50 protein-coding genes and 2 pseudogenes (1 of these 52 cut by a window edge) are annotated in these 57,235 nt (G+C 68.5%); 22 read left to right on the plus strand and 30 right to left on the minus strand.

All coding sequences use genetic code 11. The features are described from left to right. From ACIRPX_RS34830 to ACIRPX_RS34840, 3 genes are all read right to left on the minus strand, one after another. On the minus strand, positions 1–1,308 hold a 1,308-nt coding region (locus ACIRPX_RS34830; protein ID WP_404202777.1), incomplete at its 3' end, for an IS1634 family transposase. 303 nt (positions 1,309–1,611) lie between these two features. After that, the gene (locus ACIRPX_RS34835; protein ID WP_404202779.1) at positions 1,612–2,781 is read right to left on the minus strand and encodes a thiolase C-terminal domain-containing protein; all 1,170 of its coding nucleotides are present in this window, start codon (positions 2,779–2,781) and stop codon (positions 1,612–1,614) included. Positions 2,782–2,805: 24 nt separating this feature from the next. Further along, positions 2,806–3,576 (minus strand): hypothetical protein, encoded by a 771-nt coding sequence (locus ACIRPX_RS34840; protein ID WP_404202781.1) that lies wholly within the window; start codon positions 3,574–3,576, stop codon positions 2,806–2,808. A 173-nt stretch (positions 3,577–3,749) separates the two neighbouring features. On the opposite strand from ACIRPX_RS34840, the gene ACIRPX_RS34845 reads away from it, so the two are divergent. The 3 genes from ACIRPX_RS34845 to ACIRPX_RS34855 all read left to right on the plus strand — a co-directional run bounded on the left by ACIRPX_RS34845 (position 3,750) and on the right by ACIRPX_RS34855 (position 6,385). Further along, positions 3,750–4,220 (plus strand): hypothetical protein, encoded by a 471-nt coding sequence (locus ACIRPX_RS34845; protein ID WP_404202783.1) that lies wholly within the window; start codon positions 3,750–3,752, stop codon positions 4,218–4,220. Beyond that, positions 4,190–4,714 (plus strand): phytanoyl-CoA dioxygenase family protein, encoded by a 525-nt coding sequence (locus ACIRPX_RS34850; RefSeq protein ID WP_404202785.1) that lies wholly within the window; start codon positions 4,190–4,192, stop codon positions 4,712–4,714. Before ACIRPX_RS34845 ends, ACIRPX_RS34850 begins: the two co-directional genes overlap by 31 nt. A gap of 129 nt (positions 4,715–4,843) precedes the next feature. After that, positions 4,844–6,385, plus strand: a complete 1,542-nt coding sequence (locus ACIRPX_RS34855; protein WP_404202787.1) for a class I adenylate-forming enzyme family protein — start codon at positions 4,844–4,846, stop codon at positions 6,383–6,385. 187 nt (positions 6,386–6,572) lie between these two features. On the opposite strand, the gene ACIRPX_RS34860 is transcribed toward ACIRPX_RS34855, so the two are convergent. The 6 genes from ACIRPX_RS34860 to ACIRPX_RS34885 all read right to left on the minus strand — a co-directional run bounded on the left by ACIRPX_RS34860 (position 6,573) and on the right by ACIRPX_RS34885 (position 12,501). Next, positions 6,573–7,448: a sugar phosphate isomerase/epimerase family protein gene (locus ACIRPX_RS34860; protein WP_404202789.1), complete on the minus strand. Its 876-nt coding sequence runs from the start codon at positions 7,446–7,448 to the stop codon at positions 6,573–6,575. 349 nt (positions 7,449–7,797) lie between these two features. After that, the gene (locus ACIRPX_RS34865) at positions 7,798–8,685 is read right to left on the minus strand and encodes an LLM class F420-dependent oxidoreductase (protein WP_404202791.1); all 888 of its coding nucleotides are present in this window, start codon (positions 8,683–8,685) and stop codon (positions 7,798–7,800) included. Between the two features lie 85 nt (positions 8,686–8,770). Beyond that, positions 8,771–9,604, minus strand: a complete 834-nt coding sequence (locus tag ACIRPX_RS34870; RefSeq protein WP_404202793.1) for an SDR family NAD(P)-dependent oxidoreductase — start codon at positions 9,602–9,604, stop codon at positions 8,771–8,773. Between the two features lie 9 nt (positions 9,605–9,613). Next, a complete protein-coding gene (locus tag ACIRPX_RS34875; protein WP_404202795.1) occupies positions 9,614–10,402 on the minus strand; it encodes a glucose 1-dehydrogenase in 789 nt (262 codons plus the stop codon). Further along, the gene (locus ACIRPX_RS34880; RefSeq protein WP_404202797.1) at positions 10,399–11,586 is read right to left on the minus strand and encodes an LLM class flavin-dependent oxidoreductase; all 1,188 of its coding nucleotides are present in this window, start codon (positions 11,584–11,586) and stop codon (positions 10,399–10,401) included. Before ACIRPX_RS34880 ends, ACIRPX_RS34875 begins: the two co-directional genes overlap by 4 nt. 144 nt (positions 11,587–11,730) lie before the next feature. Continuing rightward, positions 11,731–12,501, minus strand: a complete 771-nt coding sequence (locus tag ACIRPX_RS34885; protein WP_404202799.1) for an SDR family NAD(P)-dependent oxidoreductase — start codon at positions 12,499–12,501, stop codon at positions 11,731–11,733. A 226-nt stretch (positions 12,502–12,727) separates the two neighbouring features. On the opposite strand from ACIRPX_RS34885, the gene ACIRPX_RS34890 reads away from it, so the two are divergent. From ACIRPX_RS34890 to ACIRPX_RS34905, 4 genes are all read left to right on the plus strand, one after another. Further along, positions 12,728–13,804 (plus strand): LLM class flavin-dependent oxidoreductase, encoded by a 1,077-nt coding sequence (locus ACIRPX_RS34890; RefSeq protein WP_404202801.1) that lies wholly within the window; start codon positions 12,728–12,730, stop codon positions 13,802–13,804. Positions 13,805–13,958: 154 nt separating this feature from the next. Continuing rightward, positions 13,959–14,279 (plus strand): hypothetical protein, encoded by a 321-nt coding sequence (locus ACIRPX_RS34895; RefSeq protein ID WP_404202803.1) that lies wholly within the window; start codon positions 13,959–13,961, stop codon positions 14,277–14,279. Next, positions 14,257–14,790 (plus strand): Coq4 family protein, encoded by a 534-nt coding sequence (locus tag ACIRPX_RS34900; protein ID WP_404202805.1) that lies wholly within the window; start codon positions 14,257–14,259, stop codon positions 14,788–14,790. The genes ACIRPX_RS34895 and ACIRPX_RS34900 overlap by 23 nt, the downstream gene beginning before the upstream one ends. After that, positions 14,787–15,083, plus strand: a complete 297-nt coding sequence (locus ACIRPX_RS34905) for a 4a-hydroxytetrahydrobiopterin dehydratase (protein ID WP_404202807.1) — start codon at positions 14,787–14,789, stop codon at positions 15,081–15,083. The genes ACIRPX_RS34900 and ACIRPX_RS34905 overlap by 4 nt, the downstream gene beginning before the upstream one ends. 95 nt (positions 15,084–15,178) lie before the next feature. On the opposite strand, the gene ACIRPX_RS34910 is transcribed toward ACIRPX_RS34905, so the two are convergent. From ACIRPX_RS34910 to ACIRPX_RS34950, 9 genes are all read right to left on the minus strand, one after another. Further along, positions 15,179–16,120 (minus strand): cyclase family protein, encoded by a 942-nt coding sequence (locus ACIRPX_RS34910; RefSeq protein ID WP_404202809.1) that lies wholly within the window; start codon positions 16,118–16,120, stop codon positions 15,179–15,181. A gap of 25 nt (positions 16,121–16,145) precedes the next feature. Next, on the minus strand, positions 16,146–16,898 hold the full coding sequence (locus ACIRPX_RS34915; RefSeq protein ID WP_404202811.1) for an SDR family NAD(P)-dependent oxidoreductase: 753 nt from the start codon (positions 16,896–16,898) through the stop codon (positions 16,146–16,148). A gap of 20 nt (positions 16,899–16,918) precedes the next feature. Beyond that, on the minus strand, positions 16,919–17,734 hold the full coding sequence (locus tag ACIRPX_RS34920; RefSeq protein WP_404202813.1) for an ABC transporter ATP-binding protein: 816 nt from the start codon (positions 17,732–17,734) through the stop codon (positions 16,919–16,921). Next, a complete protein-coding gene (locus ACIRPX_RS34925; protein ID WP_404202816.1) occupies positions 17,731–20,481 on the minus strand; it encodes an ATP-binding cassette domain-containing protein in 2,751 nt (916 codons plus the stop codon). The genes ACIRPX_RS34920 and ACIRPX_RS34925 overlap by 4 nt, the downstream gene beginning before the upstream one ends. Before the next feature lie 47 nt (positions 20,482–20,528). Next, positions 20,529–21,473, minus strand: a complete 945-nt coding sequence (locus tag ACIRPX_RS34930) for an alpha/beta hydrolase (protein WP_404202818.1) — start codon at positions 21,471–21,473, stop codon at positions 20,529–20,531. A gap of 4 nt (positions 21,474–21,477) precedes the next feature. Next, positions 21,478–22,233, minus strand: coding sequence for a glucose 1-dehydrogenase (locus tag ACIRPX_RS34935; RefSeq protein WP_404202820.1), 756 nt, complete (start codon positions 22,231–22,233; stop codon positions 21,478–21,480). A gap of 5 nt (positions 22,234–22,238) precedes the next feature. Continuing rightward, complete coding sequence (locus ACIRPX_RS34940) at positions 22,239–23,378, minus strand: LLM class flavin-dependent oxidoreductase (protein WP_404202822.1); 1,140 nt, start codon at positions 23,376–23,378, stop codon at positions 22,239–22,241. A gap of 75 nt (positions 23,379–23,453) precedes the next feature. Beyond that, entirely contained in the window at positions 23,454–25,175 is a 1,722-nt protein-coding gene (locus ACIRPX_RS34945; RefSeq protein ID WP_404202824.1) for a hydantoinase B/oxoprolinase family protein, read from the minus strand. Continuing rightward, complete coding sequence (locus ACIRPX_RS34950) at positions 25,172–27,310, minus strand: hydantoinase/oxoprolinase family protein (protein ID WP_404202826.1); 2,139 nt, start codon at positions 27,308–27,310, stop codon at positions 25,172–25,174. Before ACIRPX_RS34950 ends, ACIRPX_RS34945 begins: the two co-directional genes overlap by 4 nt. Before the next feature lie 143 nt (positions 27,311–27,453). Between ACIRPX_RS34950 and ACIRPX_RS34955 the strand changes: the two genes are divergently transcribed. Continuing rightward, positions 27,454–28,197 (plus strand): SDR family NAD(P)-dependent oxidoreductase, encoded by a 744-nt coding sequence (locus ACIRPX_RS34955; RefSeq protein ID WP_404202951.1) that lies wholly within the window; start codon positions 27,454–27,456, stop codon positions 28,195–28,197. Between the two features lie 9 nt (positions 28,198–28,206). On the opposite strand, the gene ACIRPX_RS34960 is transcribed toward ACIRPX_RS34955, so the two are convergent. Further along, on the minus strand, positions 28,207–29,433 hold the full coding sequence (locus tag ACIRPX_RS34960; RefSeq protein WP_404202828.1) for an acetyl-CoA C-acyltransferase: 1,227 nt from the start codon (positions 29,431–29,433) through the stop codon (positions 28,207–28,209). A gap of 228 nt (positions 29,434–29,661) precedes the next feature. Between ACIRPX_RS34960 and ACIRPX_RS34965 the strand changes: the two genes are divergently transcribed. The 3 genes from ACIRPX_RS34965 to ACIRPX_RS34975 all read left to right on the plus strand — a co-directional run bounded on the left by ACIRPX_RS34965 (position 29,662) and on the right by ACIRPX_RS34975 (position 34,018). Further along, a complete protein-coding gene (locus tag ACIRPX_RS34965; RefSeq protein ID WP_404202830.1) occupies positions 29,662–30,351 on the plus strand; it encodes a TetR/AcrR family transcriptional regulator in 690 nt (229 codons plus the stop codon). A 365-nt stretch (positions 30,352–30,716) separates the two neighbouring features. Next, a complete protein-coding gene (locus tag ACIRPX_RS34970; protein WP_404202832.1) occupies positions 30,717–32,126 on the plus strand; it encodes an MFS transporter in 1,410 nt (469 codons plus the stop codon). A gap of 164 nt (positions 32,127–32,290) precedes the next feature. Continuing rightward, the gene (locus ACIRPX_RS34975) at positions 32,291–34,018 is read left to right on the plus strand and encodes a SpoIIE family protein phosphatase (protein ID WP_404202834.1); all 1,728 of its coding nucleotides are present in this window, start codon (positions 32,291–32,293) and stop codon (positions 34,016–34,018) included. A gap of 43 nt (positions 34,019–34,061) precedes the next feature. Here the strand turns inward: ACIRPX_RS34975 and icmF are convergent, their stop codons facing one another. The 10 genes from icmF to ACIRPX_RS35025 form a co-directional block, all read right to left on the minus strand. Further along, a complete protein-coding gene (icmF, locus tag ACIRPX_RS34980; protein WP_404202836.1) occupies positions 34,062–37,334 on the minus strand; it encodes a fused isobutyryl-CoA mutase/GTPase IcmF in 3,273 nt (1,090 codons plus the stop codon). A gap of 95 nt (positions 37,335–37,429) precedes the next feature. Then, positions 37,430–38,269 carry an enoyl-CoA hydratase/isomerase family protein gene (locus ACIRPX_RS34985; RefSeq protein WP_404202838.1) on the minus strand — a complete coding sequence of 280 codons (840 nt, stop codon included), beginning with the start codon at positions 38,267–38,269 and terminating at the stop codon, positions 37,430–37,432. After that, complete coding sequence (locus tag ACIRPX_RS34990; protein ID WP_404202840.1) at positions 38,266–39,564, minus strand: acyl-CoA dehydrogenase family protein; 1,299 nt, start codon at positions 39,562–39,564, stop codon at positions 38,266–38,268. Before ACIRPX_RS34990 ends, ACIRPX_RS34985 begins: the two co-directional genes overlap by 4 nt. 55 nt (positions 39,565–39,619) lie before the next feature. Continuing rightward, positions 39,620–40,669 carry a phosphotransferase family protein gene (locus ACIRPX_RS34995; RefSeq protein WP_404202842.1) on the minus strand — a complete coding sequence of 350 codons (1,050 nt, stop codon included), beginning with the start codon at positions 40,667–40,669 and terminating at the stop codon, positions 39,620–39,622. Next, on the minus strand, positions 40,666–41,133 hold the full coding sequence (locus ACIRPX_RS35000; RefSeq protein ID WP_404202844.1) for a MaoC/PaaZ C-terminal domain-containing protein: 468 nt from the start codon (positions 41,131–41,133) through the stop codon (positions 40,666–40,668). Before ACIRPX_RS35000 ends, ACIRPX_RS34995 begins: the two co-directional genes overlap by 4 nt. Further along, on the minus strand, positions 41,130–41,648 hold the full coding sequence (locus ACIRPX_RS35005; protein ID WP_404202845.1) for a MaoC family dehydratase N-terminal domain-containing protein: 519 nt from the start codon (positions 41,646–41,648) through the stop codon (positions 41,130–41,132). Before ACIRPX_RS35005 ends, ACIRPX_RS35000 begins: the two co-directional genes overlap by 4 nt. Then, positions 41,645–42,433, minus strand: coding sequence for an SDR family NAD(P)-dependent oxidoreductase (locus ACIRPX_RS35010; protein WP_404202848.1), 789 nt, complete (start codon positions 42,431–42,433; stop codon positions 41,645–41,647). Before ACIRPX_RS35010 ends, ACIRPX_RS35005 begins: the two co-directional genes overlap by 4 nt. A gap of 162 nt (positions 42,434–42,595) precedes the next feature. Then, positions 42,596–44,059 (minus strand): dihydrolipoamide acetyltransferase family protein, encoded by a 1,464-nt coding sequence (locus ACIRPX_RS35015; RefSeq protein ID WP_404202850.1) that lies wholly within the window; start codon positions 44,057–44,059, stop codon positions 42,596–42,598. A 25-nt stretch (positions 44,060–44,084) separates the two neighbouring features. Further along, the gene (locus ACIRPX_RS35020) at positions 44,085–45,122 is read right to left on the minus strand and encodes an alpha-ketoacid dehydrogenase subunit beta (protein ID WP_404202852.1); all 1,038 of its coding nucleotides are present in this window, start codon (positions 45,120–45,122) and stop codon (positions 44,085–44,087) included. Beyond that, positions 45,119–46,096, minus strand: a complete 978-nt coding sequence (locus ACIRPX_RS35025; RefSeq protein WP_404202854.1) for a thiamine pyrophosphate-dependent dehydrogenase E1 component subunit alpha — start codon at positions 46,094–46,096, stop codon at positions 45,119–45,121. Before ACIRPX_RS35025 ends, ACIRPX_RS35020 begins: the two co-directional genes overlap by 4 nt. 327 nt (positions 46,097–46,423) lie before the next feature. Between ACIRPX_RS35025 and ACIRPX_RS35030 the strand changes: the two genes are divergently transcribed. Next, the gene (locus tag ACIRPX_RS35030) at positions 46,424–47,098 is read left to right on the plus strand and encodes a TetR/AcrR family transcriptional regulator (RefSeq protein WP_404202856.1); all 675 of its coding nucleotides are present in this window, start codon (positions 46,424–46,426) and stop codon (positions 47,096–47,098) included. A 114-nt stretch (positions 47,099–47,212) separates the two neighbouring features. Beyond that, on the plus strand, positions 47,213–48,325 hold the full coding sequence (locus ACIRPX_RS35035; RefSeq protein ID WP_404202858.1) for an alcohol dehydrogenase catalytic domain-containing protein: 1,113 nt from the start codon (positions 47,213–47,215) through the stop codon (positions 48,323–48,325). 272 nt (positions 48,326–48,597) lie between these two features. Here ACIRPX_RS35035 and ACIRPX_RS35040 read toward each other — a convergent pair whose 3' ends face one another. Next, positions 48,598–49,050: a hypothetical protein gene (locus ACIRPX_RS35040; RefSeq protein ID WP_404202860.1), complete on the minus strand. Its 453-nt coding sequence runs from the start codon at positions 49,048–49,050 to the stop codon at positions 48,598–48,600. Between the two features lie 60 nt (positions 49,051–49,110). On the opposite strand from ACIRPX_RS35040, the pseudogene ACIRPX_RS35045 reads away from it, so the two are divergent. The 9 genes and pseudogenes from ACIRPX_RS35045 to ACIRPX_RS35085 all read left to right on the plus strand — a co-directional run. After that, positions 49,111–49,327, plus strand: a pseudogene (locus tag ACIRPX_RS35045) (transposase); the annotation flags it as partial. Positions 49,328–49,420: 93 nt separating this feature from the next. Next, positions 49,421–49,918, plus strand: a complete 498-nt coding sequence (locus ACIRPX_RS35050; RefSeq protein WP_404202862.1) for a MarR family winged helix-turn-helix transcriptional regulator — start codon at positions 49,421–49,423, stop codon at positions 49,916–49,918. Continuing rightward, complete coding sequence (locus ACIRPX_RS35055) at positions 49,906–50,322, plus strand: hypothetical protein (protein WP_404202864.1); 417 nt, start codon at positions 49,906–49,908, stop codon at positions 50,320–50,322. Before ACIRPX_RS35050 ends, ACIRPX_RS35055 begins: the two co-directional genes overlap by 13 nt. Positions 50,323–50,640: 318 nt before the next feature. Further along, positions 50,641–52,413, plus strand: coding sequence for a hypothetical protein (locus tag ACIRPX_RS35060; RefSeq protein WP_404202866.1), 1,773 nt, complete (start codon positions 50,641–50,643; stop codon positions 52,411–52,413). A gap of 17 nt (positions 52,414–52,430) precedes the next feature. Beyond that, positions 52,431–52,844, plus strand: coding sequence for a hypothetical protein (locus ACIRPX_RS35065; protein ID WP_404202869.1), 414 nt, complete (start codon positions 52,431–52,433; stop codon positions 52,842–52,844). 70 nt (positions 52,845–52,914) lie between these two features. Next, the gene (locus tag ACIRPX_RS35070; RefSeq protein WP_404202871.1) at positions 52,915–53,691 is read left to right on the plus strand and encodes a hypothetical protein; all 777 of its coding nucleotides are present in this window, start codon (positions 52,915–52,917) and stop codon (positions 53,689–53,691) included. A 218-nt stretch (positions 53,692–53,909) separates the two neighbouring features. Next, positions 53,910–54,860 carry an SDR family NAD(P)-dependent oxidoreductase gene (locus ACIRPX_RS35075; RefSeq protein WP_404202873.1) on the plus strand — a complete coding sequence of 317 codons (951 nt, stop codon included), beginning with the start codon at positions 53,910–53,912 and terminating at the stop codon, positions 54,858–54,860. A gap of 149 nt (positions 54,861–55,009) precedes the next feature. Then, a pseudogene (locus ACIRPX_RS35080) lies at positions 55,010–55,356 on the plus strand (class I SAM-dependent methyltransferase); the annotation flags it as partial. Between the two features lie 768 nt (positions 55,357–56,124). Beyond that, a protein-coding gene (locus ACIRPX_RS35085; protein WP_404202875.1) for a transglycosylase domain-containing protein crosses the window boundary here: on the plus strand, positions 56,125–57,235 show its 5' portion. 1,103 nt of this gene lie beyond the right edge of the window; the window shows 1,111 of its 2,214 coding nt (coding positions 1–1,111); its start codon is at positions 56,125–56,127; its stop codon lies off the right edge, out of view.

The raw sequence follows: 57,235 nt of genomic DNA on the forward strand, positions 1-57,235 counted from the left end.
GTCGATGGACAGCCGTCCGGTGGTGGGGTGCTGCTTGAGCCAGCGGCCCAGCGCCGGGTGGTCACGCAGCGCGCACTCGGCCTTGCGGTGTGGCGCGTCCGAGGGGGCCGCGCGCTTGCCGGTCTTCGCAGTCTTGGCCTTCGCTCTGGCCGCGTCGGTTTGACGGGCGGTCTTGATGCGGGCGAGTTCCTCACGGGCCGCGGCGAGTTGGTCCTCGCGGCGGGCCTGGTCGCGTTCGGCCTCGGCGGGGTTGTGGCAGATGATGAAGCGCCTGGCCTCGTCGCCGTCGAGGCGGACCTCCTTGACCCGCAGGTTGTCGCGTACTTCCTGGTAGCGGCCCTGGCGGGCGAGGGCCTGGTCGGCGAGGCGGGAGCCCTCGCGCATCTTGATGCCGGTGATGTAGTGGCCGCCGGCCCGCTTGAGGTAGGACTGGTTGGCCTCGGAGGAGAAGCCGGTATCGCAGACGGTGACCACCCGGCCGAGCCGCCAGTCCCGCAGGCCGTCCTTGACCTCGGTGATGACGGTCTGGTCGTTGGTGCCCCCGGGCCAGGTCCAGCAGCGCACCGGGATGCCCTCGCGGGTGACGGCCAGTCCGATGACGATCTGCGGCAGATCCTTGCGGTGGTCCTTGGAGTGCCCGTACTGCCGCAGGCTGGAGCCCTCGCCGTCCGGGGCGTCAGCCTCGTCGCGCTCGAAGTACGTCGAGGTGGTGTCGAAGAAGACCAGGTCGACCTCGAGGTTGAGCAGGTGGGCGGCGGAGAAGAACACCGTCTCCTGCACGGCGCCCTGGACATCGGCCTGAACCAGCAAGTCCATGGCCCGGTAGGCGTGCTGTTCGCTGAGCGCGTCCAGGCCGGGGACCACCTGGTCGCAGGTGGCCCACTCGGCGGCGGCGAGCTTGGAGGCCGGGGCGATCGCCCGGTTGGCGACCAGCGCGAACAGGGTGCGCTCGACGTCGGTACGAAACTTCCGCCCGTCGATATGCGAGGCCAGGGCGGTGTCGATGCCCAGGAGTTTCCATAGCCCGTCCAGCAGCCAGCTCGCGCCGATCGGCCGGGAGGACTCCACCGTCAGCGGCCCGGCCGCCTCGGCGCCCAGCGGCGTCGCGCTGTCGTCCTCGTCGCCGAGGTAGCGGTTGATCGAGGCGACCAGGCGGCGCAGGCCCTCGACGTCGAGTCGGTCCTCGCGGCCGAAGTTGACGAGCACTTCCGCCTGCGTGGTGCCGTCCTTGCGCCGGTTGTGGGCGAGTTGGAGGTAGCGCACCACCGACCCGTCCTTGTTCCGCCGCTGGATCTTCCGCAGGTACATGCCCGCATCATCGGGCAGAGCACGAGGTCAGATCAATAGTAATCCCAGAACCGTTTGCCCACACATTTCGAGGTGTTCCGGCGACCCCGGCCCCTCTGACCTGCACAGATCCGCTGTCGACCCGCTCCGTATGCCCACCAACTGTCGAACTCGGGCGAAGGCGGCCGCGGGATTCACGCGGAAGAGGGCGTCGGTGAGATCGATGGCCGGTACATCGGCGAGGGTCAGCCGTGCGTCTTCGGACATGGCTTCTCCCGCCCCGCCTGGTGTCGGCAGCTGGGGTGCGTCTCGGAAGTGAGAGAGCTAGTGGTCCCGCCTCAGCAGCACGGCCGACGTGACACCGGAGACATATCCGGGCTGGCCGGAGCACAGCGCCACCTCCGCGCCGGGCACCTGCCGCTCCCCCGCGGCGCTGCCTCTGAGCTGCAAAACGGCCTCAACCACATGATTGAGGCCGTGTACGTAGCCTTCCGACAGATGTCCGCCGTGTGTGTTCACCGGCAGCCTTCCATCAAGCCGGGTTGCCCCGGAGGCGACAAAGGCCGCCGCCTCGCTCGTCGGGCACAGCCCGTAGTCCTCCAGTTGCATGAGCACCAGGGGGGTGAAGGCGTCGTAGAGTTCGGCCACGTCGACCTCCTCGGGGCCGACGCCGGCTGCGGCGTAAAGGCGGGGAGCCATCTCGCGGACCGCGCTGACCGACAAATCGGTGCGACCGCCGGAGTACAGGCTGTGCCCGCCGCCGGTGGCCGCACCGCTGATGAGCACGGTCTGTCTGCGCAAGTCACGCGCCCGTTCAGCGCTCGTCACCACGAGGGCGACCGCGGCGTCTGTCTCCAGGCAGCAGTCGAAGAGCCGGAGAGGCTCCGCAATCCACCGGGAAGTGAGGTAGGCCTCCATGGTCAATGGCTCGCGCATCATGGCCCGGGGGTTCTTGGCAGCATGCTCCCGCTGTGTGATCGCAACTCTGCCCAGGTCTTCTGCGGTTGCACCCGCCCGCTCCAGATAGGAGCGGGCGACAATCGCGTACTGCTGGGGCGGCGTGAGGAGGCCGTAGGGGACCTGGTACTGGAACTCCACCAGAGTGGGAGCCGCACGGCCGGTGCCGCCCATGCGGAACTCCGAGCGTGCGTTGAGGGCCCTCCAGCATACGACGACGTCGGCCTGTCCGGTGGCCACGGCCATGGCCGCCGCCCCGACCGTCGCCGCCGACATGCTCCCGCCACCCACGAGATCAACCAGAAAACGGGGGTCACTGACGCCGAGGGAATGCGCCACGACCGCCGCGGGAACAGCGTCACCGACGGAGTGCGTTGCCAGCCCGTCCACGTCCGCCAGGGTGAGACCGCAGTCGTCCAGCGCCGCCTTGATCGCCCGCTGGGCCAAAGTGAGGGTGCTGACGCCGGAGTTCTTGGAGTACGGCGTCCATCCCACGCCGGCGACGGCGGCCCGGTCGCGCAGTGTTCCCTTGGCCATCTCGACCTCCTCGGCGGAATCAGGTCAGCTGTTGCGCGGTGCCAGCCGCGAGCCGGGGTAGGGGGCCAGGAGTGTCTCGCGCCAGGCGCCGTCGAGGAACTCACGAGACCGCTTCTGCCAGGTCAGCAGGCGGTTGTCGGGGGCGACCTCGTCATCCAGGCCGAGCGCGGCATCACGCGAGCGCTGCAGGGCGAGGTGCGCGTCGAGGTCCGTGCCCCAGAAGGTGACAACCTCCGTGTCGCTGAGCAGCACCTCGTACAGGCCGACGAGGCGGTGTCCGTGGTCGGCGAGGATCGGTGCGCGCTCTTCCCGTACCGCAGCGAGGTAGTCCAGCGCCGCGCCGGGGCGGACCTGGGCGACCTCGTGCAGGAAGAACGGCGCGGTGTACTCATCGGCCTTCAGCGCCTGCAGGTCCGGCGTACCCTGGACTGCACCCATGGGCCGGGAGAACGCCTTGTGCCGCAGGTCGTCGATGTTGGAGAGGAACAGCTCCGGCTTGACGTTGTCGTAGATGTCCATCATCTGCCGCCAGCCGCCGTCCCAGCCGCCGACGCAGTCCCACAGGGTGACGGCCTTGAACTGCTCGTGGCCGGTGATGCCGACGGCGTAAAAGGCACCGACGAGGTCGATGTCGCTGGAGCGGACCGACAGACCACTGGTCAGCTGCGACCCGCCGGTCGTCATCTGCTCATCCTCGCGCTTGTAGTTGGTGAGCCACTTGAGGTACTCCAGCGGCCGCTGCGAGTTCATCGGATGGAAGTAGACCTCTTCGAGCAAATATATGCCACGGCGCACGTTCGTTCCCTCTCATCCCCGCACCCATATCAACCGAGCGCTTGCTTGGTTTAAGTTACAAGGGTGAGGCAGGACGGTCAACGGAAGTGAACCAAGCAACCGCTTGATTGTATCTGCTCCTCGTCCTACCGTGTCTCAGCAGCGCAGGTCGGCAGTCTGCTGGAGGTCCGCCAATGGAACATTCCCTTGCAGTAGCCCGCACCGCGGAGCAGGGCAAGGACAACCTCGACGCACACGGGTACACGGTCCACGTGGACTTCCTGACCGCTGAAGAAGCTGAAGAACTAGCTGCACTCAGGCAGCGGCTGGAGGAACAGGCCGAACTGGAGCGGGCCGAGGGGGTGACGATGCTCTCGTCGAGCGCGCACTCCGCTTCCGACGTCTACGTCGGCGCTCCCAGGCCCGCTGAACGCATCGGGTTCCAGGCAGTGAGGTTCCTGCCGAACGAGGGACGCCCACTCATCGACGTGCTGCACAAGCCGATCACGCACGACTATGCGGCACACCTGTTCCGAGACGAGGCATACAACGTCGTTCATACAACGGGGTCCTGCTGGGGAGGGGCAACTCGCGTCAAGTACTGCACGCCGGCCAACAGGCCATTCCGCTGGTCTTGGACCGACCGGTCATGTTCGTCGCGATGATCTGTCTCTCCGACTTCGAGGCAGACATGGGCGCCACACTGGTGGCGCCCGGTTCGCACCGTTTCCCCGCACCGGACCTGCGGACCGATCCGGACGAACAGCTACGGGACATCGGTTCGGGGCTGGTGCCGCTGACCGCCAAGGCCGGGTCCGCCCTGTTCTGGGCGAGCCGTACCTGGCACCGCCAAGGGGGTTCGACATCGGACAAGACCCGCGTCTCCCTGGGCGTCCACTGGTCTCAGCACTTCGTCAAACCCCAGGATTTCTACCCCGCGATAGAGCACGACGACGTATACGAGACCCTCACGGACGCCGACAAGGATCTCCTCGACTTCAAGGTCGTCAAGGAGTACGCCGGCGCCATAGCACCGCGCACACCCGACGATCGGCGCACGAAGATGAACGTTCGCCATCCCTACGTGCCCGAGCTCGTCAAAGGCGGAGCACGGCATGCGGTGCCCCTGGACGTCACGGGTGCAGTACCCGACAACTGACCAGCGAGGACCCAGACTCACCTGAAGCACGCCCCGGGCGGACGCCCCGGCTGATCACTGTGCGGGTACTAGGAGGAAAACGTGCGAGAACGACAAGTACCGTCGCCCTACGGCAACTACGCCCACGCGGTGATCACCGCCGGTGCACGGCGCCATCCCGACCGGGTTGCCGTCAGCTATGAGGGCGGCCTCCAGCTCACCTACGCAGACCTCGATGCGCGGGTGAACCGCCGCGCGAACGCGCTCAAGCAGGCTGGCGTGAGCGCCGGCGACCGCGTTGCAGTCCTGCTCCGTGGCACGCTGGGCATCGCCGAGACCTACCTCGCGCTGGCCAAGCTCGGGTCGATACTCGTCACGCTCAACCCCTACTGGAGCGACGACATCACGACCACGATGGTCGAACGCAGCAAGTGCAGCGCCTTCGTCTACGAAGGTGCCTTCGACGCACTCGCCGCCGGAATCGCTCCGAAACTGCCACAGGTGTCACGGTGGCTGCGCCTGGGCGGCGCGATTGCAGACTCCGTCGACCTGGACCAACTGACCGAGGAAGCCTCGGACCAGGAGCCGGAGCTCGGCGCCCATCACGGCGACGAACTCGCACTGTTCTTCACCTCTGGCACAACCGGACTACCCAAGGCCGTGGTCCACACCCATGCGAGCGCCCTTGCAACCGCCCAGCAGTGGCTGGACGTTCCACACGACAACGACTCCGTCTTCGGCACAGGCCCCATCATCTGGGGCGTCGGATACTTCGCCATCGCCGGCCCCGCCCTCTACGCCGGCATGCACCTGGTACTCGAGAACGATTTCGGTCCCGTCCGCTTCCTCGAGGCCGTACCGGCCCAGAAGATCACCCATATCAGCGTCATTCCCAGCTTCTTCAGCCAGCTGTTCGGCACCGACGGGCAGGCCGATGCGGACCTGTCGTCGCTGCGCGTCATTCTGCTCGGCGGCGAACCCCTGCTCCCCTCGCTGCGCCAGCGCATCCTGGACCGGCTGCCGGGTGTGGCGCTGTGCTCGTACTACGGACAGACGGAGGCGCCCTACACCGTCGTGGGATTTCAGCACGACAACAGCCAGGATGTGCGGGCCTCCGGCCGAGCCCGGACCGGGTGCGCCGTCAGGGTGGTCGACGCCGAGGGACGGCGCCTCGTGGGCGAGGTGGGCGAGGTGTGGCTGACCGGACCACACGTGATGCACGGGTATGACGGCGACCCCGAACGCACCGCCGACGTGCTGCGCGACGGCTGGTACGTCGGTGGCGACATCGGCATCCTCGACCCCACCGGCACGCTCACCGTGCTCGGCCGGCGACAGGACGCGATCCGCACGCCGACCCGCTACGTGCTCCCCGGTGAAGTCGAGGACGCCGCACTGGGCATCGACGGTGTTGCCGAGGCTGGCGCAGTCGGTGTGCCCGAGGACGCGGAGCGTCAGCAGATCCTGCTCGCCGTGCAGCCGACACCGAGGCGCACCCTCGATCTCGACACCGTACGGAAGGAGTTGGCCCGCCGCCTGCCCGACGAGGCGCATCCGGACGCAGTGGTGATCGTCGACGCACTCCCCCATGCGCAGGACTCCTCGGGCGGAAGCGGCAAGCTGCTGCGCCGGGAGATCCGCACTCGGTGGGGGCATCTCACCGTCGGGAACTCCGAGGCAACAGGGCCGTGATCGCCGAACGCCGACAGAGGAGGAAGCCGAGCAGGCCGCGCGCAAGCCCGCCAGGAGTGTCCATGCCATCCCTGGCGGGCGTTGGAGAGCATCGGCGCGCGGCAGCACCGCGGCGAGTCGGGAAGATGATGGTCCGGGGCTTCCTCGGCGGCGCTCGGGACCGGCATGGTGTCCTACGGCAAAGCCCCTACCGCGTGTTGGCGGCGGCAAGTGCCGAGTGCGTGGCCCTGGCCGCTCGCCTCGCCGCATCCGTGGCGTCCATCGCTGCCAGGTGGTCCGAGACCGACTCCGGCCCCACGGTCGGGCTGCCGCCGTTCGCCCATAGGGTCCGGAGCACGGTCGCCAGGTCGAAGTCGCCGGCTCCCGGGAGGAGTCGGTCGTGCGTGGCCGCGTGCCACAGATCGGGCTCCGGGCGGGCTGGGCCGTCCGACAGTTGCACCGAGAACACCTTCTCCGGGGGAATCTCTGCGAGCAACTGGTAGTCCGGAGCGCTGCGGTAGAAATGCCACGTGTCCAGCACAAGGCCGCCGTTGGAGCGGCCAGCCAGGCGCACGATCTCCCAGGCGCTCCTCAGATCCGGAATGCCGCTGAATGGCATGAATTCCAGTTGGACACGCAGCCCCTGCCCGGCGGCCTGATCGCATACTCGCGCGTACGCCTCCGCCCCCAGCTCCGTCGGAACGTGCCTTCCGTACGGTTCGATCAGTGAGATGAGGTCGGCACCGACGTCCTGGGCGAAGCCGAGGCAGTCGTGGACCGAATAGGCCCCGAAGAACTGCGCGTAGCGGATTCGCTCCGCGATCTGCGGCGCATCAGCGGTGACGTCCATGCGTGGCTCCCACCGCGGGAGCCACGTTGTCAGCGGGTCGAGCGCTGCGAGGCGGACATCGATTGCGGCGGCCAGGCGCCGCATCCTCGGTCCACGCGATGTGCCCGAGCCGGGAGGGCGGCAATCCCACGGGAACACACTCATGGATCCGTAGCCGGCCGCGCCGACAGCTTGGAGGCGGTCATCGAAGTTCACCCGCCCCAACGTGCCCGACCACAGCAGAATTTGGCTCACGTTGGCTCCTCGGGCTGCGGTACAGGGCTATATGTGGCGGACACCGTGAACTTCTGCATAAGGTGCTGGCTCAAGTCACCGAGGTATTCGCATCGTCGTGCACGTCGAGCATGAGGTTCGTGGTGATGTGCCGTGTGTGCGGGGTGCCGTTGTCGGGGTAGATCCGCACCCACTCTTCGTACATGGACGCGACTTCGTTGCGGCCTGTGTATTGCGTCCCGGTCTCTTGCACCTGGATGACTGCGTCGGCGAAGAGCTCCCCCCACGCCTATGAAGTCACCGGAGTCGAGGAGTCCGGCGTACCGGTAGATCAGAAGGGGCACGGTCACGTGCCCGGAAAGCGGCTCGTTCATCGGGGCAAGCACTCCTTTGCCATGTGGTCGATGCGAGGCAGCAGCACGTCCGCACGCTCGGATGGGAGCCAGAAGATGCAACGGTGTACGCCCATGGCCGCGTACCGCTCGATCGCGTCGGGGTGGGCCTGGGCGTCGAACAGGGTGACGGGTACCGGGGCGCGGCCGAGTTCGGCAGCGAGGTGCTGCAACTCGGCGATTCGGGCGGTGAGTTCGGTGTCGAACGCTTCGGGGCGGCCGGATCGGAAGTCGGCCGAGGCCCAGTTGTCGCTGCCGTCGCGGAACGGCATCCACTCGTCGCCGTAGGCGAGCACACGGTTCAGCACGCGAGGCCCTCCCCCGCCGATCAGGACGGGTGGGCGCGGGCGCTGTACTGGCTTGGGCCATGACCAGAGGGGGTCGAAGTCGACCAGCGTGCCGTGGTAGGCGGCCTCGTCCTGTGTCCAGATCGCGGTCATGGCCTCGATCCGTTCCTGCAGAAGCCGCCATCGTGTCGCCGGATCGGTTCCGTGGTTGCGCATCTCCTCGACGTTCCATCCGGCCCCCACCCCGAACAGGAAGCGGCCGCCTGACACCACGTCGAGGGAGGCGATCTGCTCGGCCAGCAGGATGGGGTCGCGCTGCGCGACCAGGCAGATGGCCGTCCCGATACGCACCTGTGAGGAGGTGGCGGCCACGGCCGCCATGGCCACGAACGGGTCGAGTGCGTGCGAGTACTCCCGCGGCAGAGTCTCCCCGGTGGGCGAGGCGGAATCACGCGAGACGGGAATGTGGCTGTGCTCCGGGAAGAACACGGACTCGAATGCACACACCTCGGCGGCGGCACCCGACTCGATCGGTGTCATCGAATAGTCGGCCGGGAACATTTGCAGCCCGAAGAGCATGCGTCACCGCCTTCAGAGCGAAGAAGGGGATCGGCCGGCCGGAGGACACTGGACCGGCCGACCGAGTATTGGGGTATGCGCTCCCTCAAAGCACGGCGTTGGGATGCACGATGTGTGCCTGCGCGTGCCAGGGCTGGTGGGCCTGGAATCCGCCATCCGCGATGATCGTCTGCCCGGTGATGTAGCGGCCCGCCTGGGAACCCAGGAAGACGATGATCGAGGCAATGTCCTCAGGTTCGGCGAAATCCGGAACCAGGAGGTTGTCGCGGTAGACGCCCAGCTTGACGGGGTCGAGGTTGCCGCGTGCCGTCGGGCTGAGTACCAGACCGGTGGCGATGGCGTTGCAGCGGATCCCGAGCTTTCCGTGCGAGGTGGCGATCGAGCGGGTCAGAGAGTACTTCGCCGCCATCGAGGCGGCATAGGCGACGTGGTTGGTGTCGCCGCTAAATCCCGCAGTGGAACCGACGTTGACGATCGAGCCGCCCCCGCCGGCAACCATGGCCGGGATCGCGTGACGGCAGCCGAGCACGGCACCCTGCAGGTTGACAGCCATCGTGCGGTCCCACACCTCGTTCGGCGTGGAGACGACGTTGAGGTCCTGGCCCTCGATCTCACGGTCATACACAACCGCGTTGTTGACCAGGACGTCGAGACGGCCGAAACGGGAGAGTGTCTCTTCCACCATGCGGGCCACGTCGGGTTCCTTGGCGACATCGCCAACCACGGTGTGCGCTTCGCCGCCAGCGGCCCGTACCTCGTCGGCGACCGCGTGGGCGCCGTCTCCGTTGATGTCGAGGATCGTGACCCGTGCGCCTTGTGCGGCGAGGGCGAGTGCCGTGACACGGCCGATGCCCTGGGCGGCGCCGGTGACGATCGCGGTTGCGCGGTCCTGAGAAGGGGAGCCTGCCGAAGAATTCATTCCCGCTCCTCAGTCGTACACCGGGCCGGCCAGCGACCCGCCGTCCACGATGAATTCGGCGCCGGTGCAGTACGACGACTCATGGCTGGTGAGGAACAGCACCGCGCTGGCGATCTCCTGCGGCTGGCCGAGGCGGCCGAGCGGCAGTTTCGCGAACGCTTCCTTGGCTGTCTCGGGCATTGCATCGACGCCGTCCGGTGCGATCATTGCGGTCGCCACGCTGCCCGGGGCAACGGTGTTGACGCGGATGTTCTTGGAACCCAGTTCCATGGCTGCGGTACGTGTCAGACCCCGTATCGCCCACTTGGAAGCGGAGTAGGCGGTGGTCCCGGCGACTCCGACGAATGCGTTGATCGACGCGGAGTTGACGATGGTCCCGCCGCCCGCCGCGGCGATGGCCGGCGCGGCGGCCTTCATACCGAGGAAGATTCCGACCTGATTGACCTCCACGACGCGGCGGAACTGCTCTGCCGTGGTGTCGTACAAGGAGGCCATAAGGAGGATGCCTGCGTTGTTGACCAGGGCGTCCAGGTGTCCGAACGAGCCGACGGCCAGGTCGACCGCAGCCTGCCACTGGTCTTCGTCGGCGACGTCCAGGCGGACGAACCGTGCGGCATCGCCGAGTTCGGCTGCCAGCTTCTCGCCGGGCTCCGTCAGCACGTCGGCGAGGACGACCTTGGCGCCTTCGGCGGCGAAGAGCCGGGCGATTGCCTCCCCCTGACCGCGGGCGGCGCCGGTAACCAGGGCGACTCGGCCCTTCAGCCGCTCCTTGGAGGCCTCCGTGCTCTGCATTGTCATCGGCTCTGGCTCCGCTCGTACGTCTCACGCGCCTTGCGTGCCGCCTCGTTGGCGACCTCGATGGCTCGTTCCGAATCAGCCTGGAACGTGGACCAGTTCTCCTCGCGGCGAACGGTGGCGTCCTGGAAGTGCGGCATCACGTACTCGGCGAACAGCTCCAGCGAGCGGAGGGTGTCCGTGTGGTCGGCCCAGTCCTGGAGCATGATCAGGTAGGTGCCGAAGCCGCCAGAGGTCTCCTGGAGACCCTCGATGTGCTCGATGGCGTCCTGCGGGGTGCCGATGACGCCCATGCCCGTACTCCGGAAGACATCCGTCTTCGAGGCGTCCGGCGGCAGTCCGGCGGATTCGATCAAGTTTCGCAGGATGCCCGCGTCCCGGAAGAAGTATTCGCCCGAGTCCTCGATGCCGTATGCAACCTGGTCCTCGGCCTTTGCCGTGGTGGGTGCGATATGCATGGGCGTGACCAGCCGCCAGCGGGCGCGATCCGGTGCCGACCGACCGGCCTTGGTCGCTTCCTCCTCAGCGATCCGCCAGTGCTCGGCGAGCGCTTCCTTGCCGGCGGGCGTGGACACGGTGAGGGCGAGCATGGGAAGGCCCAGTCGTCCTGCCAGCCGCGGCCCCGAAGGGGAAGCGACCGCCGTGACGAGGAACTCCGGTCGCGGCCGGGTGTAGGGCTTCATGTGCAGCTGGGCCCGGCACAGTTCGAACCACTCGGTCTTGCGGTCGACGTGGCCATCCTGCTCGAGCAGGGCCAGGATCGCCTCCAGCGACTCCTCCATGCGCTCGCGGGCCGTCGTGTAGTCGATGCCCAGCATGGCGGCGTCGGACGGCAGTGCACCGGGACCGACGCCGATGATGGCCCTGCCGCGGGTGAGATGGTCCAGAAGGAGTGCACGGTCCGCCACGTTGAACGGATGGTGGTACGGCAGCGAGATCACGCCCGTGCCGAGATTGATGCGCTGCGTGCGCTGAGCCGCGGCTGCGATCATGATTTCCGGGCTTCCGAAGATCTCCCAGCCGCCGGAGTGGTGCTCTCCGAAGTACAGCTCGTCGAAGCCGAGAGCGTCCAGTTTCTCTGCCAGTTGCAGGCTGCGCTCGAGGTCCCAGCTGGGATTGCCGCTCGGACGATACAGCGGCGGCAGGAAGACACCGAATCGCATCCGGTTCCGAACCTCGTGGGCCATACAGCTTCAGCTCCGTCCCTGTTCACGCCCGCTCGGGCACCTCTTTGCGGCTCGCGGGCAGGCACACCGCCACCTTAACAACCAAGCGCATGCTTGGTTGCAAGCTTGTTGCGGCACCCGGGCCCTGTCAAGGTCGTTGCATGGTCAGACTCCGTATGCCCCGTCCACGTCGAGCGTCTGCCCGCTGATGAATCCGGCCCGGCCCGACGCCAGGAAGCAGACCGCCTCGGCGATGTCACACGCGGTTCCGAACCGGCGCAGCGGGATGTTGGCCTTGGTGACGTCGAGCGCCTTCTCGTCGAGGTCGCCGGAGTCCATCAACCGGGCCGCCATGCCGTCCACCAGCATCCCGGGGCCGACACAGTTGGCACGGACACCGAAGCGCCCCTCCTCGGCCGCTATGCCCCGCACCAGCGCCTCCACGGCCCCCTTGGGGCCGGCCGAGAGGCCGTCCCGCACGGGGAAGCGTCGGGTGGCGGCGGTGGTCACCGCAACGAGGGATCCCCCCGAGTCGCGAAGGTGCGACAGCGAAGGCTGGACGAGGTTGAAGAACGCGACGGCGTCCTGCTCGACCTGCCGACGGAACTGCGCAGGCGACACGCGGCTGAGGTGCACCATGGGCACATGCGGTCCCGCGGCATACACGACCGCGTGAATGCCGCCGAACTGGTCGACGACCTCGTCGAGGAAACGCCCGGTCGCCTCCTCGTCGGACAGGTCCAGTTGCCAGGTGGCCGCCCGCTGTCCCGACCGGCGGACCTCGCCGGCTAGTTCATCCGCAGCATCGGCGTTCTTCCGGTAGGTCAGGGCGACATCGCTGCCCCGCTCGGCCAGCATCCGGGTGATGGCTGCACCGATACCGCCGGTGGCTCCGGCGACGACGGCCGCGCCGGGGCGGTCGGTGAAGTCGTTCATGTCTGTCTCCTCGCAGCACTGCGGCCCGCTTCTCGGACGGCGATCGCACTGCTACTGTACAAACCAAGCTAACGCTTGGTCTGCTAGTTGGATCATCTGTCATATGCAGACGCTGTCCGACAACCGACGACCGCACCGGCGGGCGTCCCGGCGCACCTGCCGTGAGAGCCGGAATACAGCCGTGCCCCCAGGTCGTCGGACCGTCCAGTCCCCTGAGGAGCGCAGAGTGTCAGCACCGCGACGGCCCATGAAGTTCTCCACGTTCAACCTGTTCCACCGCTTCGACGGCATGAGCGTCCGCGAGGTGTACGACTACAACCTGGAACTGGCTGAGTACGTCGAGGAACTCGGATTCGACGGCTTCTGGATTGCCGAGCACCACTTCCGCGGCTACGGCGTCGTGCCATGCACACCGGCATTGCTGTCGTACATCGCGGCCCGGACCGAACGGCTGCGGCTGGGCACGGGCATCGTGGTGCTGCCCCTGCACAATCCGGTCCACATCGCGGAGCAAATCGCCCAGCTCGACGTGCTCTCGGGAGGGCGTGTCGATTTCGGCGTCGGACGCGGTTACCAGAGCGTGGAGTTCGAGTCATTCGGCCTCGACCTTGCCGAGGCCCGTGACCGCTTCAACGAGGGCTTGGAGGTCATCCAGGGACTCTGGACCCAGGACGAGTTCAGCCACGAGGGCCCGTACTACCGCACTGGCACGATCAACCTGGTACCGAAGCCCGAGCAGAAGCCCCATCCCCCGGTGTACGTCGCGGCGGTGAGTCCGGAGACCGTCGAGTTGTACGCCGCGCGCGGCCTGCCGATCCTGGCCGATCCGGCAGCACCGTTCAAGAAGGTCGGGCGCGCCGCCGAGGCCTGGCACGCCGCAGCATCCGCCGCAGGACATGACGACGCGGACATCGAACTCGTGATCACGCGCGCGGTGTACGTCGCCCCCACCGTCGAGCAGGCACGGGCCGACCAGGAGCGCTTCGAGAAGCTCTTCGACCGTTCCCGCATCTTCAACGCCCAGAGCGCCCCGATCGACTCGGCTACGGGCCAGGTCGCCAAGGGCTTCGAGTACTGGCAGGACCGCTACCTCAAGGGCGGCGCGGTCGACAACGACTTCCGGTGGGAGCAGCTGGAGGTGATCGGAGACCCCGAGCGGGTCATCTCCCAGATCCGCATGCTCCAGGAGTTCGGCTACTCCCAGCTGATGTGCGACTTCGGCAGTACGCGCCCGATTCCCCTCGACGAGATGAAGAAGACGCTGCGGTTCTTCGCCAAGGAGGTCATCCCGGCGTTCCGCTGAGATCGACCCTTCGGGGTGGAAACCATGGGTGCGCGAACTCGTGGCATCCGCCAGCCATCACTCCCGGTACTACGGTGCACACCAAGCGCTTGCTTGCTATTGTCCGTGACATTCAGGCGCCGGGTCGGCTGACCTCGGACCCGGGTTACTCGACATGCACATCGACCTGGTGGAGGAGTTGCTCCACGAGGCGGGCCACCAGGACCGGGACCGGCGCACCCACTGGTTCACCGTCCTTGCCACGACGGTCACACCCTCCACCATCCATCCGTGGTCTCGCCGCCGACCCGAAAACGCCGATCTACTGCTGCTCCACGCATGGGCGGCTCTGCTCCACGGACGCCGACGCGGACGGCACGACGACCGGCAGGCCATCATCGCGGCCTACCACCGCGCCGCGCGGCTCCAGCCCTCGGATCCGGGCCCGTGGACCGTGCTGCTCGGCGTGCTTCGTGTATCAGCCGGCTCCCCATGACCTCGACGCGTTGCTGATGCTCCCCGAAGGCACCCTGGGGCACGCGTACGCCCGACACATGCGGGACAACGGTCTGGCACCACAGTTCTACGAACCGGTCGAGGTGACGAGCGACGCGCTGTACATGCGGGACCGTCTGATGCAGACCCACGACCTCGTCCACACCCTGACCGGTTACGACACAAGCATTCTGGACGAGACGGCCATCACGGGGTTCTACTTCGGCCAGCAGGACCGATACCACCCAGATGGTGGCGGCATCTTGATGATCCACAGCGTCATACAGGAGTCAGCCGTATTTCTGCATGCCGCGCTCAAGAACCCCGAGGACGCGCGCTTGCAGATCCGGGCATTCATCGAAGGGTACAGCCGCGGATACGCAGCAAAGCCGTTCCTGTCCTTCAGGCTTGAGGAGCTCTTCGATCAACCCATCGAAGCGGTGAGGGAAAGCATCGGCATCGTTCCGCGTGCCGTCCCTGGATCCGTCTCCGCCTCGGACGGTTCAAGGTGAGCGATCAGGCGCCCCTGACCTCAGAATTCTTGTCCAAGGAACTCGCATCTCTTCCCGGCTGGTCCGGCGACACATCCCGGATAGCCCGCACGATCGAAGCCCCGAGCTTCCTGACCGGTGTGGATCTCGTCCACCGGGTCGGTGTCCTGGCCGAGGCACTGAACCATCACCCGGACATCGACATCCGATGGCGACGCATCACCTTTGGGTTGACAACACACGACTCTGGCGGTGTCACCGGCAAGGATCTCGCCCTCGCTCGAGGGATCGACCGATTGGTTTTGACGATCTGAGTCGCTCGGACCGCTGGCCCGAGGCCAGCGGTCCGCATGGAGCCGATGAGACTTGTCCTCAGCCTGCTGCTCGGTATGGGTTCTCGGTGAATCGCTCAGAGAACCGCAACCGGGTTGACCGCACTGCCCGTTCCGCCCTCGAGGGCCAATGGGGCGGCCATGAAGAGGAATTCGTGGCGACCCGCGCGGGCGAGCTCTTCGAGCCAGAGCATCTCCAGAAGGTAGATACCCCGACTCCACAGCAAGAGCAGGTGGAGGTCCTCATCGGGGCCCACGTCAAAGCTGCCGTCCATGGCCAGGGCTCCCACCGCGGCATTGTCACAGGCCACAGCGGCGACATCGTGATCGGCGAGCCACAGGCCACCGTCATGGCTCAAGCCGGGCTGGCCCCCTTGATAACGCGCGCGGTCAACCTCGTAGACGGTGGGCCAACCGGTGCGGATGACGGCTACGTCTCCTGGGCGCAGACTGATGGCCTGTTCTTTCGCGACGTCCCGCAGGAGGTCGGCTCCAATCCTGACCGATTCATCCAGGTGGGGCACGCCGAGGTGGGCCGGCACGTCGAAGAAGACACCGCGCGTGACAAGGGGGCCAGCCTTCTCGATGCCGCAGCGAGTTGCCCCGTAGGAGCGGACCCGGGCGGCGGAGTGACCGTTGTACAGCGTCTCGCCGCGCCACATGTGGCACAGGGCGTCCATGTGCGTGGTCGTGCCGTGGTGGGAGATCATAAGGGCGTCGTCAGCCACACCGATCACCCCGTTCAACAGCCGTGCCCCGGCCAGGTAGTCGGCACCGTCGACGGACATGAAGTGCTGAGGCAGCGGCCGCCCGGGCAGGTGTGGGACCGATGCCTGGGCCGGACCGGAGGTCGAGCCGCGGATGGGCATTCCGAGGCTGAGCAGTCGTCCTTCGCGCACGGTCCCGGCGGCGCCCAGGATGGCCTCGGGGGTGAGGAGGTTGGCTGCTCCCCGTTCGTCGTCCTCGCCCCAGCGGCCCCAGTTGCTCTCGGCCGGAGCGGCGGCGTGCAGGTCGTCCATCGCTTGTCTCCTGTGGTGTGAACAGTCACGCCATCGTGACGCCGCCGCTGACGCTGATCGTCTGGCCGGTGAGGTAGGCCGCCGAGTCACCGCTGAGATAGGTAACCAGGCCTGCCACCTCGTCCGGTTGGCCGGCCCGGCGCACCGGCACCGTGCGCAGGAGCGCCTGCATCATTCCAGGGCGTTCCTCGCCGACTTTGCGCAGCATCGGGGTGTCGACCAGACCCGGGCACACCACGTTGCTGGTGACGCCTTGCCGGGCGGCTTCACGGGCGAGGGTCTTGGCCAGACCGAACAGTCCTGCCTTGCACGTGGCGTACACGCTTTCGCCGCCGGCTCCGGCGCGGGCGCCGTCGGTGGAGATGAACACAAGCCGGCCCCAGCCGCGTTCCCGCATCCCCGGCAGGAGGATGTGGGAGAGCAGCATCGGTGCCCGCAGGTTGATACGCCACATGCGGTCCCAGGAGGCCGGGTCGCTCTGGGCGAACGGCTCGACCGTGCTGACTCCTGCGTTGTTGACCAGGATGTCGACACCGCCGAACCGGTCGATCACGTCGCGGCCGAGCGCGGCCACGTCGTGCTGGTCGTCGAGGTCAACGACGAGCGGGACGGCGTCGGGCAGCTCGTCGGCCACGCGGCGGGCTCCGGCCTCGTCGACGTCGGCGATCAGCACACGGGTCCCCGCGGCGGCGAGTTCCCGGCAGATCGCGGCTCCGATGCCGCCCGCTCCCCCGGTCACCAAGGCCGTTCTGCCCTTCAGGTCGGGGGCATCACTCACGGGTTTCCTCCTGTCTCGTGTCATCCCCGCAGGTATGCGGTTCGCACCGACTGGTCGGCTGCCACTTCCTCGGGCGTGCCTTCCATGAGCACTTCGCCCAGGTTGAGCACGACGACGCGCCCGCAGTTATTCATGACGAACCGCACGTCGTGCTCGACGAGGAGGACGGCCGTGGAGCGCTTCTCGGTGAGTTGGTGGACGACTCCAATGAGACGTTCGGCCTCGGTGTCGTCGAGTCCTGAGGTCGGTTCGTCGAGGAGCAGCACGGACGGTTCATCGACCACGGCGCGGGCCAGTTCCATCATGCGTGCGAGGCCGACGGGCAGATGGCCAGCGTAGGCGTCGCGCTGCTCCCACAGTCCGACCTCGCGCAGGGTCTCCTCCGCCTGCTCGCGGCGGCTGCGCTCGTGCCGGCGGCGGGATGGCAGTGCCAGGACGTCCGCCATGAAGCCGCCTCCTCCGCCGTGCCACTCCAGCGCGGCCAGCAGGTTGTCCAGCACGGTGAGCCGACCGAAGACCTGCTGTCGTTGGAAGGTACGGCGCAGTCCCAACCGGGAGCGGGCCAGGGCCGATTCGCGGGTGACGTCTCGTCCGGAGAGGAGCACGCGTCCGGAGGCGGGCCGGTTCAGCCCGGACACCGCGTCGAAGAGCGTTGTCTTGCCGGCTCCGTTGGGCCCGATGAGGCCCAGCAGTTCCCCGGGGGCGGCCCGGAGTGACACGGAGGACACCGCGCGGACGCCGCCGAAGCGGACCGTGAGGTCCTCGATCTCCAGGGCGGCCGGGGTGCTGGCGGACGTCGCATCGGGTGACTGCCGCTTGTCAACTGTTGTCTTCATGCCTGTACCGTGTTCCGGTTCGTCGGGGGTTCGGCTTCGATTCCCAGGTAGGCCTCGGCGAGTCGGGGCTCGTCGGCCGCCTGCCGCGGACCGGACCAGGTCACGCGTCCGGTGGCGAGGCAGACGACCTCGTCGGCAATGGCCAGGACGTCATGCACCTTCTCCTCGGCCAGGAGCAGAGAGACACCGCGGTCTCGCAGCTCCCCGAACACCTCGAAGATCTGGTCGACTACCCGCGGCGCCAGGCCGAGGGCCGGCTCGTCCGCGACGATCAGCTTCGGTGGCCTGACCAGGACCGGGGCGAGGGTCAGCAACTGCTGCTCTCCTCCTGACAGGACTCCGGCGGGTCCGCGGCGGCGCTCGGCGAGGATCGGGAAGCGGTCGTAGATCTGGGCGATCTCGTCCGCGTCGCGCAGCCAGGTGCCGAGGTTCTCCTCCACAGTCAGGCCGGGAAACACGCCTCGGGCCTCTGGCGCGGTGAACAGTCCAGCCCGGGCCCGGCGGTGGGCGGGCCACGCCGTCACGTCGGTGCCGTCGAAGATGACCCGCCCGCCGGTCACGGCGGCGGCCTGGCCAGTGACCACATTGACCGTGGTGGACTTGCCGGCGCCGTTCGTGCCGAGCAGGGCGACCACGGCACCCTGGCGCACGACGAGGTCGACGCCCCGCAGCACCGGCACCTGCCCGTAGCCGGCGTCGATTCCCCGGAGTTCGAGAACCGCGGGCTCGGCGGGCTGTCCGGGGACCGCGGAGGCGGAGGCGGGTTCGGTCACCTTCATCACCGGGGTGGTCGGCGCGGGAACCGTCTCAGCCGTGTCGACGCCTTGGGCGCGCTTGCGCTGGCGTCGCCTGTGGCGCATCTCCGAGAACTGGGAGACGGCGCCGTCCGGATATTTGGCCAGCACCATCCCACCCACCCCGAAGAGGATGTTGGGGATGTGCGGCGAGTCGGTGACGTAGGAGAACACCTGCGGTGCCATCGCCACCAGGAGTCCGGCGAGCAGTGCCGGCCCGACTCTTCGCACCCCCTGGACCACGACGACGGCGAGCCAGAAGAATCCGGCGAACGCCGGGTAGTCGGTGTTGATGATCCGGCCGTTGTACATCGCGGCCAGCACACCGCCCAGTCCGGCGACGGCCGCCGATGACATGAAGAGCACGAGTTTGGTCCGGGTCGCCGATATGCCGTGCGTCGCGGCCGCGGCCGGGGCGCTGCGCACTGCGAGGATGGCGCGACCGGTGCTAGACCGTTCCAGGTTGATGATCCCGAGGGAAACGATCCCGGCCACCAGCAGCAGGAACACCGTCATCGCCCGGGGGTCGGTGAGGCTGACGCCCGCTACAGCCACCGTTGGTAGGTCCCAGCCGAGTTGATTGTTCGTCATCCAGTCGAGCTGGAAGAGAAGCTTGTCGCCGATCATGGCAAGGGCCAGGGTCGACAGTGCCAGCACGCGTCCGCCCAGGCGCAGGGCCGGGAGTGCGACGAGGGCCCCGAACACGGCGGCGGTGAGCACGCCGGCTAGGACCGCGCCGCCGAATGGCACGCCATGTGTGGTGAGCGCCCCGGTGGTGAGGGCTGCGGCCGTGACGAAGGTGGCCTGCGCAAAGCTGACCATGCCGCCGATGCCGGTCACGATCACGAACGACAGGAAGATCAGGCCGAAGGCGAGGCCCTGTGCGGCGAGCCCGGCCCAGAAGTCCGAGGCGAAGGTGAACAGCCAGACGAGTAGGACGAGGAGCGTGGCCACCCAGGGCAGTATCCGGCGCCAGGGCGGCAGGTCGGCCAGGTAGTCGGGCGGAGGCGCGTCCTCGGCGACGGACCCGGCGACTCGGCGTCGGGAGCGGTTGAAGAACAGCAGCCCGAGGAAGAGCAGCAGGACGGGGAAAGAGGAGCGGAAGCCAGGGATGCCGCCGGCGAAGTCGGCGTACCCGGCGACCAGGTTCTGGATGACGCCGAGCAGCAGGCCGATGCCGAAGGTCACCGGCACGGATCGCAGACGTCCGAAGACGGCGGCCGTGGCGGAGAGAACGAGGAGCACGGTGAAGCTGCCCGCGTCCAGGCCGAGGACGGGAGCGGCGAGGACTCCGGCCAGTCCGCCCAGGAGACAGCTGAGCATCCAGGAAGCCGCCGAGGCACGGTCCGGGTCGATGCCTCGCAGCGCGGCCAGTGCTCGGCGGTCCGATGTGGCGCGCATGGCCAGACCGAGGGAGGTCTTGCGGAGCAGGAACCACAGTCCGATCGCGACGATGGCGGCGGCGACGAAGGTGATGAGCTGGTTGGAGTCGACGCTTACCCCCGCGAACAGCTTCCAGTGACGCGCCGGGGACGGGCCGAGTCCTGGAACCGAGTACTGGTTGGTCGGGTCGGTCAGGCCGACGTGGAATGCGTTGATCAACTGCTCGACGACGAACAGGGCGAGCGAGGGCAGGGCGACCAACAGGCCGATGGTGGCAACGATCTGTGCCACCTCACCGGACCGGGACAGTTCGTTGAACATCAGTCTGTGCAGGGCCAGACCGATCAGCGGGCCGACGATGCAGATGGCGATGACGGCCGCTGGAATCACCGACATGCCCATGCCGGTGTGCAGTTCGAAGTACGTCAGCGCGCTGACGAAGCCGATGCCGCCCAGGGCGAAGTTGAAGATGCCCGAGGCGGTGTAGGACAACACCAGGCCGGACGCCATGAGCGCATAGATCGCTCCGGAGACGAGGCCGGTAAGGATGAATCCAATGAACAGTGACATGCTGGCCTCTCTCACTTCACGACCAGACTGCGGTAGTTGACAACCCGTCAAAAGCGGTGGAGTACCGCCCGTACCTGGGCCACGGCCTCACCGAACGCCTCGCGGGCGATCGGCAGCAGGGCCCCGAATCCGAAGAAGCCGTGGAAGGCCCCTGGATAGCGCTGCATGCTGACCGGCACGCCGGCCTCACGCAGCCGCTCGGCATAGTTCTCGCCCTCGTCGCGCAGTACGTCGTACTCCGCCGTGATGACGTGGGCAGGGGGCAGGCCTGAAAGATCAGGTGCCTGCAGTGGCGCTGCGTACGGCTGTGTCCGGGCCGACGCGGCGGCGTACTGATCCCAGTACCAGCGCATGTGGTCAGCTGTGAGCAGGTATCCCTTGGCGTTCTCGACGTAGGAGGGGCGGGTGAAGTCGGCGTCGAGCACGGGGTAGATCAGTAGTTGGAAGGCCACGTGCGGGCCGCCCCGGTCCCTGGCGAGCAGTGCCGCCGCGGCGGCCAGGTTCCCACCCGCGCTGTCGCCGGCCAGGACCAGGCGCTCCGTGTCGGCGAGCAGGCTGTCGCCCTGTTGTCCGATCCATTCCAGCACCGCGTAGACGTCTTCCAGCGGCTTGGGGAAGGGGTGTTCAGGAGCGAGCCGGTAGTCGACGGAGACGACCACGCAGCCGATGCGGTTGGCCAGGCGACGGCAGATGTCGTCATGCCCGTCCAAGTCGCCGAAGACCCAGCCGCCCCCGTGGCTGAAGACCATGACGGGCGGCGGGTCGGCCGGTTCGTCCAGCGGTCGGTAGATACGGACCGGCACCGGGCGGCCCTGGGGGCCGGGGACGGTTCGGTTGGCCACCGAGCCGACGGGGGTCGGATCGGCGAGTGCCCCGGGGGGCGTGGCCATCAGGGCCCGCGCCTGTGACGCGTCGGTGATCTCCGTGCCGACCCGGGACATGACGACATCGATCTGGGCGACGATCGCCGCTGATGTTGCGTCCAGCGTCATGGCGTCACCCCTCGTCCGGGACGGCAGGGCCGGTCAGGGCACCGCCGTCGATGGTGAACTCGCCTCCGGTGATGTACGCGGACGAGTCGGAGGCGAGGAAGAGCACCAGGTTGGCAACCTCTTCGGCCTGTCCGGCGCGGCGCAGGGGGACGTGCGGGAAGTCGGCGCCGGAGCCGGCCAGCGCGCCCGCGACCATGGGTGTGTCGATCACGCCGGGATGCACCGAGTTGACGCGGATGCGGTACGGCGCGAGTTCGAGCGCGGCGGTCTTGGTCAGGCCGCGCAGCGCCCATTTGGTGGCGCCGTACCCGGCGTGCCCCGGGTAGCCGACCAGGCCTGCCGTGGAGGAGATGTTGACGATCGAGCCGTCGCCGCTTTCGCGCATCGCCCCGGTGCAGGCCTGGATGCCCAGGAGGGCACCGATGGTGTTGATCCGGTAGAACCGCTCCAGCCGCTCGGCGGTCTCCTCCAGCAGTGGCCGTGTGCCGTAGATCCCGGCGTTGTTGACCAGGATGTCCAGGCGGCCGAAGGCGGCGACCGCGGTCGCCGCCGCGTGACGCCATTGCTCGGCGTCGGACACGTCGAGAGGGACGAACACGGCGTGGTCGCCCAGTTCCGCGGCGACCGCCTTGCCCTCATCGACGAGTACGTCGGTGACGATCACGCGCGCTCCTGCATCGACGAAGCGGCGCGCCTCGGCTGCCCCCTGTCCCCGGCCCGCCCCGGTGATCAGTGCGGCCCTGCCCGCCAGTGTCGGCATGGTGCTCAGGCCTTCTTCTGGTTGCGGAAGTGCGGGATCACGGTCTCGCCCCACTGCCGGATGGTTTCCAGGCACACGTCCTGCGGCACCAGGCCCATCTGGATCAGGCACATGATTTCGTCCGCGCCCGCGTCCACGAGCTGCTGCACGTAGTCGATGGCCTGCTGGGCGTCGCCGTAGGCGTGGTTGACGTTGAACGTGGCCCCGGTCTCGGGGTTGACCGGGATCTTGGCCTCGTGCAGGCGGGAGATGTGCTCTTCCTTGCGCCGTTCCAGGTCGCCCAGGGGGTCGTCGCCGAACTCGAGCGTCGGGGGCTCTCCCCCGCCGTACCAGTAGGCGATGGATTCGGCGAAGAAGCGCTGCCCGCGGACGCCGTAGCGGCGGGCGCTTTCCACGTCGTCGAGGACGATGGTCGGACACAGCGCGACCAGTGAGTCGTTGGCGACGGTGGAGACCATCTTCTCCGGTGTGCGCGCCGCGATCGCCTCGTCGTAGATCTTGCGGTAGACGCGGATCTCGTCCGGCCCGGCGAAGCCCATGACAAGCGCTCCGACACCGTATTCGGCGGCCAGTCTGACGGTTTCCCGCTTGGTGCACGCCATGTACAGCGGCGGATGGGGGGTCTGCACCGGGCGCGGAAGAATCTTGTGGTACTTGCCCTCCGGGGGCTGGATGTCGAGCAGCTCGCCGTGCCACTCGAAGGTCTCATTCTGCCAGGCGGAGCCGATCAGGCGCAGCGCTTCGTCCACCTCGGCGTAGGTCTGCTCCGGGTCGACGTTGCACAGCGCCATTTCCTGGAGAGTGGCGCCCCGTCCCGCACCCACGTCGACCCTGCCGCCCGACAGCACATCCAGCATGGCCGCGCGCTCGGCGGCCCGCACGGGGTGGTTGTAGTTGAACGGCATGCACACCACGCCGTGCCCGATGCGGATGCGGGAGGTCCGCGCCGCCACCCAGGTCAGGAAGATCTCCGGCGCGCTCATGTGGGCGTACCACTCCAGCGCGTGGTGTTCGACGGCCCACACCCGGTCGAAGCCCATCTCCTCACCGAGAACGGCCTGTTCCACGCAGTCGCACAGTACTTGCTGCTCGGCCTCGGGCGAGGAGTCGGCCGTCTGGGCTTCGAAGATCATCGAGAACTTCATCGGTCTCCCTTGCGTATGGGGTGTTCTTCTACGCACGCGCTACCGCACCGGCGGATCACGGTGCGTGGACGGTCGTCAGGGGTTGTCTGCGGCGCGGGATGCGCGGGTGGCTTCCTCATCGACCTCGCCGCCCGGGGTCAGGACGACGCCGTATGCCCGGGCGGCGGCTGCGGCTGTCACCCGGCCGTCAGCCACATCGCGCAGCACCAGCTCCACGTCGCGCGCGGCCGGTTGCCCGATTCCCCCACCGCCGCTGGTCTCGACGACGAATGCCTCGCCGACCTGGAAGCGCTCGTTGTTCATCTTGGACGGCAGCCGTTGCTTTCCACCGTCGGCGGTGAGCCGGTAGAAACCACCGAGCGCACCCGCTGCACCGCCGTCTCGTCCGCGCGGCGCGTTCAGCAGCCGGTCCCCCCGCGTGGTGATGTGGGCGTCCGCGTGCAGGCGGAAGACCGTCCGGGTGCCCAGGCCCCCCCGCCAGCGCCCGGCGCCGCCGGAGTCGGCGACGTACTCCATGCTTTCCACTACGAACGGGCAGCGGCTCTCGACGGGTTCGACCTGAGGTACGGAATTGCGGCCCAGGCCGAAGTGGATGCCGGTGGCGTCGGGTCCGTCCCGGCCGCTGCGTGCGCCGGCGCCGCCGAAGTCGTATGCCAGATGAATCCAGTACGGCGCATCGTGCGCGGCGATGGTGAAGGGCTGCAGGATGCCTGAGGCGGCGATGGCCCGCTCGGGGAAGGCGTCCGACAGGGCCTGCCAGATGGCTTCCATGGCGGCGTAGCAGGGGATGAAGCGTCCGCCGCACGGATAGGGGGACTGCGCGTTGAGCAGCGAGCCCTCAGGGAGGCGGACGTCGAGTACGCGCAGGCAGCCGTCGTTCATGGGGATGCTGGGGTCCAGGAAGCAGCGGACCGCGAACACTGCGGCTGCCAGCGACTGGGAGAGGCTGGAGTTGATCGCCGCCGGCACCTGGGCGTCGGTGCCTTCGAAGTCGAGGACGGCCTTCCCGTCGCCGAGCGTCACTGCGACCCGCACCTTGTAGGAGGTGTCCGGGTGGATGCCGTCGTCGTCGATGACGTACTCGCTGCGGTAGGTGCCGCCGTGGAACTGGCTCAGTGCGGTCCGCGTGCGCTGCTCGGTGTGGTCGAGGTAGTCGTCGATGCCCTGACGGAACTCCGCCGGCCCGTATTCCGTGAGGAGTTCGTCGACGCGGCTGGCGGCGACGGCGGTACCGGCGATGAGGGCTCGGACGTCGCCGAGCACCTTGTCCGGGGTGCGGCTGTTGAGTGCCAGGATGCGGATGACCTGGTCGTCGGTGCCTGCGGCGGTGGCGACCCGGACCGGAGGCAGCTGCAGTCCTTCGAGGAAGATCTCGTTTGCGAGTGTGGCCATGCCGCCGGCCGAGATGCCGCCGAGGTCCGAGACGTGGATCAGTGTGGCGGTGAAGTACTCGACCTGGTCGTCGACGAAGACGGGGCGGAAGACGAGCAGGTCATTGGTGTGGATGCCGCCGCGATAGGCATCGTTGGTCATGAAGACGTCGCCGGGGCGCATCGACTCCAGCGGGAAGTCCTCGATGACGCACGGCAGGGCCACCGACAGGGCCATGCTGTTCATCAGGGTGGTGGCGACGGAGTGGGCGATGAGCCGGCCCTGCTTGTCGAGGATGGCGGCCGAGGCGTCGGAGCCTTCCACGATGAACGTGGAGTAGGCCGAGCGCACCACGACGATGCTCGCCTCCTCGGCGGCCACAGACAGGGCGTTGCGCAGAACCTCTGCGGTCAGTGTGTCCGTCATCGGGTTCCCTCAGCTCGGCTCGCGGTCTTGGTCAGGACGACGTTGGCTTCGGCGTCGATGTGCGCGTACCAGCCGGGCGGTACGACGATGGTGGACTCGGCGTCCTGGACGATGGCCGGGCCGTCGAAGTCGTCGCCGAGGTACAAGCGTGCCCGGTCGTGGACCGGCGTCTGCACATAGCCGTTGTGCTCGCGGAACCAGACGGCGCGTTCGGCGATGCGGGCCGACTCGTGGTCGGCGGCCAGCGGTTTGCGGCTCACCGGCACCTTGGGCACCACGCGAGTCACGCGCACTCGGTAGCTGACGAACTCGACGGGCCCGCGCAGTTGGATGCCGTACGCGCGGCGGTATTCCTCATGGAACCGGTCTGCCGCCTCGTCGAGGTCGGTCTTGGTCATGCTGGTGCCCGGGATCTGGACGGTGAGTTCGTGTGCCTGCCCGGTGAAACGGACGTCGGCCGCGCGGTGCACCTCGACGTCGGGATCGTCCAGACGGACTCCGAGATCCTGCGCGGCCGAGGCGGCCAGGTCGGTGAAGGTACGTTGCATCGTGTCGAGGTCGGCGTCCGCGTGCGCGGTGGGTCGGGTCAGGACCCGGTCGGTGCTCAGGTCGGTGACCAGGAGTCCTACTGCTGAGCCGACGCCGCAGGAGGGCGGGACGATGACGGTGTCGATGTCGAAGCGCTCGGCGACACGTGCAGCGTGCATCGGGCCTGCCCCGCCGAAGGCGACAACGGCGAAGCCGCGCGGGTCGATCCCCCGCTGGACCGTGACGACGTGTACGGCGCCGCCCATCGTGGCGTTGGCGATCTCGTGGACCGCATGGGCCGCGACGGCACGGTCGGTGCGCAGTGGTCCGGCCAGCGCCGCTTCGACGGCCTGTTCGGCGAGGTCCCGGCGCAGGGCAAGGGTGCCGCCGGCGATGGCGTCGGGATCCAGGTAGCCGAGGACGAGATTGCAATCGGTCACGGTCGGTTCGGTGCCACCCAGCCCGTAGCAGGCCGGCCCGGGCTGGGAGCCTGCGGAGCGGGGGCCCACGTGCAGGGTGCCGGCCTGATCCACCCAGGCGATCGACCCGCCGCCGGCGCCGACTTCGGCGAGGTCGATGGCGGGGGTCTTGATCGGTACGCCGGTGCCGGCGCGCCTGCCGCCGAAGCTGCCCTTGCCACCGACGTGAAACTCACGGGTCACGTCGGGGCGGCCGTCCCGGATCACACAGGCCTTGGCGGTGGTGCCGCCCATGTCGAAGGAGATGACGTCAGGCCGGTCCGCGGCGAGTCCGGTGGTTCGCGCGGAGATTACCCCGGCCGCCGGGCCTGATTCGATGGTGGCCACGGCACGGCGTCCGGCCAGGTCGGCGGACATCACTCCGCCGCCTGACTCCATGACCTGGACGCCTGCCTGGATACCCAGGTCGGACAGCCGGGACTGGAGCCTGCGCAGGTAGCGGGCCATGACGGGGCCGACGTAGGCGGACATGAGAGTCGTGGTGGCGCGTTCGTACTCGCGCAGTTCGGGCCAGATGTCGCAGGAGACGACAACGGCGGTGTCGGGCGGCAGGATCTCTCGGAGGATCCCCGAGACGCGTCGCTCGTGTTCCGGATTCGAGTAGGAGTGCAGCAGGCAGACTGCGACCGCGTCGGTACCTGCTGCCGCGATCCGCTCGGCGACCTGCCGCACGGCCCTCTCGTCGAGCGGAACCAGCACGCTGCCGTGGTGGTCAATCCGCTCGGGCACCTCGAAGCAGCGGGCCGGCTCGACCGGCGGGGCGGGCGGGGCGAAGTGGATGTCGTACCGGTCCTCTTCAACCCGCGCATACCGCCCGAGCGGCAGCATGCTGCGGAAACCCTGAGTCGTCACGTAGGCGACACGCACGCCCTTACGTTCCAGGATCGCGTTGGTGGCCAGCGTGGTGGCGTGGACGACCCTGGTGACCGCGGCGGGCGCCACTCGGGCGTCGGACAGCGCCGACTGAACCCCACGCAGGATTCCTTCCGTGGGGTCGTGGTGCGTACTCAAACACTTGGTGACGGCGACCTGGCCATGCGGTCCGGCGAGCACGATGTCCGTGAAAGTGCCGCCGACGTCGATGCCCAGTGCATAGCCGTCCGTGATGTCCCTATCGACGAGTGGCATGCCGGGAGACTACGACTTGAGCAAGCGCTCGTCTAGACACAAGCAAGTGCTTGGTTAAATATGGAGAGACAACCGGTCCACCGAGGTCAAGTGACGGGCCGGGCCGGGCCTTGCCTCAGCGAGCCGAAGGGGCCATCACCGTGATGGGTTTCGAAGATCGCACCGCATTGGTGACCGGCGCCGCTTCCGGCATCGGCCGTGCCGTCGCCATCGAACTGGCAGCGCGCGGGGCGCGATTGGCGCTGCTCGACATCCACACGGCACCGATGCACGAGACGCTGGGCGAGCTGGCGGGCGACGCCAATCGCCACGTGGCGGTGACGGCGGACGTCGCCTCCGCTGAGGGGGTCGGCCGAGCGGTCGGGACGATCATCGAAGAGACGGGCGGTATCGATTTCCTGTGCAATGTGGCCGGAGTTCCAGACGACGCAACGCCGTGCCACCAGATGCCTCTCGAGCAGTGGCACAGGGTGCTGTCCGTCGACCTGACCGGCCCGTTCCTCACCAGCCAGGCGGTGCTGCCATCGATGCTGGAGCGCTCGAGGGGAGCGATCGTCAACGTTGCGTCGATGGCAGGGCTGGTCGCCAGCGGTGGCGGGGTTGCCTACACGGCAGCGAAGCACGGGCTGGTAGGGCTGACGAAGAGGCTTGCGGTGGAGTATGGAACGCACGGCATCCGTGCGAACGCAGTGTGTCCCGGCTACATCGCAACCCCCATGAATCTTCCCTACCGCGACATGGTGAAGGAGGTGGTCGAGGCGACTCCTGCTGGACGGTGGGCCAGCGCTGAGGAGGTCGCGAAGCTCGTCGCCTATCTACTCGCCCCCGAGGCCGAGTACATCATGGGTGCGGCCTTCACGATCGACGGCGGGGCGACGGCCCTGTGACGCTCCGTCTCAAGCACAGCACCCTGCTTCCCGGGCCGCTGTGCCTGGGCGCGTTCCGGGAGCGCGCAGCAGGACGGCGTCTCCCTGTCCTCCGCCTCCGGAGAGCGCGGCGACACCCATGCCTCCTCCGCGCCGGCGTAGCTCCAGGGCAAGGGTCAGGATCATGCGGGCGCCCGTCATGCCGATGGGGTGCCCCAGGGCAATGCCGCCGCCGTTGACGTTGACCCGCTCCGAGGTGAGGCCGAGATCGCGCATGGAGGCGATGACCACGCCGGCGAAGGCTTCATTGATCTCGAACAGGTCGACGTCCCCCACCGTGAGCCCTCCCGCCCGGCGCAGTGCGTCGTGGGCGGCGGCCGCCGGTTGCCCGAAGAGCGAGGGGTCAGTACCGGCTGTGACTCCATAGGCGCCGATCTCGGCGAGCCAGCCAAGCCCGCGGCGTTCTGCGTGCTCCCTGCTCATCAAGACCATGGCGCAGCCGCCGTCGGAGGGCTGTGCGGCGAAGTCGCCGGGGATGATCCCCTGGTCGTTCTGAAGCAGGCCGTCATGGGGAGCAGGCGATCCTTCCGCGAGGGGGTCAGGCCAGACGCCATCGTCGTGCTCAACGAGTTGGCGGTCGGAGAAGGGCGCGATGGCCACGGGGACGATTTCCTCGGCCAGCAGGCCCGCCTTGCCGGCGGCTACAGCTCGGGCGTGAGAAAGAGCGGCGAAGTCGTCCTGCTGCCCGCGCGGGATGCCGAACCGGGTCTGGTAGCGCTCCGTGGCGATCCCGGCGGGCTCCCCGTCGAAGGCACAGCGCAGGGCGTCATGGTCCAGCGCGTCCGTGGCCTGCACGTCGGCAGTTCGGCGGCGCGGCGGCGGAATGAGGTGGGGCGCATTTGTCATCGATTCCATGCCGCCCGCCACGACGATGTCGTGCTGGCCGGTGCTGATGAGCTGGTCTGCGAACGCGACGGCCGTAAGGCCGGACAGGCACAGCTTGTTGATGGTGGTCGCGGGGACGTCCATCGGGATTCCCGCTCCGGCCGCGGCCTGCCTGGCGGGGTTGGGACCCGCTCCGGCTTGCACTGCGCTACCCATCACCACAGCGTCGACGTCGCCGCCGTCGATGCCCGCGGCACGGACCGCGGCTGCAATAGCCAGCGCGCCGAGCCCGACGGCGGAATGGTCACGCAGGCTGCCCGCGACCCTTCCGATCGGTGTGCGAACCCCGGCGACTATCACTGATCCCGGCATACGTACCTCCTCGTACTCTGCCGCGGCCGCAACCGTGCGAGTGGCTGGCCCAGAGCCGGTCCCATCGGCTCAAGTCGCCTCGGTCACGGGCGAGACCTTAAGCCGATCGACCGATCGAATCAAGTGATTCGACACATATTGCCGCACGGCGCACCCCGGCCGGACACGACACGACAGAGTTGAGCAAGCATTTGCGCAGCACTGGGTTCGGGGCCGATACTGGCCCGCGTGGCCAAGGGGATCGCACAAGAGCGCACATCAACTGCACGCCGGACTCGCAAGTCGACACCGGCCGATTCGGAGCGGCGCGCCGAACTGGTCCGGATCGCAGCGGAGCTGTTTGCGGAGCGCGGCTACAAGGCAACCACCGTCCGTGCGATCGGCGATGCGGCGGGCGTGCTGTCGGGCAGCCTTTACCACCACTTCGACTCCAAGGAAGCCATCGCGGACGAGCTGTTCACAAGTTACTTCGATGAACTACTCGCGGCCTACAGGGAGATCATCGAGTCGGAGGCCGGCGCACGGGAAACCTTCAGCCAGCTGGTCCAGGCCGCGTTCGAGTCGATAGAGCGGCATCACGCCGCGGTCATCGTGCTGCAGAACGAGCAGCACTATCTCCACGAATTTCCGCGCTTCGCCTACCTCGATGACCAGCAGCGGGAAGTGGCGAACCTATGGACCGGCGTGTTGGAGGACGGCATAGAGGACGGCGTCTTCCGCGAGGGTCTCAACGCGAAGGTCATCTACCGCTTCGTGCGCGACGCCATTGCGACGACGGCCCGCTGGTATCGGCCCAGCGGGCCGTTCAAACTGCAGGAATTGGCGGAGCAGTACCTCGTGATGACTCTCGACGGCATCACCGCACCACGCCGCCGGCCGCGCCGCCCGAGGTCCTCTTCCGCGGGCGACGGCAAGTAGCCGAACCGCCGAAGACGGAACAAGCGCCGCACCTGCCCGGGGTGCGGCGCTTTCTGCATGCACACGGCAAGCACCACTCCGATGAGGTTACGCATATATAAATCAAGTGTTTCAATCACTTGACCGACAACCGGTGCGACCCTACTGTGTCCCCACCGCAGGGATCCGTTTCGGCCAGTCGCCGCCCTGTCGGAACGAACGTATTCCTGCCCCGGCCGGGCCGACGCGAGAACCGCTACACATTCCCTTCCCCTACTCCTCGACGGAGCCCTGCGATGACGCAGACCCAATCGGGAGCGGCGTTCGAGCCGCCGACCACGGAGCCTGGCACAGAAGGAACCCCGGAGCCGGATTCCGGAGCCCCCGTGCGGCCTACGACCGCTGTCATTTTCACCCTCATCGCACTGCTCTGGCCACTGGAGGTGCTCAGCCTCTCCTACAGCCTGCTGACCCCCGCGGTGACCGAGATCGCGACCCACTACCAGACCCAGCAGGTCGGCTGGGTGTTCACGTCGCTGACCCTGGTGGGCGCCGTGGCTGGGCCGGTCATGAGCAAGTACGGAGACATCCACGGCAAGAAGAAGGTCATGCTGGTGGGGGCGGCCGGCGGCATCGCCGGCGGTCTCATCGCCGCCCTTGCCCCGAACTTTCCGACGCTTCTGGTCGGACGCTCCCTGCAGGGCCTGATGCTGCCACTGGCCACACTCTCCTACTCGCTGATGCGCGACATCCTGCCGAAGCGCTGGATCGCCTTCGCGGCCAGCCTCACCGTCGGCGGCACGGGTGTGGTGACGATCAGTGCGCCCTTCATCGCCGGTTACTTCGTGGACGAGCACGGGTTCCGGTCGGTGTTCTGGCTCCTCGTCGCGCTCTCTGCCATCGCCTTCCTGGGACTGCTGGCTGTTCCCGAGTCCAGGGTGCACACGCGCTCCCGGCTCGACTGGACCGGTGTGATCCTCCTCGGCGCCGGCGTGACCCTCGTGCTGGTGGGCCTCAGCGAGGCCTCCACCTGGACCTGGTCGTCTCCCAGGACGCTGGGCAGCATCTTCGGCGGCCTCGCGGTGCTGCTGGTGTGGGTGATCGTGGAGCGAAGGACCCGCGAACCTCTGGTCGACCTGAGGCTGGTCTCCCGCCGCCCGGTGCTCACGACCATCATCGTGGCGGGACTCGCTTACGGTGCGGTCGGCGCATACACGACCGTTCTTCCGATGATGGCCATGACACCCCGCGTACTGGGCGGTGACTACGGCTTCGGATCGACAGCCATGCAGTTGACGCTGTTCACCGTGCCCGCCGGCATCGCCACCTGTGTGCCGAGCTTCATCGCGGGTCTGTACATGCGCCGCATCGGTGCCCGGCTCCCGGCCGTCGTCGGCTCCCTGATCATGGCCGCAGGCGCCACGTACACGGCGTTCTCGCACAGCGAGAAGTGGCAGATCCTTCTCGGCTTCACCGTGCTCGCGGCGGGCGCGAGCCTGGCCTACGCGGCGGTGCCGAATCTGGTCATCGAGGCCACGCCCGTGGACCAGCAGGCCATCACCGCGGGCATGACCGGGCTCCTGCAGACGGTGGGCTCCACGGTGGCGGTCCAGATCGTCTACGTGATCCTTCTGCAGAACGTCGGGCAGCTCGTCCAAGGCAGCCCCATCTACACCGGCAGGGGCTACACCGTGGCGTACCTCGCGTGCGCCGGTTTCGCCCTCGTGGCCATGCTCGTGGGGCTGCTCATCCCCCACGGACGGCCCAAGTCCCGGCAGGATCTCTCTCAAGCCTGAGAAGTCCGGCGCTCAGGTGGCGCGAGATCGGCGGCTGCAGCAGCTCCGGTCCTGTGCCACGGCCGTATTCTGGGATACTTCCCACTGAGCGAGAGTGACGTTTCTGGACAGTTCCAGTTGACCGGATGTCCCGATCGTCCCGGCCAGCAGAAGCGAAGTGCGACATGGATCAGAGCACGGCCGAGCGTGAGCGGGTCCACCGCCATCTTGATCTTCTGCGCGCCGCAGCCGGATTCGGGAGTTCGTTGGATGCCGCGCAGACTGCTGAGGATCTCGCCACGCTGCTGGTTACCAGCTCCGGCTTCGCGGACGTGGCCATGGTGGACGTCGCCCAAGCCGTGCTCGAGGGCGACGCGCTGCCGGCCGCAGTCCGGTTCGGCGGGCTCTGCATGCGCAGGCTGGGGGCCGCACAACGCGGAGGAGGGTGGCAGACAGGGCTTCCCGGAGCAGGGGCCGAGACGCCGACCGTGCCGGATTCGCCCGCCCTCCATGAACTCCAGCAGGGCCGCCCCATCCTGATCAACGACCTCGGACTGCTGAGAGCCACCCTCGGCGAGGATTCCGACCTCATCCGGTCGGTGCTCCCCGAACACGCGCAGTCGGGGCTGAGTGTGGCCCTCTATGCCCGAGGTCTGCTGCTCGGGGGCGTCACCGTGTGGCGTAACGGGCCGGCTGCGCCCTTCGACGAGGATGACGCCGTCGTGTTCGAGCAGATCGCCTGCCTCACCGCACTGAGCCTCGACAACGCCCGTCGCGCCCTGCGGGAAGAACGGGCCGCCGTTGCACTGCAGAGCAGCCTTCTGCCCCCTGCCCTGTTCGAGAGCACCGCGGCAGAGACCGTCGGGATGTATGTACCCGCGGCCACAGGCGCAGGGGTCGGCGGCGACTGGTTCGACGTCATCACCCTGCCCTCCGTGCGCACGGCCTTCGTCATCGGCGACGTGGTCGGCCACGGCATCTACGCCTCGGCAGCCATGGGCAGACTGCGCACGGCCGTCCAGACCCTGGCCGACATGGAACTGGAGCCCGACGAGCTGCTCGCCTGTCTGGACGATCTGGTCGCCCGGCTGGACCGGCAGCGCGCAGACCAGTCCAGCCCGGATGGGGTCCTGGGCACGACCTGCCTGTATGCGGTGTACGACCCGGGTGAACGCCGCTGCACGCTCGCCAGCGCGGGGCATCCGCCGCCGGTTTTGGTGAAGCCGGACGGCACCGCTCAGCTCGTGAACATCGTTCCCGGCCCGCCTCTCGGTATCGGCGGCCTGCCGTTCGAGCCCGTTGAAATCGACCTCGAGCCGGGAAGCATGCTCGTGCTGTACACCGACGGCCTGTTGGGCTTCCCGTCAGGCGACATCGAAGTCGGCATGGAGCAATTGCGGCGCGCTCTGCAATCCGAGGTGCAGGCCGATCGTGGCCTGGAGGACACGGGCCACCGCGTCATGGCTGAGCTTGTCGGTGCCCCTTGCGTGGATGATGCCACCGCACTGTTCATCCGTACCCGGGCGGTCCCGGCGCAGGACATGGCGGTCCGGGAGTTTCCTGCCGATCCGTCGGTCGTCGCGGACGTGCGGCAATGGGCCAGCCGACAGCTGGCCGCCTGGGAACTCGAGGAGATGGCCTTCACGACCGAACTGGTGGTGAGCGAGCTCGTCACCAACGCCATCCGGTATGCGGGCGGGCCGGTAGGACTGCGCCTGATCCGCGACAGTGCTCTCGTCTGTGAGGTCTCGGACCCGAGCAACACCCACCCGCGGCTTCGCCGGGCCCACGACATGGACGAGGGCGGCCGGGGGCTCTTCCTCGTGGCCCAACTCACCGACCGGTGGGGCAGCCGGTACACCCGCTCGGGAAAGACCATCTGGACCGAACAACCGTTGGTTCCATTGTTCTGACGCAGGACCGGCCTCACCCGAGCGATCCGTCGGCCCGGCCGACTCACACGTTGCGCCGGTATTGGCCGCCCACCTCGAAGAACGCCTCGGTGATTTCCTGCAGGGAGCAGACGCGGGCCGCATCCATGAGGACCGCGAAGACGTTGTCCCCGGCGGTGGCGGCCTGCTTGAGAGCCGCCAGGGCCGACTGTGCCTGCGAGTGGTGGCTGGACTGGTACTCGCGTACGCGCTGAAGCTGGGAGACCTTCTCCTGCTCGGTGGCGCGGGCCAGTTCGACGACGGTGGCCTCCTGGGTATCCGCGTGCGGGTTGCGGAAGGTGTTGACCCCGATGATGGGCAGCGTGCCGTCGTGCTTGCGCTGCTCGTACAGCATGGACTCGTCCTGGATGCGGCCGCGCTGGTAGCCGGTCTCCATCGCGCCGAGGACACCGCCGCGCTCGCTGATCCGCGCGAACTCGGTGAGGACGGCCTCCTCGACCAGATCGGTGAGCTCGTCGATGATGAACGAGCCCTGCAGTGGGTTCTCGTTCATGGCCAGGCCCCACTCCCGGTTGATGATCAGCTGGATGGCCAGGGCCCGGCGCACCGACTCCTCGGTGGGTGTGGTCACCGCCTCGTCGTAGGCATTGGTGTGCAGGCTGTTGCAGTTGTCGTAGATCGCGATGAGTGCCTGCAAGGTGGTACGGATGTCGTTGAAGTCCATCTCCTGTGCGTGCAGGGACCGGCCGGAGGTCTGGATGTGGTACTTCAGCTTCTGGCTGCGCTCGTTGGCCGCGTACTGGTCGCGCATCGCCACCGCCCAGATCCGGCGCGCAACCCTGCCGAGCACCGTGTACTCGGGGTCCATGCCGTTGGAGAAGAAGAACGACAGGTTGGGTGCGAAGTCGTCGATGTCCATGCCGCGGGCCAGATAGGCCTCGACGTAGGTGAAGCCGTTGGCGAGGGTGAAGGCGAGCTGGCTGATGGGGTTCGCGCCGGCCTCGGCGATGTGGTAGCCGGAGATCGACACCGAGTAGAAGCTGCGGACCTGCTGCTGGATGAACCACTCCTGGATGTCGGCCATCATCCGCAGGGAGAACTCCGTGGAGAACAGGCAGGTGTTCTGTCCCTGGTCCTCCTTGAGGATGTCCGCCTGCACAGTGCCGCGCACGGAAGCGAGCGTGCGGGCGCGCACCTCGGCCGCCTCCTGGGGTACGGGTTCGCGGTTGTGCTCGGCGCGGAACGCGTCGAGTTGCTGGTCGATCGCGGTGTTCAGGTAGAACGCGAGGATCGTGGGCGCCGGACCGTTGATCGTCATGGACACCGAGGTGGTTGGCCCAACCAAGTCGAAGCCGTCGTAGAGGGCCTTCATGTCATCGAGGGTGGCCACGGAAACGCCGGACGTGCCGATCTTGCCGTAGATGTCGGGGCGTTCGTCGGGGTTGCGGCCGTAGAGCGTCACGGAGTCGAAGGCCGTGGACAGGCGCGTGGCCTCGCCGTCGGCGGACAGCAGCTTGAAGCGGCGGTTGGTGCGGAACGGGTCGCCTTCGCCGGCGAACATGCGGGCCGGGTCCTCACCTTCACGCTTGAAGGGGAACACACCGGCGGTGAACGGGAAGCGCCCAGGCAGGTTCTCGGCGCGCAGGAACCGCAGCAGTTCGCCGTGGTCGGTGAAGCGCGGGAGGGCGATGCGGGGGATACGGTTGCCGGACAGCGACTCGCGCACGAGGGCAGTACGCAGTTCGCGGTCACGGATGGTAACCACCAGCTCGTCCCCGGAGTGCGAACGGACGGTCTCGGGCCAGGCCTCCAACTGCCGCTGTGAGGCCAGGTCGAGAGCCTCGCGAGCCGTGGTCAGCAGTGCGTCGACCGCGTCGGTGTCCGCTTGTGCTGCGGCCAGCTCCTCCTGCACCTCGGTAAGCACCTGAACCCGGCGCGCGGCCGCGGTCTGTGTGGCCGTGTGGGCGTGATAGCGGCGCACGGTGTCGGCGATGTCGGAGAGGTAGCGCACGCGGGCCGGGGGGACGATCTGGGCGGCGCCGCTGGAGTGCCGCACCGCGACTTCCGGGAGCGTGCCGGGCCGCGTCCGCAGCCCCTTCTCGGTGAGCAGTCCGCGCAGGCGCTGGTAGAGGGCGGTCACTCCGTCGTCGTTGAAGGTGGCGGCGCTGGTGCCGAACACCGGCATGTCCTCGGGCCGCAGGTCGAAGGCTTCCCGGTTGCGGACCAGTTGACGGCCCACGTCCCGCAGGGCGTCCTGCGCGCCGCGCCGTTCGAACTTGTTGATGGCCACCACGTCCGCGAAGTCCAGCATGTCGATCTTCTCGAGCTGGGAGGCCGCGCCGAACTCGGGTGTCATCACATACAGCGAGACATCCACATACGGGACGATAGCCGCGTCGCCCTGCCCGATGCCGGGGGTCTCCACGATCACGAGGTCGTGGCCGGCGGCCTCGCACGCGGCGATGGCGTCGTGCAGGCCGTCGGGGAGTTCATGGCTGCCCCGGGTGGCCAGGGAGCGGAAGAAGACGCGGTCGCCGTCCAGGGCGTTCATCCGGATGCGGTCCCCGAGCAGTGCTCCGCCCCCGCGGCGACGCGTCGGGTCCACGGCGAGCACCGCGATCCGCAGTTCGTCCTGCTGGTCGGTGCGCAGCCGGCGGACCAGTTCGTCGGTGAGCGAAGACTTGCCGGAGCCGCCGGTGCCGGTGATGCCAAGAACGGGCACCTTGCGCTCGGAGGCCGCCGCATGCACTGCGTGCAGCACCGGGTCCGGCACGGTACTGGCGGTCAGGCCGGTGACCAGACGGGCAAGTGCGGAGCGGTCACCGCCCAATACCGCAGCAACGTCGGAGGGGTTCTCCTTCCACAGGTCCCGGTCGCATTCCTCGATCATCGAGCTGATCATTCCGGCGAGCCCGAGCCGCAGTCCGTCCTCCGGAGAAAAGATGCGGACCCCGCTGTGGGCCAGTCGGGCGATCTCGTCGGGGACGATGACGCCGCCTCCCCCGCCGTAGACCTTCACGTGCCCCGCGCCGCGCTCCTTCAGCAGTTCCACGAGGTATTCGAAGTACTCGACGTGGCCGCCCTGGTAGGAGCTGATGGCCACGCCTTGCGCGTCCTCCTCCAGCGCGGCATCCACCACCTCCTTCACCGATCGGTTGTGCCCGAGGTGGATCACTTCGGCCCCCTGCGACTGCAGGATGCGCCGCATGATGTTGATCGCGGCATCGTGCCCGTCGAAGAGGCTGGAGGCGGTCACGAAGCGGACGGGGTGCTGGGGTCGGTACAGCTCCGCAGAAGCGCCCTGGGACGGCGCGGTCGTCGTTGCAGGGGTGGACAAGGGGGCCTCCGAGGAGATACGTCCGTGGCCTGCACGGGGCGCAGGCAGAAGGGCGAAGGTGATCGGTCGGTTCTCGTGCGCCGGAAGCATTCCGGTCAGGTGCGCCCGCGGTGCGAGCCCTCCAGGAACTGCCGCATCGCCGCCCGGACTTCGGGGCGGGCGGCGGCGTCGGCGATGAACTCCGCCTCGCACTCGAGGTGATCGTGCAGTTCGTCGAGCCGTCCGGCGCGCACCAGCAGCTTGGTTCGGCTCAACGCGTGGACATGGCCCGTCGCCAGGGAGCGGGCCAGTTCCTCGGCGACGGAGGGCAGGTCCTCCTCGTCGACGACCCGGTTGAACAGCCCCCATTGCTCGGCCTCGGTCGGACGCACGACGCGGTTGGTGAACGCCAGGTCGAGGGCCCTGCGTTCGCCCACCAGCCGGGGCACAAACCAGGAGGCTCCGCAGTCGGGGGTGAGGCCGAGGGCCGTGTAGGCCAGGCGCAGCTTGGCCGAACGGGCCGCCACCACCAGGTCGGCGCTGAGCGCCAGGCCCACTCCTCCGCCTGCGACGGCGCCGCGGATTTCCGCGATGACGGGGACGGACAGTCCCACGAGTCCGAGGACGGCGGCGTGTGCGGCACCGGCGACCGCCGTGACGTAGGCGCCGACATCGTCCCTCTGAGCGACGAAGGCCTTCAGGTCGCCGCCGACGCTGAAGTTGCGGCCCTCGGCCCGCAGCAGCACGGCGCCAACGCCGCCGCGATCCGGCTCGTTCGTCCATTCCACGATCTGCTCCACGGCGCGCCGCAGGGCGGTGACGAAGTCGAGGTCGAAGGCGTTGCCTGTCTCCGCGGACGCCAGTACGAGGCGGACCACGGCACCGTCGCGTTCCACCCGCACGGGCAAGGTTGAGGAGGCGAGCTGCTCGCCGGCCGGTTGCGTTCGGGTTGTCATCGCGTTCTCTTTCCGCCGATGGCCTTGTCTCGCTGGCGTGCCAGCTCTCTGCGGCCGAGCACCATGCGGTGCACCTCGTCCGGGCCGTCGGCGAAACGCAGACCGCGTGCCTGGGCCCACAGCATCGCCAGCGGCAGGTCCTGGGCCATGCCGGCCGCGCCATGCAGCTGGATCGCCCGGTCGATGACCCACTCGGCGGTCTGCGGTGCGGCGATCTTGATGGCCGATATCTGGGTGCGGGCCTGGCGCGCTCCCACCTCGTCGATGAGCCACGCCGCCTGAAGGACCATCAGCCGCAGCTGATCGATCCGCACCCGGGCCTCGGCGAGCCAGCTCAGCACCTCGCCCTGCTCCGCCAGGGGGCGCCCGAAGGCGGTTCTCTCCTCGGCGCGGGCGCACATCAGCTCCAGCGCCCGCTCGGCCATCCCCACCAGCCGCATGCAGTGGTGGATGCGGCCGGGCCCCAGCCGTGCCTGTGCAAGGCGCGCGCCTTCTCCCTCCTGGCCCAGCAGGTGGGTGGCGGGCACGCGGACGTTCTCGAAGGCCACTTCGGCGTGGCCGCCGTGGGCCGCGTCGGTGAAACCGAACACGGACAGGCCGCGCACCACGTGGACGCCTTCGGTGTCCGTGGGCACGAGGAGGATGCTCTGCCGGTGGCGCGGTTCGGCATCGGGGTCGGTGACGGCCAGGACAACGAGGAGTTCGCACTCGGGGGCAAGGGCGCCCGTGGCCCACCACTTGCGCCCGTTGAGGACGTACTGGTCTCCTTCGTGGCGTGCGGTGAGCCGCATGTTGGAGGCGTCCGAGGATGCGAGACCCGGCTCGGTCATGCAGTAGGCGGAGCGGATACGCGCCTCGAGGAGCGGCTCCAGCCAGCGCTTCTTCTGCTCATCGGTGGCGAACATGGCCAGCAGTTCCATGTTGCCGGTATCCGGTGCCGCGCAGTTCAGCGCTTCCGGGGCGACCCGGGGGCTCCAGCCGGTGATCTCGGCCAGGGGCGCGTACTGCAGGTTGGACAGGCCAGCGCCGAGCGGTGAGTGCGGCAGGAAGAGGTTCCACAGCCCCCGGCGTTGCGCCTCGTCGCGCAGCTCGGCCATGACCGGCGGGCGTCCCCAGCCGGAGGCGGGTGCACCGGGGTGTTCGCGGGAACCGGCGACGAAGTGGGGTTCCGCGAAGTGGGGTTCCGCGAAGTGGGGCTCCGCGAAGTGGGGTTCGGCGGGGATGACATGCGTGGCCATGAAGTCGGTGAGGTTCTCGCGGAGTTCCTCGGTGCGCTTGTCGAAGGAGAAGTCCATCTCGGTGTCCGTTCGTGTGCCGGCGTCAGGCAGCGTGGGCAGTCGCAGGCGGGGGTCAGCTGTGAAGGTGGGTGAGACCGCGCTCGACGAGCTGGGGCACCATCGTGCCGATCGCTTCGAAGCCCTCGCCGACGGTCAGGCCCTGCTGGTGGCGGAAGTGGATGCCTTCGAGGATCACGGCGAGCTTGTAGTGGGCGAAGGCCATGTACCAGTCGAGGTCGTCCAGCTTCAGACCGCTGCGCTGTGCGTAGCGGTCGGCGAGCTCCTCCCAGGAGGGGAAGGCCGGATGCAGACCGGGGGTTCCGGCGATCGGGTTGTCGATACCTGCCCAGCCGATCCAGTAGAGGTGGAACAGGCCCAGGTCGGCGAGCGGGTCGCCGAGGGTGGCCATCTCCCAGTCCAGTACGGCGTTCGGGCGTTCGGGGTGATCGGGGTCGAAGATGGCGTTGTCGAGCCGGTAGTCGCCGTGGACCAGACTGTGTCGCTGGGTGGTGGGCAGGTGGCGGGCCAGTCCGTCGGCCAGTTCCCCGAAGCCGGCCACGGTGCGGCAGGCGGAGGCTTCCAACTGCCTTTTCCAGCGGCTGACTTGGCGTTCCAGATACCCCTCGGGGCGGCCGAAGCCGGCTAGGTCCACTTCGGCGGGCGACACGTTGTGCAGGTCGGCGAGCGTGTCGACGAACCCGTGGGCCAGCGTGCGGGCGGTGGGACCGTTCAGTGTGGCGAGGTCATCCTCGGTGCGCAGGACCAGGCCGTCGACCAACTCCATGACGTAGAAGGGTGCGCCCAGCACGTCCGCGTCGTCGCATACGGCGATCATGAGAGGGACCGGGACGTCGGTGGGGCCGAGTGCAGTGAGCACGCGCGCCTCGCGCAGCATGTCGTGCGCGGTCTGCAGGACGTGGCCGAGCGGCGGGCGGCGCAGCACCCAGCACAGGGGGCCCCAGTCGATGCGGTAGGTGAGGTTGGAACGTCCACCGGACAGCAGCGAGACGTGCATCGCTTCGGTCGGGGGTGTCCAGGGCCCGGCAGCACGAGTGAGGAACTGCGCGAGCCGCTCGCAGTCCACGCCGGGGATTGCCTGGCTGGTCGGTGCGGGCTGGGTCATGTGCTTGGGCTCCTTGCTGCGCTGAGGGCGTGCGGAGACAGTCGGGCCGTGCCCCGCGCCGTGGCTTGTCCCTCGGCGTTGGCCACCAGCACGTCGACGTCGGTCGGTGTGGTGTCCTCCGGCTGCTGCTCCCCGGCCCGGGTCACGGTGACCGTCAGCCTGTCGCCGACCCGGACCGGAGCGGTGAAGCGGATGCGATAGGCCTTAACGGTTCCGGGGCCGGTGACCTGCTCGAGGACCCGTCCCGCCCAGGCCATGGAGAGCATGCCGTGCGCGATCACATCGTCGAGTCCTGCTGCCATGGCCGCATCGATGTCGATGTGGACGGGGTTGTGGTCTCCGGATGCCCCGGCGTACAGGGCGAGGTCGGTGCGGGTGACGGGGGGCAGGGTGAAGGTCGCCAGCGGGGCGGCAGCTGCCTCGGCGGTGTTGCGTCCGGCGGGCGGTGCTGTTGCGTCGGTCATCGGCTGTCCTCCTCAGCGGGAGCCGTAGGGCGTACGACAGCGAGCGTGGAGCTCAGGTCGGCGACGACTGCGCGGTGTTCGTTGGTCACGTGCGTCTCGCGTACAACGAACTGCAGCGCCCCGCCCGCCTTTACGGTCACGTCCGTGATGCGGGAGGTGAAGGTCAGCCGCCGGCCGGACCAGGCGGGCTGATGGTGGACGAAGGACTGCTCGGCGTGCAGGACCGTGGCCAGGTCCACCTCGATGTCGGTCAGCCACCTCCAGGGGTCGGGGCGGTCCATCTCCAGGCAGAACAGGAACGTCGGCGGCACGAGCAGACCGGGGCGGGAGGCGGCCCGGGCCGCGTCTTCGTCGATGTACTCGGGTCGCCGTTCGCCGATGGCGTGGGCGAATTGGCGCAGCCGGCCCGCTTCCACGAGGACCGTGTGCGGCGGGGTGCAGGTGCCGATGACGGACGGGTTGATGAGCGGGGCGGGCGACGGCCGGGTCGCCCCGATGGGGGCAGGAGTGCTCACGTGAAGCTCCTCAGCAGAAGGGCGTCGCCCTGACCGCCGCCCCCGCACAGGGCGGCCACTCCGGTTCCGCCGCCCCTGCGTCGCAGTTCGAGGGCGAGGGACAGAACGAGGCGGGCGCCGCTCATGCCCACAGGGTGGCCCAGGGCGATGGTGGCGCCGGTGCCTGCGGGCGCCTCGGTGAGTCGGGTGGCGATCAGCCCGAACGCGACCGCGTTGACCGTGACTTGGTAGCGGCCCCACTCTTTGGCGAGCGTCTTGGTCAGCCCGACGACGCCGGCCTTGCCGGAGGCGTAGCCGGCCTGTCCGATGTTGCCGCCGAGTCCGGCGACCGAGCTGATGTTGACGACCTTGCGGACGGTGCGCTCCCCCGCCTCGGCATCGCGCTTGGCGGCCTCGCGGAAGGCGCCGGTGGCGGCTCGCAGGATGCGGAACGGTGCGCGCAGGTGGACGTCGAGCATGGCGTCGAACTGCTCGTCGGTGGTCTTGTGGACCACGGAGTCCCAGGTGTAGCCGGCGTTGTTGATGATGATGTCGAGGCGGCCGTAGGTGTCCTGCGCCGCCTTGACGAAGCGGTCGCCGAAGTCCGGCTCGGTCACGCTGCCCGGGAACGCGGCGGCCTCGATGCCGTCCTTCGCCAGCAGGGCGACCGTTTCCTCGGCGGGCTCCCGGTCAAGGTCGTTGACGAGTACTCGGGCTCCCTCTGAGCCGAGCTTGCGGGCGATCTCCCGTCCGATCCCGCGGCCCGCTCCGGTGATCAGAGCGACCTTGCCTGCCAGCTTCGTCATCGCAGCCTTCCATGAGGGTTGATCAGGCGACGTGCACGCGTCGCCCTCTGGTCGAGGAGAACGCAGGCCCGGATGCGTTGGCGTCGAGCCCGGGGACGAGGTGGTGGCCCACCCGCGCGGCTGGATTGACCTCCCGCTCCAAGCCGCGCGGGCGGGGGCTTATCAGCGGTAGGCCTCCGCCGGCCATTCCTGCAGGGCGTGCTGCAGGGCATTGAGCGCCCGGAGGGCGGCGGAGCCGTCCATGGCCCGGTGGTCAAAGGTCAGGCCGAGCCGGGCGACCGGGCGGATGGCGATGTATTCCTCGCCGTTGTCGCCCGTGACGGCCACGGGCTGGCGGATCACTGCGGGCACGCCGAGCGAGGCCACCTGCGGGCGGGTCAGGATCGGCGTGGAGACCGCACCGCCGACGCTGCCGGAATTGCTGATGGTGATGGTGCCGCCCTGCAGGTCGGCCGCGGTCAGGCGGCGGTCCCTGGTGCGCTGGGCGAGGTCGGTGATGGTCTCGGCCATCCCGTCCAGGCTGAGGCGTTGGGCATCGCGCACCACCGGGACGTAGAGCCCGGCCTCCACGTCCACCGCTATGCCCAGGTTCACCGTCCGCCAGCGCAGCAGGTGGGTGTCGGTGAAGGTGGCGTTGATGTCGGGGTGTTCACCGATCACCGCCACCAGGGCCCGGGCGATGAATGGCAGGTAGCTGAGCTTGTCCCGGCCCTGGCGGGCCCGCTCGGCGTTCACCTCGGCACGGGCGGCGGCCAGGCGCGTGAAGTCCACGTCGACCTGAGCGGTGAGCTGCGGCGCGGTACTCACCGAGGCCACCATGTGGGCGGCGATCGCCTTACGGATCGGGGTGAGCGGCACCTCCTCGCAGGGGACGGCCTCGTAGCCGTCGGGGCGCAACGTGGTGCTGGCGGTGGCGGGCCGGTCCGCGGGCGTCGGCGGAGCCGGGAGTGCGGTCGCTGGTGCCTGCTCGGCGGGGGCCGGCGGTGCCTGCGGGGTGGCGGCGGCCTCCAGGTGAGCGCGGACGTCATCGCGGGTGACGCGCCCGCCGCGGCCGGTGCCGCGCACGGCCCGCAGGTCGATGCCTGATTCCTTGGCCATGCGGCGCACCAACGGTGAAGTGGGCGGCGCCGCATGGTCGGTGGCAGCGGGGTCCGTCACGTAGCGCAGGGCATTGGTGAGGACGAGCGACAGCCCGTCGAGGTCCTGGCGTGCCGTGACGGCAGGCACCGGCGGGGCGGCGGACGGCGCAGGGTGAGGCTCGTACGTCTGCTGCGCCGGCTCGGTGTGCTGCAGTGATGGGGCGGGCGCAGGCTCTGCGGGCGCGGACGCCGCTGGCAACTGCGGCTTGCCCCCGAGCGCGGCGGTGATCTCCGCGTCACTTGCGTCGAGCGGGGCGAACCGAGCGATCAGTTCGCCGACGGGCACCTCCTGGTCGGGGTGGGCGAGGATTTCCACGAGGGTGCCCTCTTGGGGGGAGGCGACCTCCGTGTCCACCTTGTCCGTCGACACATCGAGCAAGGGCTCGTCGAGGGCCACGTTGTCGCCTGGCCCCTTGTGCCAGGTGGTGATGACAGCCCGCTCGACGGAACCCATATGGGGCAGGCGGATGTCGATCAGCGTTGTCATGTCAAGTCTCCGGCGGCTCGAGCGGTCAGGTACAGGCGAGCCGTCGGGCCGCCTCGGCTATGTCGTCCACGCTGGGGTAGCAGTGCTGCTCCAGGTGGCGGCTGGCCGGGATGGGAGCGTCCACCGCGCCGAGGCGCATGATCGGGGCGTCGAGGTGCCAGAAGCAGCGCTCCTGAATGGCGGCGGCGATCTCCGCGCCCGGGCCGGCGGTGCGCGGCGCCTCGTGCACGATGAGTGCCCGGTGGGTGCCCAGTACGGAGGTGGTCACAGTGTCCAGGTCGAGCGGCACGAGGGTGCGCAGGTCCACAATCTCCAGCTCGATGCCTTCGCCGGCCAGGGTCTCGGCTGCTTCCAGGACTCGCCGGGTCATACAGCCGTAGGTGATGACCGTCGCCGAGGTGCCGGTGCGCCGTACGGCGGCCCGGCCCAGCGGGATGATCTCGTCGGGGTCAGTGGAGACCGGGCCGCGGATCCAGTCGAGCTGCTTGCTCGGGTAGTACAGGACGGGATTGGGGTCGCGGACGGCCGCCTTCAGCAGTGCCTTGGCGTCCCAGGCGTCGGACGGGACGACGACTTTCAGGCCGGGGAAGTGCATGCCCAGCATTTCCATGGATCCGGAGTGCTCGGGTCCCGCGCCGCCGCTCGGCCCGATCGGCATGATGATCACTGCGGGCAGTTCGAACTGGCCGCCGTGCATGTGCCGCCACTTGCCGAGCTTTTGAAAGATCTCATCGCCAGCGATGAGGGAGAAGTCGGCGAACCCCATCTGGACCACCGGGCGCATACCGGTCATCGCGGCGCCGGCGGCGCAACCGACCATGAAGGCCTCGGTGATGCCGGTGTCAAGGACCCGCTCGTAGCCGAATTCGTCGACCATGCCGCGAGTTCCGCCGAAGAAGCCGCCCATGCGCAGGTCCTGGCCCATGCAGAAGACCGTCGCGTCGCGTCGCATCTCCTCAACGAGGGCCTCGCCCTGGGCCGCCTGATAGGTAATCACATGCGTGCTCCGGCGGGCCGGTTCGGCTCCGCCGACGGCGGGCGCGTTCTCGGTGAGCGTCGTCATACGAACACGTCCTTCGTGATGATCTGAGGGTCGGGGAGGTCCGCCGCCTCGGCTCGTTGCAGTTCTTCCGCCACTTCCGCCGCCGCGTCCACGACGATCTTGTCCGCGGTCTCGGCGTGCTCGTCTCCGAGGTAGTTACGGAGCACTTCCAGCGGGTCTTGGTAGTCATTGAGGAAGTCCGCGGGCCGGTACTGCTGGGCGTCGCCCTCCCAATGGCCGCCGACGCGCGTGACCTTGGCCTCGATCAACGTGGGGCCGTCTCCGGCACGGGCCCGTTCGACCGCCTCCGCCGTCACTCGGTGGACCTCCACGGCGTCGTGACCGTCGACGACGACGCCGGGGATGCCGTAGGCGGAGGCCCGGTCGGCCACGTTCGGCGTGGGGCTAACGTCGTCGAACCGGGTGGAGACCGAAAGGCCGTTGTTCTCGCAGAAGTAGACGAGGGGCAGCTTCCACGAAGCGGCCTGGATCAGCGTCTCGTGGAAGGTCCCGCGATGTGAAGTTCCGTCGCCGAAGTCAGCCAGTGCGACCTGGTCGGTGCCGCGCATCCTGGCCGAAAGGGCAGCTCCGGCGGCGAGCGGGTAGACACTGCCGAGCGTCGCACCCTCGCCCATGATGCCCAGCGCCGGGTCGGCCCAGTGCGGCACGCCCGCTCCCTTGCCTCCGGTGGAGCCGGTGACCCGGCCCAGCAGGTCACCAATGATCGGCTGAAGGCCCATGCCCTTGGCCAGCGGCCAGGTGGCGCCCCGCCCCTGGTAGAAGAGGTAATCATCCGTGCGCAGTGCGGCGCAGGCGCCGGCAACCGCACCCTCCTGGCCCTTGCCCGGATGCCAGAAACCGGCGAAGCCGTGGTCTCGAATGTGCAGGGCGAGGGCGTCCTCCAAGGCGCGTGCCCGGGCGACTGTGGTGAACATCGCCAGCAGCAGTTCGGGGTTGGCCGGGACGTTGGTGGGCCGTCGCTTCCTGGGCGCCATACCGCCTCCTTGCGGGATGGGGTGCGGTGCGGCCCCGGCCAGCGGGGTCCGGCGCCGCACCGGGACGGGAATGCGGAAAATCGGGGGCTTGCGTGCGCGGCTGAGCGAGCGAGAAGAGCCGCCCGGCCTTGTTGCGGGGCAGGGACAGGGGCCCAAGCGGCGGCTCCTCTCGCCCGGCAGGACACGACATTAAGCCGATCAGTCGATCGGATCAATTGTTTGAAACAAATTGATCCGAGAAGCGGCCCGTCGCATCCAGGTCCGGCTAGGCTCTCCATCCGAGAACGACTGACACGCGAAACCCCCGAGAACAGCGAGGAACCGGGCGTGGCTGAACACAAGGGACGCCGTAAGAGTCCCCGCGACGGAGAGGCGACCCGCGAGGCCCTCATGGACGCGGCGGAGCGACTCTTCGCCGAGCAGGGCGTGGAGGCCGTCTCGGTGCGCGCGATCAACGCCGCGGCGGGCCTGGCACCGGCAGCCGTGCACTATCACTTCGGAATGAAGGAGGCACTGCTGGAGGCCGTCCTATTGCGGCGCGGACAGGCCGTCATGGCCGACATCAGCGACCGCTGCGACGCCCTGCTCTCCAAGGAGGGGCGCCCCGATCCCCGGGACATCCTCGAAGCCCTCATCGCCCCGTATGCCACCCTCCTGGAAAGCGACCGGGAGGGAGGCTCGCGCTGGCTGTCCATCGTGGGGCAGCTGACGCTGAGCGGCAGCGACCAGATGGCACCGTCAGCCACCCCCGCGACCGAGCGGCTGCAGACGCTGATCCACCGCGCGTTCCCCGACACTGCCGCCGAGGATCTGCAGACCGCATGGAGCCTGACCGTGGAGGCCCTCATCCTGCTGATGGCCCGCGGCCCGGAGAGCTGGTTCGCCCCTGGCGACGAAGCCATTGCCACGCGCCGCACCCTGGTCGCCTTCGCAGTGGGAGGCCTGATGGGCGCGCTGGAGCAGGCGAAGACGGTCGACCGCTCAGCGGTGGCAACGCCCTGAGGACCGGCGCCCCCTCTTCCCCAGGCCGCCACCGCATGCTTTCATGCAAATGATCAGATCAAGTGATCGCATAATCTTCGCGCTCCACGAGGACATCTGCGAAAGGAAGGCGCCGTGCGTGCAGCCGTCATGGAGTCGGGCAGGATCTTCACCACCGATCTTCCCGAGCCCCGTCCAGCAGCCGGCCAGCTGCTGGTGGAACCGATCGCCGTGGGTGTCTGCGGCAGCGACCTCTCGGCCTGGCAGCACACGGACGACTTCCTCGCCGCGCACAAGGAGACCGGGGCGCTGGGCGAGGTGTTCGATCCGGACCGTCCACTGGTGATGGGCCACGAGTTCACCGCCCGGGTCGTCGAACTGGGCAGGGACGTCGAGAATTACGCCGTCGGCGACGAACTGGTCGTCCTGCCCGGCGTGACGGCCGAAGACGGCCGGGTCCACACGGTCGGCTACGCGAACGACTACCCCGGAGGACTCGCCGAGCGCTCGGTCGTCTGGGCCTACGGCCACCTGAAGATTCCCGAAGGCGTCTCACCGGTCCCCGCAGCTGTGACAGAGCCCCTGGCCACCGGCGTGAACGGCGTTCTGCGCTCCGGGGTCCAACCGGGCGACGGGGCGCTGGTGACCGGGACCGGTCCGGTGGGCCTGGGAGCCGTGATCGAGCTGGCGGCCCAGGGGGTCGGCCCCATCGTCGTCTCGGACCCGTCGGCCCGGCGCCGTCAGATCGCCCTGGCCTACGGAGCCCACATCGCCGTCGACCCGCTGCAGGACGATCCGGTGGAGGCATGGCGTAGGAACGCGTCCGCCGGACGGCGTCTGCACGTCATCGAAGCATCGGGCGCCCGCGGGCTGCTCGCCTCCCTGATGGCGTCCACGCCCCCGTACACCAGCGTCACCGTGATCGGCGCCGCTATGCGACCCGAAGAGATCCGTCCCGTCGTGGGGGTCCTGAAGAACACCAGTATCGAGTTCGTCGGTGGCCCCGGATTCGGCGAGACGGAATACAAGGCCTTCGCCCGCACGTTCGACCACCTGCGCTCCGGCCTTTTCGACCCCGCACGGATGGTCACCGGCTACGCCGGCCTGAACGCCGCGGCGAGCGTCTTTGCCGCCCTGCGCCCGAGCAGCCCCAGCACCATCGATCACGTGAAGATTCTCATCCGCCACGGGCTGGCCGGAGAATCCATCCGGACCCCGGAGGAGTTCGCCGCCGATTCAGACGTCTGATCTAAACTAGGAGGCCGACGACCTGCCGAGCCGGGTCTACAAGCCTCTCTCCGAGGTCACCTGCTGCCTGCCGCCCATGCTTTGGGCGGCAGGGGAGCGGCTGCCCGTGCCGGGAGAGAAGGTGCTCGGCCGAGCACCATCGCCCCACGGGGCGGGGCCTCCAGTGGGGGAAGGCGGTCTCAACCGCTCGCTGGGTGACCAATACTCCAGCCGTAGATCGTGATCTTATTGGTGAGTGAGTGGTGGGGCCGCAGTTGACTGAGGGGGTGTGATCACTTGCGGGGATACTGTCTGGCCTTCTGACGTCGCAGCCTGAAGACGATCACGGAGGCGAGAGTGACAGCCATACCCGCGCCAGCGACCGCGTTGTCTGCCCTTGGCGCCAGGCCGGTGTAGTGCCAGATCAAGGCTCCGATGAGCGTGATGCCCCCTGCAACGAAGCCGAAGGCCGTGGCTACCAGCAGGCGCGTGCCCCGGTCCATTGGGGTCTTGGCCGTGCCGATCGGTTCCGACGCCTGCTGCAGGGTGATGTAGTCGCCCCTGTTGGCGCTGACGGCGCCGAGCCCCTCGGATGCGTCGCCGTCTGGAGAGCAGATGAAGCAGACTGTCTTGCCCTCTTCGACTTGGTCGGTCTGTGGCGAAACACCCGGATGCCCAATTGCTGGGCTGGTGCGGGGATGGCTGCGGCCACCGGTGACCATCGGTGCGTGAAGACCCAAGACCATGCGGTGACCGCAGGTCACAGCGTAGACCCTGCCCGCTGGCAGGAGGCGTTCGAGGTGCTGATGTCCCGGATAGCGGGCCGGTTCGCGCGAGTCGAACCCCGGCGCCGAGCGAGGGACTTGGTGCTGGGGCTGCTGTCGGACCTGCCACGCAAAAACTGCTGGGTCGATCGCCGAGTGGGCCGGTGAGGCCACTCCGGACGGCATGCAGCACCTGCTCGGCCGGGCCAGGTGGGATGCCGACACCGTCCGCGACGACGTGCGGGAGTATGTGCTGGAGCAGCGCGGCACCGTAAGGCGGCAAGCTACATCCCGGTTGCCATGCGCGAACACGCTTGCCCAGCATTAGTACGATCTCGTAATATCCGAAACCATGAAGTCCGAAAGCGTGCAATCGGCGCGGCCGCTCTTGCTGACCTTGCAGCGCGCGACCCACGCCTCCCTGCAGTTGATCGCTGCCGAACTCGTCGACCTCGACCTGACCGCCTCGGAGATCAACGCGTTGGCCAATCTCACCGACGGTCAGGGACGGACCGTGTCCCAACTGGGGGCCGCCGTAGGGGCCCGCCCCACAACGCTGACCAGCGTGCTTGACCGACTCGAGCGTCGTGGGCACATCACGCGCGGTACACGGGCCGGCGATCGCCGCTCGGTGCTGATCGAACTCACGGAATCCGGGAGAGCGGCAGCAACGCTGATCAGCCAGACGCTGGCCGATCTCGAGAGCCGCGCGTTGGACGGCCTGCCCGCTGAGGCACTCGCCGGCTTCTACGCCGTAGCGGACGCACTGATCAAGGAGGGGTCATCACGGCTGACGACCAGGGCGCGGCCGAGGGGGCCTCGCCGTTCTCCGAGCTCATGGACGAGGTGATGGACATCGCCGATCGGTTCGGGCATCGCCAGCACGTTCACCTGACCTGGCTTGCCGTTCGGCGGTACGGAAGCGACGCGGCGGTGGATCTGATGTGTGACGGTATTCAGCGCACCGCCCGATACTCCGGCGTCCCGCAGAAATACAACGCCACCGTCAGCCGGGCGTGGGTCGAACTGGTGGGACACCACGTGGGCGAGTCGGACACGGCCGACTTCGACACCTTCGCCCGGCGGCACCCCGCACTGCTCGACAAGAAGCTGCTCACCCGCTTCTACCGGTCCTCGACACTCGCCGACGCCCGAGCCAGGGCCGGCTGGGTCGAACCCGATCTGGCGCCCTTCCCCTGGCGGCGTGGCGACGGGGCACATCAGCAGGCTTTCGGGAGTTCGTCGCCCCCTTAGCCCGGGACCCTTGTGGGTCGGTCAGTGGACGAGTCGTACGTCGCGCGCCACCGCATTAGCAACTTCATCGGGCCCGGGTCCAGGCTTCTGGCCGACTTTCATTCCATCGGTGCTCGTTCTGGCCATGGCCGTCCGCCGGCGGCCGCGTCCGCTCTAGTTTTGCCTTCTCATCCCTCGACATCAGAGTGACGCATTCTCATGGTCGTCATTCCGTCGACCGGGGAGATGACGGAGCATCGGGGGAACGACGTGTCTGGCCTGAGCCTTCCACCACACCGCTACAGCCGTACGGAAGCCACACGATTGCTGTGTGCCGGCGTGTATCAGGACGCGGCATTCCGACGGCGGGTCATCGAGGAGGTATGCGACCACCGCGAACGGCCGATCGCCCCGCCCAACGGCGTCGACGTCCTGCCCGTCCTCTCGCACGCCCTGCGGGTGACCTCGCAGGAGGCACGCGCCTCGCTGCTCATGCTCGCTGCCTGGGCAGGGTTCTTCGTGTCCGACGTGATCATGTTCTGGGACCGGCTCTCCGACCGCTGGGGCGACGGTGCCGAGGTGCACTTCAGCGATGTGCTCACCGCGTTCTTCCAGGGCGACGACCAGTTGACCGGCGGCAGGCCCCTGCCGTGGTCGGTTTTCTACGCGCTGGTCGCCCTGGCGTTGTGGTTCGCCCGTACGGCCGGCGGAGGCGGATCGGCCGCCCGTTCGGCGGGACTGCCCGACCCGGTGGCCAAGGCCGCCGACGGGGCCGGCACGATGATCTCCCTCGGCGCCTGGATTCTTACCTTCTACTACTGGTACTCGTACGTGACCGGACTGCTCGGCGGCCACGCCCAGACTCCGTACCCGCTGCTGTTCCCGCTCGCCATCATGCTCATCGCCTGGTGGTACCAGACCTGGCAGCGCAAGTCCCTTTGCCGGCTTCTGAGCCGCTGGACGTTTCCTGACGCGACCCAACCCACGCTGCCCCCAGGCCCCCTGTTCGAAATGCTCCGGGACGACGTGCAGCGGGAGCAGGAAGCATCGCTGACCCTGTACGACCCCGACAGCCCGTCGTTCGTGGGGCTGGGCACACAGGGCACTCCCTGGTCGTTCGCGATGGAGTTGCGCAGGCGCGCGCCGCAACCCGCTGAGAAGGACGGCGCGGACCCCGGCTCCGACGGCGGCGCTCTGCCGCGCCAGAACGGCGGTCCCCTCACCGCGGACGCCGCGCTCGCCATGATCGAACCTCAGTTGACAGGACTGCGCGAGTCCGCCGCGCGCAGTGGCAAGGACCGGCTGCGGGACCTGGAGATCGACCGGTTCGTCTACGTCCCCGGCGGCGTGGCACGCGACGAGGAGCTGGAGATCGGCGGTGTCCCCGACCCGGCCGCGCTCCCCCAACGCACCGGCCGGCGCCGCGGTCTGCCCGTCTACGACCCCGCCCAGGTCGCCGCCCACCGGAAAGAGGCCATGGACGAAGGCGGCGAAGGGCGGCGGGTGTTCCTGCGGATCCGGGTGGGTGCCTGGCACGAACAGGTCGTGGTCACCGTCCTCGTCCGGGTCCACACCCAAGGCCGCATGCTCGTCCTCGAAGTGCTGCCGTTCGTCCTCGGCCCCGTCCGCAAGGAGTTCCGCGCGGTGGACGCCCTCGTGGAACGGCTCCCCGAGACCTGGGCCCGGGGTGCGATGCGCGCCCTGCGCGACGCACCCTCGATCGGGGTCGACGCCGGCATCGGAGGCCTTGCCACTCTGCGCAACACCGTGGCGACCAACTGGTCGACACGGGAACCGCCACCGGACGTGCCGAGACTGTCGCTGCGCGAAGTGGCCGGCAACAAAGGGCTGTCAGCGTTCCAGCGGATGGACAGCACCCGCTATGTGAAGACCATCCGGGAGCGGATCGTGAACGGCGTCCGTGAGGCGCTCAAGGCGCACGGCTACCACACCGAGGAGTTCGAGCAGCACGTCTACCACCTCAGCGGCGGCAGCGTGTTCATCAAGGACATGTCCGGCGGCGCGGTCGCCACCGGCAGCCACGGCAGCGCCACCCACAACAACCAGCCACCGCCATCGGCTCCGCCGACCCATGCCAACCACACGCCATGAGACAAGGAACGCGGCACATGTCGAACAGCGGACAGAGCACTCCGGAGCAGCCGCCCAACAGCAGCGGCGGCAACGTGAGCATCGGTTCGATGAGCGGGGGCTCGATTGCCACCGGCACGCACGGCAAGGCGACGTCGTACAACGTCACGGGTACCGGGCCCGACCCGCGCCACTCCGAACTCCTCGTAGCCATTCGCGAGTTGCGCGGCGCGCTGCCGCCGATGGCGGACCGCAGCCCCGAGGACGCGACGCTCGACGGTGAACTCGCCGACGCCGAGGCCGAGATCGAGGGCACTGGAACGGCCGACCCGAACCGGCTCACCCGGCTGCTTGGCGGGGTGCGGAGCTGGCTGAGTTCCCAGGCCGCCGCGGCCGGCGCGATCGCCTCGGCCACCGCCGTCGTCCAGGGCATCGCCCAACTGCTCGGCTGACGGCACGACACATCCGACGCGGGTACGACGAAGGCACGACGAAGGCACGAGGACACGGGGGACGGCGACGATGAGAGTGTTCGACACCGAGCGGCAGGGGTGGTCCGCATCGCGCCGTGAGCGGCTCTTCCAAACCGAGCGGTACCTTGACCTGCAGCGGCAGCGGGCCGTTCTCCAGCGCACGGCGGTCGTCCTCACGGTGTGCGGGATTTCCTTCGGCGCGTGGGCTCTGGGCTGGAAGGACGAGCCGAAGCCCTACCGGCCGCCGGCCCAGGAGGCACCCGCCGATCCGGGCGCCTCCGACGGCGGTACGACAGCCGACCCCACGCAACCCGAGTCGGCCCCGGCCACTCCCCCGGCGGGCTACACGGTCCTCGACGACTCCGAGGGCTTCCGTATCGCCGTGCCCGAGGGATGGACCCGCAAGAGCCAGCCGTCGCAGTACGGCATCGACATCGTCGAGTACCGCGGCCCCGACGGCATTCGCAGGATTCAGATATTCCAGGTCATGGAAACCACCGCGCACGAGTCGGTGGTGGAGTCCCAGAAGACGAGCAGCAAGCTGGACGGCTACCAGGAGATCCATGTCCAGGACGTGACCGATCCGTCGGGTGGCGAGGCGGCCGAGCACGAGTACACGGCCGACGAACTGAGCGGCGAATCCGCCTCCGGTGTCACTTACCACGTCATCGACTACCGCTTCGAGGCCGAGGACGGCGAGAAATACGCGCTCATCGTCTACGGCTCGCAGTCGGACGCGGCGGACGCCGAACGCGAATTGCTCGACACGGCACGGGCCTGGTTCTGCCCGCCGAACACCCAGTGCGACGCACCGGAGACGTCCTGATCCTGTTGGCCGACGCGGCGTGATGTGGTGCGGTGCGGCGAGGTGCGGTGCGGTGCGGTGCGGTGCGAGGGTCGGCGATCCGTCGGCTGGATGTCGGCAGTCCGCCAAGCCTGTCGGTGATCCATAGGCAATGTGCCGGCGGCCGTTGCAACCGTGGGTGGCAAGTTGCCCGGCGGCGGCTGCCGTAGCCGCCTTCACCGACAAGGGAGCCCGTCACCATGCCATCCGCGTCCGCCACCCCGCCCTGGAATGTCCGACGGCTACCCGATGCCCAGGGCCGCGCCTTTCTGGTCACCGGTGGCAACGCCGGCATCGGCTACTTCGTAGCAGAGCAACTGTCGGCGACCGGAGCCACCGTGATACTCGGCAGCCGTAACCCGGCCAAAGCCGAAGTTGCCGCGGGATCGATCCGTGCGCGTGTCCCCGGTGCGCAGGTGCGCGCCGTTCGGCTGGACCTGGCTGATCTGGCGTCCCTGGAGCATGCGGTGAGATCACTGGACATGAATCACCTTGACGCCGTGGTCCACAACGCCGGTGTCGCGCTCGACGATCCACCGCGCCAGGAGACCAGGGACGGTCACGAGCTCATGTTCGGCACGAACCACCTCGGACATGTCGCCCTCACTCACTGGCTGATGCCGCTGTTGTCGGCTGCGCCGGCGGCCCGCGTCGTGACCATGGGCAGCTTCGCGGCAAAGTCCGAGCGGCTCCGCCTTGACGACCTGCAGTCCCGGAAGGACTGCCGGCCCAAACGCACCTACGGCCGCTCCAAGTTGGCACAGATGTACTTCGGCATCGAACTCGAGCGACGCCTGCGCGCTGCCGGCAGCACGGTGGCAAGCGTGGTCGTCCATCCCGGCGGCGCGCTGGACTCCCTCACCCCCTCACGACCACCGGTCCACGTGCGTACCACCCGCGCGCGGCTGAGCGCAGCGCCTGTGGCTGTCCTCGTCCAGGGCAAGGACGCCGGTGCATGGAGTGCGGTCCGAGCGGTGCTCGACCCCGCCGTGCGCGGAGGCGAGCTATGGGGACCGCGCGCCTTCGGCCTGCGCGGCGAGCCCCGACGCGAACCGGTGTGGAAGCACCTCGCCAACACCTCCGTCGCGGCGCAGCTGTGGGACGCGAGCTGCCAGCTGACCGGCACAGATCTCGGAGCCATATCCACATGACCCGGAAGTGCCTCATGACCCGGAAGTGCCTCCGGTGCCTCACCGGCTGAACAACGTCTTCTCGGCGAGCGGCGATGCCCTCATCAGTTCCCTTGAAATCGACCATCTCGGCTGGTGCGGTGACTGATGAACAGGTACAGCCGTCTGGTGTGTGGGTCACGGCGGTGGGGATGGCCAGGGTGCCGGGGGCTGGATACCGAGCGCAGCAACACGCTGTTTCGCGACCCACTGGCACAGGCCTTCGCCGCCGCAGGCGACCCGTGGCCCTCCCCGCCGCCGCACCTCGATGACGAGGCCGCACGACGCCGCCAGCTGAGTGTAGCGTTCTCGATCATCATCAGGACGAAGTTCCTCGACGACCTCGTCGAGCAGGCCTCCGCGTCCGGGCCCCGGGGCCCGGCAGATGGTGCTCCTCGGCGTCGGTATGGACAGCTGGGCCTTCCGGATCAACTGGCCCGAGGGCGCCCGGTGTCGGCGTACGGACTTCTCTGGCCCTGGCAAGATTTCCGTGAAGCGAGGCTGTGCCACCATGCGCCGGTGACGCTCCGTCACGGGTAGCGGCGTCGGAGCAGGGCCATGAGGCACCTTCAGGGTCTGCAGCAGACGGGCGCCGCCCCGGTCGGCGAGCAGCACCCCGGCTGTCTCGACCAGGTGTTGCAGCAGCGGGCTGCGGCGCCGGTAGCGCGCTGTCAGCCCCTCGACCTGCTCGGTAAACGTCCGTCGGCCGCAGCCCGGGCTGTCACAGAACAACCGCCGCGCCGGAGCCGCTCATCCTGTGGCCGGCAGACCCTCCGGCTCCGTCGAGGGTCATACCCCGCCCGTTTGTTCCCCGTAGCTCCCGGGCCGGCGGGCCGCGCAGGACTTTACCCCGGGGCGGTTGCGGTCGCTTACCGGGCACCATTTAGTCTTACAACTTGTAGAAGTTCGTCGGGTACGTCAGTTCGCCCGAGGCCGGGACCCCTCCTTGCACACGTCGGGACGGATCGGCCTCGCAGCAGTGGGCGGGCCTGCGCCTGACTGAGGAGTGGCGAATATGAGTGAACACCGGCGCCGAACGTCGGGCAGGCCCGGACCGTCCGGCGCGGACGGCATACCATACGGCGGCCGGGCCGAGGCGCGCAGGACCGCCCGGAGCGGTGGCCAACGGCGCCGCCGCGCGGCGGACACACGTCCAGCGGACGCGGCACGCTCCGGCCGCCGCCTCATCGACTACCCGCGTGCGGACAAGCGGGGTCTTCGGCGCTGGCTGCCCTCGTGGAAGCAGGTGCTCGGCACCTTCATCGTGTTCTGCGGCGGCCTGCTGGGCCTGTTCTCGTACGCCTACGCCACGACGACGATCCCGAGCGCGAACCCCAGCACCCAGCAGCAGAGCAACACCTACTACTGGTCCGACGGCTCGGTGATGGCCACGCAGGGCTCGACCAACCGGCAGAACGTCGACCTCGCCCAGGTCCCCAAGCAGGTGCAGTGGGACTTCCTCGCCGCGGAGAACGCCACCTTCTACACCGACCCCGGCATCGACACCCGGGGCATGCTGCGCGCCGTCTACCACATGACCACGGGCGGCGAGGTGCAGTCCGGGTCCACCATCACCCAGCAGTTCGTCAAGAACACCTATCTCAGCCAGAACCAGTCGATCACCCGGAAGCTCAGGGAGATCATGATCTCCCTGAAGATCGGCGACCAGATGACCAAGCAGCAGATCCTGCAGGGCTACCTCAACAGCTGCTACTACGGCCGGGACGCCTACGGCATCGAGGCCGCGGCCCGCGTCTACTACCACGAGCAGGCCTCGCAGCTGACCGTCAGTCAAGGCGCCTTCATCGCCGCCACGGTCAACGAGCCGAGCCTGCTGATGCACGCCGACACCGACCCGCAGGCCAAGGCACAGGCCAAGGCACGCTGGACATACGTCCTGCAGCGTATGGCCAAGATCCACAAGATCACCGACGCCCAGGAACAGCAGTATCTGGCCGCCGGCTTCCCCACACCCAAGCCCTTCACGCCTTCGGCGGGAATGTCCGGGCAGACCGGCTACCTGGTGGACGCCGCGAAGAAGTACACCGAGGCCCACTCGTCCCTCACCGACCAGCAGCTCGGCCACGGCGGCTACCAGATCTACACCACGTTCGACAAGAAGAAGGTGAAGGCGCTGTCGGCTTCCGTCGCCGCGATGGAGCACAAGCACCTCGACCCCAAGCACCGCGCGGCCGACAAGGACGTCCAGGTCGGCGCGGCGTCGATCGACCCCTCGAGCGGCGCGGTCGTCGCCCTGTACGGCGGAGCGGGCTGGAACAAGGGCCACTGGACCGACAACGCCGACGCCACCGGCGTACCGGTCGGATCCACCTTCAAGCCCGTTGACCTGGCCGCCG

It is taken from the genome of Streptomyces sp. NPDC101225 (genome assembly GCF_044767585.1).
GTDB lineage: Bacteria > Actinomycetota > Actinomycetes > Streptomycetales > Streptomycetaceae > Streptomyces.

What these genes read in the sequence shown, in the direction of transcription:
- ACIRPX_RS34835 (WP_404202779.1), bottom strand. Translation starts at nt 2,781, where the DNA reads ATGGCCAAGGGAACACTGCGCGACCGGGCCGCCGTCGCCGGCGTGGGA.
- ACIRPX_RS34845 (WP_404202783.1), top strand. Translation starts at nt 3,750, where the DNA reads ATGGAACATTCCCTTGCAGTAGCCCGCACCGCGGAGCAGGGCAAGGAC.
- ACIRPX_RS34865 (WP_404202791.1), bottom strand. Translation starts at nt 8,685, where the DNA reads ATGCTCTTCGGGCTGCAAATGTTCCCGGCCGACTATTCGATGACACCG.
- ACIRPX_RS34870 (WP_404202793.1), bottom strand. Translation starts at nt 9,604, where the DNA reads ATGAATTCTTCGGCAGGCTCCCCTTCTCAGGACCGCGCAACCGCGATC.
- ACIRPX_RS34875 (WP_404202795.1), bottom strand. Translation starts at nt 10,402, where the DNA reads ATGACAATGCAGAGCACGGAGGCCTCCAAGGAGCGGCTGAAGGGCCGA.
- ACIRPX_RS34880 (WP_404202797.1), bottom strand. Translation starts at nt 11,586, where the DNA reads ATGGCCCACGAGGTTCGGAACCGGATGCGATTCGGTGTCTTCCTGCCG.
- ACIRPX_RS34885 (WP_404202799.1), bottom strand. Translation starts at nt 12,501, where the DNA reads ATGAACGACTTCACCGACCGCCCCGGCGCGGCCGTCGTCGCCGGAGCC.
- ACIRPX_RS34895 (WP_404202803.1), top strand. Translation starts at nt 13,959, where the DNA reads ATGCACATCGACCTGGTGGAGGAGTTGCTCCACGAGGCGGGCCACCAG.
- ACIRPX_RS34910 (WP_404202809.1), bottom strand. Translation starts at nt 16,120, where the DNA reads ATGGACGACCTGCACGCCGCCGCTCCGGCCGAGAGCAACTGGGGCCGC.
- ACIRPX_RS34920 (WP_404202813.1), bottom strand. Translation starts at nt 17,734, where the DNA reads ATGAAGACAACAGTTGACAAGCGGCAGTCACCCGATGCGACGTCCGCC.
- ACIRPX_RS34925 (WP_404202816.1), bottom strand. Translation starts at nt 20,481, where the DNA reads ATGTCACTGTTCATTGGATTCATCCTTACCGGCCTCGTCTCCGGAGCG.
- ACIRPX_RS34930 (WP_404202818.1), bottom strand. Translation starts at nt 21,473, where the DNA reads ATGACGCTGGACGCAACATCAGCGGCGATCGTCGCCCAGATCGATGTC.
- ACIRPX_RS34935 (WP_404202820.1), bottom strand. Translation starts at nt 22,233, where the DNA reads ATGCCGACACTGGCGGGCAGGGCCGCACTGATCACCGGGGCGGGCCGG.
- ACIRPX_RS34940 (WP_404202822.1), bottom strand. Translation starts at nt 23,378, where the DNA reads ATGAAGTTCTCGATGATCTTCGAAGCCCAGACGGCCGACTCCTCGCCC.
- ACIRPX_RS34945 (WP_404202824.1), bottom strand. Translation starts at nt 25,175, where the DNA reads ATGACGGACACACTGACCGCAGAGGTTCTGCGCAACGCCCTGTCTGTG.
- ACIRPX_RS34950 (WP_404202826.1), bottom strand. Translation starts at nt 27,310, where the DNA reads ATGCCACTCGTCGATAGGGACATCACGGACGGCTATGCACTGGGCATC.
- ACIRPX_RS34955 (WP_404202951.1), top strand. Translation starts at nt 27,454, where the DNA reads ATGGGTTTCGAAGATCGCACCGCATTGGTGACCGGCGCCGCTTCCGGC.
- ACIRPX_RS34960 (WP_404202828.1), bottom strand. Translation starts at nt 29,433, where the DNA reads ATGCCGGGATCAGTGATAGTCGCCGGGGTTCGCACACCGATCGGAAGG.
- ACIRPX_RS34975 (WP_404202834.1), top strand. Translation starts at nt 32,291, where the DNA reads ATGGATCAGAGCACGGCCGAGCGTGAGCGGGTCCACCGCCATCTTGAT.
- ACIRPX_RS34985 (WP_404202838.1), bottom strand. Translation starts at nt 38,269, where the DNA reads ATGACAACCCGAACGCAACCGGCCGGCGAGCAGCTCGCCTCCTCAACC.
- ACIRPX_RS34990 (WP_404202840.1), bottom strand. Translation starts at nt 39,564, where the DNA reads ATGGACTTCTCCTTCGACAAGCGCACCGAGGAACTCCGCGAGAACCTC.
- ACIRPX_RS34995 (WP_404202842.1), bottom strand. Translation starts at nt 40,669, where the DNA reads ATGACCCAGCCCGCACCGACCAGCCAGGCAATCCCCGGCGTGGACTGC.
- ACIRPX_RS35000 (WP_404202844.1), bottom strand. Translation starts at nt 41,133, where the DNA reads ATGACCGACGCAACAGCACCGCCCGCCGGACGCAACACCGCCGAGGCA.
- ACIRPX_RS35010 (WP_404202848.1), bottom strand. Translation starts at nt 42,433, where the DNA reads ATGACGAAGCTGGCAGGCAAGGTCGCTCTGATCACCGGAGCGGGCCGC.
- ACIRPX_RS35015 (WP_404202850.1), bottom strand. Translation starts at nt 44,059, where the DNA reads ATGACAACGCTGATCGACATCCGCCTGCCCCATATGGGTTCCGTCGAG.
- ACIRPX_RS35020 (WP_404202852.1), bottom strand. Translation starts at nt 45,122, where the DNA reads ATGACGACGCTCACCGAGAACGCGCCCGCCGTCGGCGGAGCCGAACCG.
- ACIRPX_RS35025 (WP_404202854.1), bottom strand. Translation starts at nt 46,096, where the DNA reads ATGGCGCCCAGGAAGCGACGGCCCACCAACGTCCCGGCCAACCCCGAA.
- ACIRPX_RS35040 (WP_404202860.1), bottom strand. Translation starts at nt 49,050, where the DNA reads ATGGTCTTGGGTCTTCACGCACCGATGGTCACCGGTGGCCGCAGCCAT.
- ACIRPX_RS35050 (WP_404202862.1), top strand. Translation starts at nt 49,421, where the DNA reads ATGAAGTCCGAAAGCGTGCAATCGGCGCGGCCGCTCTTGCTGACCTTG.
- ACIRPX_RS35055 (WP_404202864.1), top strand. Translation starts at nt 49,906, where the DNA reads ATGGACGAGGTGATGGACATCGCCGATCGGTTCGGGCATCGCCAGCAC.
- ACIRPX_RS35065 (WP_404202869.1), top strand. Translation starts at nt 52,431, where the DNA reads ATGTCGAACAGCGGACAGAGCACTCCGGAGCAGCCGCCCAACAGCAGC.
- ACIRPX_RS35070 (WP_404202871.1), top strand. Translation starts at nt 52,915, where the DNA reads ATGAGAGTGTTCGACACCGAGCGGCAGGGGTGGTCCGCATCGCGCCGT.
- ACIRPX_RS35075 (WP_404202873.1), top strand. Translation starts at nt 53,910, where the DNA reads ATGCCATCCGCGTCCGCCACCCCGCCCTGGAATGTCCGACGGCTACCC.